This window comes from Nannocystis sp., assembly GCF_016714285.1.
Taxonomy (GTDB): domain Bacteria; phylum Myxococcota_A; class Polyangia; order Nannocystales; family Nannocystaceae; genus Nannocystis.
Genome location: NZ_JADJNN010000010.1, coordinates 230,416 through 286,794, shown reverse-complemented (window position 1 = coordinate 286,794; position 56,379 = coordinate 230,416). Strand labels below are relative to the sequence as shown.

Genomic DNA, 56,379 nt, shown 5'->3' with positions numbered 1-56,379 from the left:
GCTCGCGTATCCACAGATGGTCGCGCTGGTCCGCTGGATCGAGGGCGGCGCGCTGCCCTGATCGACGGCCCTCATCCACGGCCCTCATCGACCCGTTCGCCGCTCACGGCGGCAGCGGGGCCTTGTACTCCGGCCGCTCCATCTCGCGAACCATCTTCAACATCCCCTCGAGACGCTGGACCCGACCGCGGGCCTGCTCGTGCGCCTGCACGAAGTCCGCGTCCTTGAGCCCCAGGGCGGCCGCCCGATCGTAGAGCGCCAGCGCCTCGGATTGCATCTGAAGGCACTGCTGCACCTGGTCGCCGGTCAACAGCGCCGCGCCGATCTCCTTGTCGTGGACCAGCTTGCAGGGCCCGCGCTCCGCGTCGCCCTCGACCTTCATCCCCTCCATGTACAGCGCCTGCCGCGACTCGCCGCAACCCGGCCCGATCGCCGCGACACACAACCCGAACACGAGCCCCGCACGCACCATCCGTCGACCATACACCGCCCCCATCGCCCGGCCAACCGTGTGAGCCAGCCCGCTGCCGCCCGCCTCCTCGCCCCTCGCCGCCCCCGTGATAGCTTCCCCCGCGCCATGCAGGTCCTGCGGCAGCCCGTCCCTCTCGAGCCAGGCACCGCCGCCTGCGTCGGCGCCTTCGACGGCCTGCACCTCGGCCACCAGGCCCTCCTCCGCCGCGCCCGCGAGCTCGCGCCCCACGTCGCGCTGGTCACCTTCGACCCGCACCCCGCCCGCGTCCTCGCCCCCGAGCGCGCCCCCCGGCTGCTGCAGTCGCCCGGTCAACGCGCCCGCGTGTGCGCCAGCCTCGGCGTCGACGCGCTGGTCCTCCTCGGCTTCGACCGCGCCCTCGCCGACACCAGCCCCGAGGACTTCGCCCTGCGCCTCCTGATCCACGGCCTGCGCCCCGCCGCCGTGGTGGTCGGCGCCGACTTCCGCTTCGGCGCCGACCGCCGCGGCGACGCCCTGCTGCTCGCCGAGCTGCTGCGCCCGGCCGGCATCCCCGTCGCCGCGATCGAGGCCGTACCTGTCCCCGGAGACATGTCACTCCACGCCGGCAAGCTCAGCAGCTCGGGCATCCGCGCCGCCGTGCTCGCCGGCGAGCTCAACCACGCCGCCGCGATGCTCGGCCGCTGGTACAGCGTCGAGGGCGTGGTCGTGCCCGGAGCCGGCCGCGGCCGCGAGCTCGGCGTACGCACCGCCAACGTCGACGCCCCCACGGCCCTGCTCCCGCGCCCCGGCATCTACGCCGGCGCCCTCGGCCTCCCCGGCGACCCCCACAGCAGCTGGCCCGCGGCGATCTCCCTCGGCCACAACCCAACCTTCGTCGCCGACCCCAACGCCCCGCTCGTGCTCGAGGTCCACGCCCTCGAGCAAACCCTCGGCGACAGCCTCTACGGTCGCAGCGTCGAGGTCGCCTTCGCCGCCCGCCTGCGCGACGAGCAACGCTTCACCGACGCCACCTCCCTGCGCGAGCAGATCGACCGCGACTTCGCCGCGGTCCGCCCCGCCCTCGACCCCGCCGCGTTCGCATCCTTCACTCGCAACCTGTCCTTCGCGACATGACTCAAAAGCCATCCGCACCCGCGCTCGTCAGCGCCACGCTCGCGCAGGTGTACATCCAGCAGGACCACCTCGAGCAGGCCCGCCGCATGCTCGCCCGGGTGCTCCAGGCCGACCCCGAACACGGCCACGCCCTCGCCCTGGTCGCCCGCATGCAGGCCCGCTCGCGCGCCCGCCTCTACGCCGGCTACCGCCCCGGCCGCGGCCTCGCCGTCCGCTGGCACGACGCCCCCGAGCTGCCTGACCTCCACCTCGTCGTCGCCGTGTTCCGCCCGAGCGCGGCAGGCACCACCCTTTATGTCACCTCGGTCGCCTGCCGCAGCGCCGCCGGCGAGCACGCCTTCGTGTTCCCGGGCGAGGCCCGGGGCCCCGCGACCGCGACCCTGTGCCTGGCCCGCTGGGACGGCGCCCGCCTGCGCCCGGTCGCCGTGCACGAGCCGCTCTCGTGGTAAGGTCGCCGCCGCCCATGTTCCGCGGAGCCTACACCGCCCTCGTCACCCCCCTGCACCACGACCGCCTCGACGAGCCCGCGATCTCCCGCCTCGCCGAGCAACAGATCGCCGCCGGCATCCATGGCCTGGTCCCCTGCGGCACCACCGGCGAGGCCTCCACCCTCTCCACCAGCGAACACCTGCGCGTCGTCGAACTCACCGTCCAGGCCGCCGCCGGCCGCGTCCCCGTGCTCGCCGGCGCCGCCAGCAACAACACCCGCCACGCCGTCGAGCTCGCCCGCGCCTGCAAACAACTCGGCGCCGCCGGCACGCTGCAAGTCACCCCTTATTACAACAAGCCGACCCAGGCCGGCCTCGTCGCCCACTTCACCGCCATCGCCGAGGCCAGCGAGCTCCCCGTCGTCGTCTACAACGTCCCCGGCCGCACCGGCGTCGACCTCCTCCCGGAGACCGTCGCCACCCTCGCCCGCCACCCGCTCATCGTCGGCATCAAAGAGGCCACCGGCGACATGGCCCGCATCGCCCGCATCCGCGAGCTGCTGGCCGGCAACGACCGCTTCGACCTCCTCTCCGGCGACGACTTCACCCTCCTCCCCTTCCTCGCCCTCGGCGGCCACGGGGTCATCTCCGTCACCAGCAACGTCGCCCCCCGCTGGCTCGCCCAGCTCTGTGACGCCGCCGCCGCCAACCGCTGGGACGAGGCCCGCAGCTGGCACTACCGCCAGCTCCCCCTGTGCCGGGCCCTGTTCGCCCAGCCGAACCCGATCCCCGTCAAATCGGCGATGGCCCTGCTCGGCCGCTGCCACCCCGACATGCGCCTCCCCCTCCTCGCCATCGACCCCCAATCGCGCGACGGCCAGGCCCTCGCCGACGCCCTCCAATCCCTGGGACTCACGCCATGAGCGACCGCCTCACACCCATCATCATCGTCGGCGCCCGCGGCCGCATGGGCAAGACCCTCCTCCGCGAGATCGCCTTCAGCGACAGCATGGTCCTCGAGGCCGCCGTCGACCGCTCCGGCGGCCCCGGCCTCGGCCAGGACGCCGGCCGCGTCGCCGGCCTCCAGGACCTCGGCGTCGAGGTCACCGACGAACTCCGCCCGCGCCGCAGCAGCGTCGTCGTCGACTTCTCCCTCCCCCACGCCACCGAGACCAACCTGCGCCGCTGCGTCGACGCCGGCGTCCCGCTCGTGCTCGGCACTACGGGCCTCCACAAGTCCACCCGCGAGCTGCTCCGCGCCGCCGCCAGCGACATCCCGATCGTCAGCGCCGCCAACTTCAGCGTCGGCGTCACCCTCCTCACCAAGATCGCCGGCCTCGTCGCCCACGCCCTCGGCGATCAGTGGGACGCCGAGATCCTCGAGATCCACCACAACCACAAACGCGACGCCCCCTCCGGCACCGCCCTGCGCATCGCCAAGGCCGTCGCCAAGGCCACCGGCCGTGACCCCGACGCCGTCCTCCGCAGCGACCGCGCCGACCCCCACGCCCGCCCCCGCGAACGCGGCGAGATCGGCGTCGCGGCGATCCGCGGCGGCGACTCCGTCGGCGAACACACCCTCATGTTCCTCACCGATGGCGAACGCCTCGAGCTCACCCACCGCGCCGGCGACCGCGCGATCTTTGCGCGCGGCGCCCTGCGAGCCGCCCGCTGGGTCGTCGACAAAGAGCCCGGCCTCTACACCATGGCCGATGTCCTCGGCCTGGCCGGCCTGAGCTGATGGACCACCTCGAGTTCCGCCTCCTCAGCCACACCACAACCCCCGCGGGCGAATCCGCGGCCTTCGCCCTGCAAGTCCCGCCCGACCTGCTCTACCTGCAAGGCCACTTCCCCGGCTACCCGCTGCTCCCCGGCATCGCCCAGCTGCTGGCCATCGCCCTCGACCGCACGCACAACCTGTGGCCGAGCCTCGGCCAGCCACAGCGCGTCACCCAGCTGAAGTTCAAGCGGCCCATCTTCCCCGGCGACCCGCTCGAGCTCCAGCTGGGGCGCACCACCAACGAGGTCCGCTTCTCGATCGTGCGCACCACCACGCAGCCCGAGCTGTGCACCCACGGCACCCTGATCTTCCGCCCGTCCTGACCCACGGACGGCCTCCCCCGCCACATCGCCAGCGAGCCACCCACGGCACGCAGATCTTCCGCCCGTCCTGACCCACCACCCGTGCTAAGGAAAGCCCCCGTGGACTCCCCGCAAGCACGCACGGTCGACATCGCGATCCTGGGCGGCGGCCTCGCCGGCAACCTCCTGGCCCGCCAGCTGCGCCGCAGCCTCCCCGGCCTCTCGCTCGCCCTGTTCGAGCGCAGCCGCGAGACCAGCTTCAAGGTCGGCGAGTCCACCGTCGAGATCGCCAGCAACTACCTCATCCGCCGCCTCGGCCTCTCGACCTACCTCTACGAGAACCAGCTGCCCAAGAACGGCCTGCGCTTCTTCTTCGACACCCCGGAGAAGAACGCCGCGATGGTCGACATGAGCGAGATCGGCAGCCGCCACCTGCCCGTCTTCCCCAGCTTCCAGATCGACCGCGCCCGCATCGAGGCCGACCTCATGCGCATGAACCTCGCCGACGGCGCCGACATCCGCACCGGCGCCCGCGTCCATGACCTCAAGCTCCACGAACCCGAAGGCCCGCCCGAGTCGCAGAACGCCAGCGGGATGCACGAGTTCACCGTCACCGAGGGCGACACCAGCTACCCCGTGCGCGCCCGCTGGGTCGTCGACGCCACCGGCCGCGCCAGCGCCATCGCCCGCCAGAAACAGCTCCGCGTCCCCGCCGACCACCCGATCGCCGCCGTCTGGGGCCGCTTCACCGGCCACGTCGACATGGACGACGCCGGCACCCCCGAGTGGCGCGCCCGCGTCCACAACACCGCCCGCGTCCTCTCCACCAACCACTTCTGCTACCCCGGCTACTGGATCTGGTTTATCCCGCTCGGCCGCGGCGTGATGTCCGTCGGCTGGGTCGGCGAACACAAGATCTTCAACGACGCGATGCGCAAACCCGAGGGCTTCCTCGAGTTCCTCAAGACCCACCGCGCCCCCTGGGACCTCCTCAAGGACCGCGCCGAGCTCATCGACGTCCTCGCCTACAAGCAGCTCGCCTACGGCACCAAACAGTTCTTCAGCGGCCAGAACCGCTGGTTCCTCACCGGCGAGGCCGCCGCCTTCACCGACCCCTTCTACAGCCCCGGCTCCGACTTCATCGCCCTCTACAACGACTTCATCACCGACCTCATCACCCGCGACCACGCCGGCGAGACCCGGGCCCAGATCGCCGACCGCTCCGCCACCTACGACGAGTTCATGCAGTTCCGCTACCAGGCGACCATGCTGCTCTACCGCGACCTCTACCCCGTCCTCGGCTCCTTCGAGCTGCTCAAGCTCAAGTGGGACTTCGACATCGCCTGCTACTACAACCTCTGGGCCGCACCCTACTGGCACGACCAACACCTCGACCTCCGCCAACTCAAGTCCGACCTGCGCCGCAAGGACTTCGTCCTCCAGGGCCTCGAGAACTTCTCCCGCCTGTTCCAAAAGCTCGAGGCCGGCTTCCGCGAGAAGGGCCTGTGGCACCGCGCCAACCTCGGCCGCTTCGCCTGCGCCCTCGAGGGCGTCCACTTCGCCAACGAGCTGCTCGCCCCACGCCCGCGCAAGCAAGTGATGCGCACCTCGGAGTCGATCTTCAACGCCACCCGCGCCCGCGCCCTCGACCTCCTCGCCGACCTCGGCGAGGCCCCCAGCTCCAGCGAGCGCACCCTGCCCCTCTACGAGTTCCTGCTCCCGAGCCCGCTCGCCTGAGGGCGCCGCCGCTCTGGACGCCCAACCCCCCCTCTCGCTACCATCACAGGCCCTCTCATGACGCGCGCGGAAATCTACCAGCGGATCACCGGCATCCTGGTCAAGACCTTCGAGCTCGACCCCGCCGACATCCGGCCCGAGTCGCGCCTCTACGAGGACCTCGACCTCGACAGCATCGACGCCGTCGACATGTTCGTCGAGCTCCACGAGGTCACCGGACGCCGCATCGACCCCCAGGTCGCCCGCAAGATCCGCACCGTCCAGGACATCGTCGCCCTCGTCGAGGCCGAACTCAGCGGCGCCGGCGTGGCGGTCGACAGCTAAGCTCCCGCCAGGTCCCTCCGCGTGGTCTACCCGCCCCTGCAAGACTTCCTCCCGCACCGACCACCGATGCTCCTCATCGATGAGCTCGTGCACTGCACCCCGCACGATGTCACCTGCACCGTGACCGTCCGCGCCGACGCCCCCTTCGTCGTCGACGGCCGTGTCCCCGCCCTCGTCAGCCTCGAGCTGTTCGCCCAGACCGTCGCCGCCCTCCACGCCTACCTCCACCGCGACCACCCCGGCGGCCAGCACGGCAAGCTGCTCGGCACCCGCGAGCTCGAGCTCGCCGTCGACCACTTCCACGTCGGCGACGCCCTCACCATCACCGGCCACGAGCTGTGGCACGACGAGCACCTGGCCCAGTTCCGCTGCGAGCTGCACCGAAACGGCGAGCGCCTGGCCGCCGCCGCGATCTCGGTCGCCCACGGCGGCGCCCAGGACCAGGGCGCCCGACCAGGAGCCCCCCCGTGACCCCACGCCGCGTCGTCATCACCGGAGCCGGCGTCGCCTCGCCGATCGGCCACTCGCTCGCCGAGGTCAGCCTGTCCCTCCAGACAGGTCGCCACGGCATCGTCACCATGCCCGAGTGGGACGCGATCGGCGACCTGCGCACCCGCCTCGGCGGCGTCGTCCAGGGCCTCGACCTCGAGCACCGCTGGCACCGCAAGCAGACCCGCACCATGGGCCGCGTCGCCCTCCTCGCCACCCACGCCACCGAGCAGGCGCTGGCGATGGCCGGCCTGCAGGGCGACGAGATCCTCGGCGACGGGCGCACCGGCCTGGCCTACGGCTCCACCTCCGGCTCCTCCGCCGCCCTCGCCGACTTCTGCACCACCCTGTTCGCCCACATGAACATGCGCGGCCTGCAGAGCACCAGCTTCCTGCGCTTCATGGCCCACACCTGCGCCGCCAACCTGGCCCAGTTCTTCGCCATCCGCGGCCGCATCATCCCCACCAACTCCGCCTGCACCAGCGGCGCCCAGGCGATCGGCTACGCCTACGAGTCGATCAAGTACGGCCTGCAGGAGGTCATGATCGCCGGCGGCGCCGACGAGATGCACTTCACCACCGCCGTCACCTTCGACCTCATGTTCGCCACCTCGGCGAATTTTAATAAAGAGCCCGATCGCAGCCCGCGGCCCTTCGACGTCAAACGCGACGGCCTGGTCGTCGGCGAGGGCGCCGGCACCCTGATCCTCGAGAGCCTCGAACGCGCCCGGGCCCGCGGCGCGCAGATCCTCGCGGAGATCGTCGGCTTCGGCACCAACTGCGACGGCCTCCACATCACCGCCCCGTCCGAGTCGGGCATGCGCGGCGCCATGGCCCTCGGCCTGCGCGACGCCGACATGCGCCCGTCCGAGGTCGACTACGTCAACGCCCACGGCACCGCCACCGACATCGGCGACATCGCCGAGGCCAGCGCGACCCGGGCGATCTTCGAGCGCGCCATCCCGATCTCCTCGAACAAGAGCTTCACCGGCCACACCATGGGCGCCTGCGGAGCCATCGAGGCGGTCTTCAGCCTCGCCATGCTGCAGGACGAATTCCTCGCCCCGACCCGCAACCTCGAGCAGCTAGACCCCCGCTGCGCCGACCTCGACTACATCCGCGAGCTCCGCCGCGCCCGCATCGACACGATCATGAGCAACAACTTCGCCTTCGGCGGCGTGAACACCTCACTGATCCTGCGCCGCCTCGACTGACACCACCGCGGCGAACACCTCGTCGAGGCTGCGCGCCAGCAACAGACGGTCGGCCCAGCGCTCGAGCTCCCCCGCCCTCCGTCGCCTCGACCCGCTCGCGCACCCACGGCTGGGGTCGCAAGCCCACGCCCATTCCGCTTTACCCCCGCCGCAGCCCCGGCCACACTGGCGGCGCTGCTTGGAAACCCTCGCCCTCGCTCGCTCCAAGCAGAGCCCCCGCGCTGGAGACCCCGCATGAAGTACCTGTCCCTGAGCCTGCTCGTCGCCCTGTCCGCCTGCGACGCCGCCGTCGCCGTTAACTCGAAGATCGCCGCGGAAGAGGCCGCGGCCCCCGTGGCCGTCGAGGCAGCCGCCGGCGCTGACGCCAGTGAAAAGACCACCACCGCCCCCGACACCGCGCTCGCCGCCAAGGTTGACGGCAAGGCCACGGTCCAGCCCGACGCCTTCGACCTCGAGTCGGTGAGCTTTCTGGTCAAGAAGGGCAAGGTCAAGGACGCCCCCGCGCTCGAGAAGCAGATCAACGACCCCAAGGAGAAGATCAACAACGTCGACATCGACGGCGACGGCAAGGTCGACAAGATCCAGGTCCTCGAGGTCCGCGGCGCGGCTGACGTCGTCGTGTTCGAGCTGCGGGCGATCCCGTCGTCGACGAAGAACAAGGACGCGGCCGTGGTCATCGCCACGATCGACTTCACCACCGACAAGACCAGCAACCAGCTGGTCGTCAAGGCGGTCTACGCCCCCGTCGTCGTCGGCCACGAGACCATCGTCTACGACTACGTGGTCCCCATCGAGGTCAAGGGCGAGACCATCGTCGTCGTCGACTCCAGCCCCTTCTACGGCTGGCTGTTCGCCGTCTCGCGCCCGGCCTACGTCGGCGTGTACGTCTACGAGGTCGCCCCCCCGCCCGTCATCATCTTCGAGACCAAGCACTGGAAGGGCAAGGGCAAGCACTGGGGCAAGGGCAAGGGCAAGGGCAAGCACTGGCACTGAGCCCGTCAACCTCCATCCCTTCCGCACCCAGCCTCGCCCATGCAACGCCTCAGCCTCCTCCTGCCCATCCTCGCCCTCGCCTGCGGCGACAACGGCGAATCCACGAGCACCAGCCCGACCGCGCCGACCGGCGCCACCGCGAACAGCGAGGCCAGCACCGTCACCGAGGTGAGCGGCGGCGAGACCACCAGCGACACCCCCACCAGCGCCACCACCGACGCGCCCGTCACCACCACCGTCGCAACCGCCGCCACGACCACCGAAGCCACCTCCAACGCCACCACCGACACCCCGGCGACCGACGCCACCACCGACACACCCGCGACCACCGGCGACATCCCCGACACCGACCCCGACCCCAACGCCCCGCCGGTGATCGACGGCGACTGGTGGCACCCCGGCATCACCACCACCTGGCAGCTCCAGCTCACCGGCGACATCGTCACCAGCTACGCCGCCGACCTCTACGACATCGACCTCTTCGACGCCCCAAAGGCCACCATCGACGCCCTCCAGGGCGAGGGCCGCAAGGTCATCTGCTACTTCTCCGCCGGGTCGGGCGAGGACTGGCGCCCCGACTACAACGACCTCGACCCCGCCGCCCTCGGCAAGCCGCTGGACGGCTGGCCCGGCGAGGTCTGGCTCGACATCCGCCACCCCTCGGTGTGGTCGGTCATGCGCGGCCGCCTCGACCGCGCCGTCACGGCCGGCTGCGACGGCGTCGACCCCGACAACATGGACGGCTGGCTGCAAGACTCCGGCTACCCGCTCACCAGCGACGACCAGCTCGCCTACAACCGATGGATCGCCAACCAGGCCCACCTGCGCGGGCTCACCGTCGGCCTCAAGAACGCCGGCGACCAGGTCCCCGAGCTCGTCGACTACTTCGACTTCGAGCTCAATGAACAATGCCACGAGTACGACGAGTGCGGTCAGCTCGCCCCCTTCACCGACCAGGGCAAGCCCGTCTTCAACGTCGAGTACCCCGGCGACGAGAGCGACGCCCAGGCCATGGTCGACCCGCTGTGCCCGCAGGCCAAGGGCGAGAACCTGCGCACCCTCATGCTGCCCTACGAGCTCGACGGCAGCTGGCGCGTCAGCTGCGACTGACCTCCCGCCCGCGCACGCACACCCTCATGCTGCCCTACGCGCCAGCTGGCGCGTCCGCTGCGACGAACCCCTCGCCCGCCCTCGTACGCCCGATCCGCCGCGCTCTCCGCCCGTGTTAGCCTCCGGCCGCGCCGACCGGGCGCACCACGAGCACCCATGGACCGCCAGCGCCCCCGCACCACCAGCGACGAGATCGACCTCTACATCCGCACCTACTACTCGCTCCTGCGCAGCAGCGGCGAGGTGCGCGTCCGGGCCTTCGAGGAGGCCCACAGCTTCAGCGACTCGAGCCTGCACGCCGGCGCCCTCTCGGGCACCCCCGACGTCGCCGCCTTCGCCTACAGCGCCGCCCGCCTGCCCGCCTGCATGCCGCAGGTGCGCCGCATCGTGCTCGGCCAGTCGCACGAGAGCTTCGAGGCCGCCGGCCTCGAGATCCGCACCTGGGAGCGCGTCCAGACCCGCGGCCGTCGCAGGCCCCTGCGCTTCAACGGCGGCGACCTGCTCGGCGCCTTCATCTCCAGCACCAGCGACATCGACGACATCGTCCCGATCGTCACCGCCTACCAGATCGTCTGGAACCAGCTGCACGTCCTGCTCGCCGACACCGAGCTGGCCCGCCGCCTGCTCGCCAGCGACGGCCCGCCACCCACGCTCGACGCCGCCGAGCTGGCGCCGATCCTCGGCATCGACGTCGACGCCGCCCGCACCCTCTGCGCCGCCCTCGACCGCGACTGGATCCGCGGCCTCCAGGCCATCTGCGCCCGCCCCTGCGACCTCTCGCTCCGCGTCCTCAGCGGCTCCTACTCGCAGTACCAGCGCGCCTCACAGCGCTGGTGGTCCGACATCGAGCCGGCCTACCTCCGCGAGACCGCCCCGCGCCGCCCACCGATCTACTTCGTCTCCTCCAACACCCACTCCCTGCTCAACATGCTCGGCGGCTACGCGAAGGCCAACCGCGACGGCATCATCGCCTTCGCCCAGCGCCGCGACCCCGAGGGCCTCGCCGCCCCGCTGCTCGCCGCGATCGCCAGCGGCCGCGAGCCCGCGATCTGCAACCTCAGCTACTACCTCCTGCGCGCCTTCCTCCACGACGACCCCGCCCAGACCCAGGCCCGCCTCGCCGAGATCCAGGCCTACGAGGCCGAGAGCGGCATCCGCTCGATCGACGTCCCCGGCAAGATCGACGTCAACGCCCAGATCTTCGCCCTCTCGCGCCTGATCCCCGAGCGCCTCGACCCCCGCCTGCAGATGCCCGGCCTCGAGCGCCTGCGGGCCAGCGACGCCGTCATCATCAACATCGACTACCCGCTCGGCATGGCCGCCTACCACCACCTGTCGCGCATCGGCCAGGGCTGCGGCGAGGTCCGCGGCCTCTACATCATGGGCAAGGCCGCCAGCCTCAACGCCCGCGTCGGCGACGTCATGATCTCCACCGTCGTCCAGGACGAGCACTCGCGCAACACCTACCTGTTTCGCAACTGCTTCGCCGCCGCCGACATCCAGCCCCACCTCGAGGTCGCCTCCGTCTTCGACCAACAAAAGGCCCTCACCGTCCGCGGCGCCTTCCTGCAGAACCGCGAGTACATGAGCGTCTTCTACCGCGAGGGCTACACCGTCCTCGAGATGGAGGCCGGCCCCTACCTCTCCGCCGCCTACGAGCTCGTCAACCCCCAGCGCTACCCCAACGACGAGATCGTCCACCTCTCGGTCAACACCCCCTTCGACATCGGCATCCTCCACTACGCCTCCGACACCCCCTACTCGCGCCGCCAGAGCCTGCTCTCCAAGAGCCTCTCCTTCTTCGGCGTCGAGGCCACCAGCGCCTGCGCGATCGCCATCTGCCGCCAGATCTTCACCCGCGAGCTCGCCCGCCTCGGCCCCTGAACTGTCCCAAAGGCCATCCCCGTGCAAGCCGTCCCAGGGCCAGCCGCCCACGCCGTCACCGTGTAACCTGTCCCAAAGGCCATCCCCGTGCAAGCTGTCCCAGAGGACACCTCGATCGACCCCTGGAGCGCCCTCGCCCACCCCCCCGCGATCGACGCCGACCCCGAGCTGCGCCTCCGCTTCGCCCTCCACGCCGCCCTCACCGCCCCCTCACCCGCCAACACCCAGCCCTGGCGCCTCCTCCTCCAGGCCGACCAGGTCCTGCTCTTCACCGACCCCACCCGCGGCCTCACCACCCGCGACCCCGACGGCCAGCAACGCATCATCGCCGGCGGCGCCGCCCTCGGCCTGCTCCGCGTCGCCCTCCGCGCCCTCGGCCTCGCTGAACACAGCCAACTCCTCCCCGGTGACCACCCCGACCTGCTCGCCCGCGTCACCCTCACCGGCTCCGTCGCCCCGACCCCCGAGCAGACCTGGCTGCTGCAGGCCGCCGCCAAGCGCCGCACCCATCGCCCACCATTCGCCGCCCGCCCGGTCCGCGAGCCCCTGCTCGCGCGCCTCTGCGATATGGCCCGAGAGACAGGTGCCGAGCTCCTGCCCCTGCGCCACATCAACCAGCGCTCGGCCCTCGCCGCCCGCGTCGAAGCGGCCCTCGCCCGCGACGCCGCCGACCCGGCCCACCAGCGCGAGCGCACCGCCTGGCCCGAGCCCGGCCCCGAGCCCTTCGCCACCATCACCGGCAGCCCCGCGCGCGGCGACGCGATCGCCGAGGGCAGCCCCCTGCTCGCCCTGATCGTCACCCGCGACGACGACCCCGGCGCCTGGCTGCGCGCCGGCGAGGCGCTCATCCGCGTGCTCCTGCGCGGCCGCGTCGACCACCTCCAGGCGTCCTTCCTCCACGGCCCGCTCGCCCGCGCAAGCGATCGCTTCGCCGTCGCCGAGGAAGCAGCTGTCCTCGAGGACCTGCCCCAAACGCCAGGCTTCGCCCAGCTCGCCCTCCGCATCGGTCACGGCGGCGACCTCCCGCCCCAGCCCCGTCGCCCGCTGCGAGAGGTCCTGCTGCGCACGCCACCCTGAGCCGCGAGTCCGCGAGCAAGACGCGCCCCAGGGCCCACCACCAGCCCCCGCGCCGCGATCCGCGACCCGCGGCCCGCGTGTTAGCCTGCAGCATGCCCCGCACGCTCGCGCCGCTGCTCGCCGCCCTGCTCGTGACCGCCTGCTACGAGCCCCAAACCCCGCAGCCCGCCCCGACCACCGCCACCAAGCCAGCACCCGCCCCGCTCCCGCCCCCCCAGCTCACCCCGCCCGCGCCCGGCGCTGACGACCCCCGCTGCGGCGCCGCGGTCGTCTACCTCAACGCCGTCCGCACCGCGACCGAGCTGTCCGCCCTGCGCAGCGCCTACACCAAGACCGCCCTGCAGGCGCTCGTCCAGGCCAGCGACGCCGCGACCAAGCGCGAGGACGACGTCGCCATCACCACCCTCCTCGCCGCCACCGACCCCACCGCCCCGGTCGCCGTGCAGTCCGCGATCCACGGCGCCCTCGCCCAGTGGATGCGCCACAACCTCAAGCTCGCCGTCGACGACAAGGACCGCAACAAGCGCGCCGCGGCCTGGGCCGCCGCCCGCTGCGTCTGGGCCCAGGACCTCCGCCAGCTCGGCCTCGCCCTCCAGCAACGCAGCAACGAGCTGTCCTCCGAGACAGCCCGCGACGACGCCACCGCCGTCGACATCATCGACGCCGCCTTCACCGTCGGCAACGTCGCCCTCGCCGCCGACCCCATCGACGAGCGCGCCCTCCTCCCCGCCCACCAGACCATCGAGAAGACCTGGTACCGCGTGGTCCACCGCGAGCTCGGCGCGGCCGCCACCCGCGCCCGCGACAACAAGGACCCGCTCGCGGCCCGCCACGCGCTCGGCCTCTTCGACATGCTGCGCGACCGCCTGCAGGACAAGAACACCCCCGGCATCGCGATCGTCGCCGCCCACCTCGCCGGCGACCCCACCGCGATCGACCCCGCCGCCGTGCTCCGCGAGGTCGACGTCGCCCTCGCCAAGCGCACCCGCAAGTACTGCAGCGACGCCCTGACCGCCAAGCTCCTCGGCACCCCCGCCGGCATCGCCAGCGCCCAGGAGGGCGCCAGCTACGCCCGCGTCCTCCTGCCCGGCATGCGCGCCCGCCTGGCCGATCAGAAGTTCGACGCCGACGCCCACGTGGCCAGCTGGACCGCCTTCGTCGAGGCCGTCGACGCCGGCGTCGACGAAGTCGAGATCAAGCGCCTGAGCGACGACCTCGTCCACTGGAACTGCGCCTACCAGCAGGCGCTCGGCGTCCGCGAGTGTACAGCCACCGCCGACGAGCCCGCCAAACCAGCCGCGCTCACGCCGGCGTCGAAACCTGCGCCGGCACGACCAACACCGGGCAGCTCGCCTCGCGGATGATGCGGTCGGCCGTGCTGCCGACGAAGAAGCGAGCCACCCGGCTGCGCCCGCTCGCCGCCAGCACGATCAGGTCGACCTCGCGAAGCTCCGCCTCACCGAGGATCACGCTCAGCGCCACACCCGGCCGCGCCACCAGCTCGACCTCGATCCCCGCACAGTACCGATCTGCCACCACCTGCAGCGCCGCGATCGAGGTGTCGTGCGCCGCCTTGTGCACCTCCGCCATCACCTGCTGCGACAAGCCCACCGTCAGGCTCCCGGTGTACATCGAGCTGTAGGCCAGCGGCGGCGTCACGTGCAACAGCACGATGCGAGCCCCGCTCAGCTTGGCCAACCCCGCCGCCAGGGCGATGCTGCGCAGCGACGCCGACGCGTAGTCGATGTACTGCTGCTGCACCAACACCGCGTGCCCGGCCGCGATCTGCTCGTCGGTCGCCGGCTGAAAGTCGATGGGGACGAGGATGCGTGCGAATGGCTGGACAGTCATCGCCCGCGAGCATACCAAAGCCCCGCCGCGACCGACCCGCGCCGCGGTACAAATCTCCCATGCCCCTCGCCGTCCCCGGCCCAGACTCGCTGCTGCTCGCGACCTATAAATTTGCGCGGGACCCGTACAGCTACTTCGCCGACTGCCAGCGCCGCCTCGGACCGGTGTTCCAGAGCTGGCTCGCCGGGCGACGCATCGTCCTCACCGGCGAGCCCGAACACGTGCGCACAATCTTCGCAGCCGACCACGACAGCGTCAGCGCCTTCAACCCCGGCCACCTCCACGCCCTCCTCGGCGTCAACTCGCTGATCCTCATCGACGGCACCCGCCACCAGCGCGAGCGCAAGCTGCTCGCGCCCCCGCTGCACGGCGCCCGCATGCGATCGTACGCCCAGATCATCCGCGACAGCGCGCTCCGCCGGACCGCCGCCTGGCAGGTCGGCGCCCCCATGATCGTCCAGGACACGACCCAGGGCATCTCCCTCGACGTCATCGTCCGCGCCGTGTTCGGCGTCCAGGAGCCCGCCCGCGGCGCCGCCCTCGAGGCCGCCCTGCTCCACACCATGGACGCCGTGTGGCCGCCCTCGATCATGATCCGCTGGCTGCAACGAGACCTCGGCCCGCTCACCCCCTGGCGCCGCTTCAGCCGCGCCCGCGACCAGGCCGACGTCATGGTCCGCGAGGAGATCGCGGCCCGCCGCGCCGCCCCCGGCGACGACATCCTGAGCCTCATGACCACCGCCCGCTACGAGGACGGCGAGGGCATGAGCGACCCGCAGATCCGCGACGAGCTGCTCACCCTCCTCGCCGCCGGCCACGAGACCACCGCGATCGCCCTCGCCTGGGCGATGTACTGGCTGCACAAGAACCCCGCCACCCTCGAGCGCCTGCGCGAGGAACTGGCCACCCTCGGCGACAACCCCGACCTCGACGCCATCGCCCAGCTCCCGTACCTCGAGGCCGTCTGCCACGAGACCCTCCGCCTCTACCCGATCGTCCCGCTCGCACCCCGCACCCTCCGACGCCCCATGACCCTCGGCGAACACGAGCTCCCCGCCGGCACCAACGTCGGCGCCTGCACGATCCTCGTCCACCGGAGCCCCACCCTCTACCCCGAACCCGACGCCTTCCGCCCCGAACGCTGGCTCGGCAAGAAGTTCGCCGCGTGGGAGTTTACGCCCTTCGGCGGCGGCATCCGTCGCTGCATCGGCGCCGCCTTCGCGGTCTACGAGATGAAGCAGGCCCTCGCCGCGATCCTCCCGCACCACCGCCTCCGCCTCGTCGACAACACCCCGATAAGGCCCCAGCGCCGCAACATCACCCTCGGCCCGCGCGGCGGCGTGCGCATGATCCTGACCGAACGGACAGGTTGATACAGCCAGCCCAGGCCCGCGATCGTGCCCTGAGACACAGCCCCCGCGCCCGCCCAGAACGTTGCTCCGCCCGCCCCCTTCCGCTAGCTTCGCGCCCAGACATGCCCGACAGCCTGTCCCTCGCCAGCACCGACCTCGCCGCCGCACCCGAGTCGCTCGAGCTGCGCCCCGTCGACGGCCTGCCACGCTGGCTCGGCGGACGACTCGCTCGCTTCTTCCTCCGCCTCGTCAGCATGGAAGAGAACGACGCCGCCCACCTCGCACGCATGGTCACCCCCACCGCCGGCTACTTCCGCCGCGACCGCCATGTCCACCCCGAGGTCGACCCCACCACCTACCGCCTGAACCTCACCGGCCTCGCCGACCCCCGCAGCCTCGACCTCGCCGAGCTGCAAGCCCTGCCGCGAGAGACCCGCGTGTGCGTGCAAGAGTGCGCCGGCAACGGCAATCACATCATGGGCTCGGCCGGCCTGTGCGGGCAGGCGCTGTGGTCAGGCCCCAGCTTCGAGTCCCTGCTCGAGCGCTGCGGCGGCCCCGGCGACTCCACCCACTTCGCCTTCCACGGCCAGGACACCCTCGGCGTGCTCAAGCGCGGCTACCACTACGGCCTCTCGCTCGCGGAGCTGCGCAAGGCCCGGGCGATCGTCGCCCTGACGATGAACGGCGAGCCGCTCTCGCGCCGCCACGGCTTCCCCGCCCGCCTCATCGTCCCGCAGATCTACTCGATGTCCCACGTGAAGTGGCTGTGCCACGTCGAGGGCAAGACCCGCCCGCACATGGGCATCCACAACCGCCTCGTGTTCACCAACAAGGAGCTGCACGCCGGCAAGTGGGTCCGCGTGCAAGCGCGATGGATCGGCCTCAAGTCGGTCATCGCCCACTGCACCCGCGAGGGCAGCGGCTGGCTGCTCACCGGCTGCGCCTGGGGCGGCGAGCGACCGATCGCCAGCGTCGAGCTCAGCTGCGACGGTGGCCTCTCCTGGCAACCCGCCCACCTCCAGACCCCCGCCGAGTTCTTCCGCGAACGCGGCGACCTGCCCGCGCCCGCGCTCGCCGGCGCCTGGGGCGTCTTCACCTTCCACTGGCTCCCGCCAGGCCCCGGCACCTACAAGCTCGGCTGCCGCGCCATCGACAGCGACGGCAACATCCAACAACTGGACAACGACCCCAAGGTCCACGGCCACTTCAACCAGACCCGGGTGAAGTGGCGCAGCGTCACCGTGCCCGAGCGGCGCCTGCCGCCCGGGCCCGCCTAGTCGCGCTCGGCCCGAGCGGCGCCTGCCGCCCGGGCCCACATAACACTCACACCGGCACCGCGCAGGCGCCGATGTTCTCCTGGTCGGGCGGCGTGGGGTTCCCCTCGCCGTACCACGGCACGCACTCCTGCATCGGCGCGCCGGGGCAGGTGTTCGGCTCGTTGATGTTGCAGTAAGGCGAGCAGCAGCCGTTGTCCGGCGGACAACCCGGCACCGTCTCCGGGTTGGCGCAGAACAGGCCGTAGTCGCACACGTTGATGTACGCGCAGGGGTCGCCGTACTTGCCCATGTCGCCGCTGGCGTCGAAGTCACAGATAAACGTGTCGACACCGTCGAAGAAGCAGATCTGGCCTTCGGGACAGCTCTGGGCCAGCGGGTCGCAGGTCTCGAGACAGACGATGATCACGCCCTCGTTCGACTCGTCGCAGATCTTGTCGCCCGAGCAGGTCGGCGCCATCGGCGTGCCCTTGCACAGCTCGACGCAGCTGCCCTTGTTGTCGGCGTCGAGGAACCAACACATCGACCCGAGCTCGCAGTTGTCGACCCCGCTCGTGCCGCCGCCCTCCGCCACACAGTCGTCGCCGACCTTGGCCGCGTTGTCCGCGACATCCGTACACTTGGTCGAGTTCCACGACTGGCCGCCTGGATCCCACGGCATGCACTTCTGCCCCATGGGACAGTCCTGCTTCCAGATGTCACACTCCTTCACCCCGGTCGGGCCGCCGTCATTCATGGGAATGAAGCCCGTCGGCGGCGCCCCGGTCTCGGCGTCCGAGGTGGCGTCGCTGGTCGGCCCCGCCGTCGTCGTCGGCTTGGTCGGGTCCACCGACGTGCTCCCGCTGCCGACACCAGTCTCGCTGTTGCCGTCCTCGGCGCTCGAGGTCTGGGTCTTGGTGGTGTTCGCGTCGCCGTCCTTCCCGCAGCCCGTCAACACGAAGGCCCCGACAACCATGGTCCGCAAGACAAGATTGATTCGCATTCGCTTCGCTCCTCTTCGCGCATGCTACGCAAAGCGGACCCTCCCGCAAACCACAAAGCTGCCCCCTGGCGAGACTCGCTAGCGCCCCGGGCTGCGCAGCTCGTAGAGGATGTTCTGCGTCCCCGCGGCCGTGCAGACCGCCTGGGCGACCGCCTTCAAACCCGCCGTGGCCACGAATTTACGGTCCTTGAACACCTTGAAGCGGTACTGCTCGCGCAATGCGCGGTAGCGCGCGGCCTCCGGCGCGGCCAGCCGCTGGGCCAGCAACGGCGACAGCGGGTCGTTGCTCTTCTCCTCCCGGATATCCTCGGCGGCGCTGTCCGTGGCGAACGCGATCAGCAGCTCCGGCCGCTCCGTCTCCGCCGCACCGGGCCCGAGCGACCACGCATGCCAGGCCCGCCCGAGCGCGTCGTCGGGGGCCTCGACGGTGCGCCGCACCTGCACCCCGCCGCCGACCGGCAACGAGAACAGCGCCGGCCCGATGATCCCCCGCGCCACCCGCTCGACCCGCACGCCCTCGATCCCGTGCAGGCGCACGAACAAGGTCTCCGCGTCGAGGTCCGCGCAGCGGTACACCGTGCCGCGAAACGCCTCGTTCGCCGCCGCCGTCTCGCCGTCCTCGTCGAGATCGATCACCTTGCGCCGCCACAGCGACGACACCTGCGTCAGCTCGATCATCAGCCGCAAATACACCCCGCTCGCGTCCAGCTTGGTCAGCTCGATGCGAAACGCCGCCGTCCCCGTGCCCGGGTCGTGCCGCCGCAGCAACACCCGGTGATGATCAACCGGCGCCAGCTCGAGCTTCTGCAGCTTCTCGTAGTACGCCCGCTTCGCCGCCAGCCGCGCGAACACCTCCGCCTCGTCGCGCCGCGCCAGCAGCTCCTCCCGCCCGCCCATCCGCGCCAGCGAGCCCGCCGCGACCTCGTGGTCCGTGGCCACCCGCGTGAAGCTGGCCAGGTTCGGCAGCCCCGACCGCGCGTCGACGTAAAGCTCGCCGTACACCCCCTGCCGCAGCCCGTCGCGCAGGGTGTCGACCGTGTTCTGCAGCTGGCGCCGCTCCGGAAAGCTGTTGTTGAGCCGCGCCGCCTGCAACGCCCGCGTCAGCAGCTCGAGGTAGGCGTCGGCCTCGGGCAACACCAGCGCCTGGGTGTGCAGCGCGACGATCGACACGCGCCGCCCCCCGTCAGCCCGCCGCAGCCCCGGCGCCCGCGGCAGGCCCGTCGCCGGCCCGCTTCGTCGCCTTCTCGATCGCCGCGGCGATGCGCGCCTCCTCCACGTCCTTCGACTTCTTCAGGTTCTCGTCGAGCAGCGCGGTGGTCGTCTCGTCGAAGGTGTCCAGCTCCTTGATCATCGTGTCGAGGTTGCTGCGGAAGAAGATCTGCGTGTCGCTGACGAACTGCGTCGTCACGTTCATCGACTCGGTCATCACGTCGAGGCTGCGCTTCATCTCCAGCATCACCGCGGACGCGTCCGCCGCCCGCCCGATCGCCTGGATCTGCGCCGAGGCCATGTCGAGCTTGATCGACGCCGCCGTGGTGTACTGCTGGATGTCGTTGGCCAGGTTCCGGATCGTCTCGGCCAGCTTGCGCGTATTCTCCTTGAGCCGCACATAGCGCTCCTCGGCAGATCCATACAGCTGCACGTGGGTCGAGTGCTCGGCCAACCGCGCGTACGCCTTGTCGGCGTTGGCCTGGATGTCGCGCTGCTCCACACTGCCCGCCTCGACCGCCGCCTCGTCGGCCTTGAGCTGCTCCTGCAGCGCCTTGAGCTCGAGCACCGCCCCCAGCGCCTCGCGCTCGTTCTTCGCCATCTCGACGATCTTCACGTTGATCCGGTCGAGCTCCTTGTACAGGTCCTGCTCGCTCTGCTTCAACGTGTCGACGTACTCCGCCGCCTCCTTCACCCGCCGCGCGCTGAGGTGATACTGCGCCTTGAGCAGCTCCTCGATCGAGCGCTGGCTGAGCGCCAGCCCCTTCAGCCCCGGGATGTAGCTCAGGATCTCCTTGAGCCCCGAGAGAAACCCGCCCTTGTGCGCCGTCCCGTTCAGATAGTCGCTGAACTTGCGCAGCTTCTTCAGCTCATCCGCCATCGCGCCCTGGATCTCGATGTTGCGCTCGCGCAGCCCCTTGAGCTCGTCCACCTTGCCGTCCTGAACCGTCCGCTCCTTCTGGATCTCGGTCTCCAGCGACTTGACGGAGATTCCCTCCCCGGAGTAGGCGACCTTGCGGGTGAGAACATCGAGGTTGGCCTTGGCGCTCATCGTGGGGCGAAGGTTGACACAATTCCCGGGACGCTTCTCCCCTCTTTTTGCCCACCAGACCAAGGCCAGTCCCGCCCTGCGCGCCCGTGCACCAGGGCCGAATCGCCGCCATTGCGCCGCTCACAGGCGCGGCGCAAAGCCCGCGGGAGGCCCTCCGCGGGCGCTCCACGGCTTTGTCACCCCCCGGCAAACGAGTAGACTGCGGCCCGACCATGGATATCGAGTCCACGCTCAGCGGGCACAACCTCGCGTTCCTCGAGGCCCTCTACGAGGCCTATCAACGCGACCCGAACTCGGTCGACCCGGAGTGGGTCCCGGTGCTCCGTGACCTCGGCCGACGCACCGAACCCACCACCGAACCCACCACCGAACCCCCAGGCGAACCCCGACGCGACGCCCAGGAGGTCGAGCAGTTCACGCTCCAGTCGCGCGTCAACAAGCTCATCGAGAGCTACCGCCTCCACGGGCACATGGCCGCCACCGTCGACCCGCTCGGCCGCCCGCGCAAGGCCACCACCCCCGCCCTCGACCCCGCCTACTTCGGCCTCACCGAAGAACACATGGACCGCAGCTTCGACCCGGGCCTGCTCATGCCCGGCGGCAACGCCACGCTGCGCCAGATCTGGTCGCGCCTGCAGAACACCTACTGCCGCAACGTCGGCGTCGAATACTGGCACATCCCCGATCTCGAGCAGCGCACCTGGCTGCAGGCCCGCATGGAGGCCTGCGAGAACCGCCAGATCCCGCCGATCGCCGAGCAGAAGCGCCTGCTCAATCAAATGGCCGGCATCGAGAGCGTCGACAAATTCCTGCACAGCAAGTTCATCGGCGCCAAACGCTTCTCCATCTCCGGCGCCGAGGCGATGATCGCCCAGCTCGACTGCATGATCGAGGAGGGCGCCGAACTCGGCGTCCGCGAGATCATCCTCGGTATGGCCCACCGCGGCCGCCTCAACGTGCTCATGAACATCCTCGGCAAGTCCGTCGCCGACGTGTTCTCCGAGTTCGAAAAGGGCGACCCCTGGGAGAGCATCGGCTCCGGCGACGTGAAGTACCACATGGGCTACTTCCGCGAGTACACCACCGAGAAGGGCCACGCGATGTACCTCGCCCTGGCCTTCAACCCGAGCCACCTCGAGGCCATCGCACCCGTCATCCAGGGCCGCGTCCGCGGCAAACAAGACGCCATCGGCGACCTCGGCGGCGAGCGCGTCATGGGCATCACCATCCACGGCGACGCCGCCTTCGCCGGCCAGGGCATCGTCCAGGAGACCCTGAACCTCGCCCGCCTCCGCGGCTACCGCGTCGGCGGCACCATCCGCCTCGTCATCAACAACCAGGTCGGCTTCACCACCGACCCCCAGGACGCCCGCTCCACCATCTATTCGAGCGACGCCGCCCACCTCCTGCAAGTCCCCGTGTTCCACGTCAACGGCGACGACGTCGAGGCCGCCGCCTACGTCGCCCGCCTCGCCATGGCCTTCCGCCAGCGCTTCAAGTCCGACGTCGTCGTCGACCTCGTCTGCTACCGCCGCTTCGGCCACAACGAGGGCGACGACCCGACCTTCACCCAACCCCTGATGTACGAGCTCATCAAGAGCCACCCGTCCGTCCGCACCATCTATCAGCGCGAACTCATCGCCCGCGGCACCGTCGACGAGGCCGAGGCCAACGCCCTCGACGAGCGCTGGACCAAGCAATACGACGACGCCCTCACCCAGGCCCGCAGCACCACCCGCAAGCCCCGCAAGGCGCCCATGCACGGCGTCTGGCAGACCTACCGCGGCGGCCCCGACTCCGACACCCCCGAGGTCCCCACCGCCGTCGACCAGGCCACCTTCGACCACCTCGCCGCCCGCCTCACCCGCTGGCCCGACGACTTCAACCTCCACCCGAAGCTGCAACGCCTCGTCGCCGACGCCAAAGAGATGCTCAGCGGGACCCACCCGCTCAACTGGCAGATGGGCGAGATGACCGCCTACGCCTCACTCCTGGCCGCCGGCATCAACGTCCGCTTCAGCGGCCAGGACAGCCAGCGCGGCACCTTCAGCCACCGCCACGCCGTCTATACCGACATCAAGACCGGCCGCGCCTGGTCGCCGCTCCACGAGCTGGGCGAAGGCCAGGGCAAGTTCGAGATCTATAACAGCCCGCTCAGCGAGTACGCCGTGCTCGCCTTCGAGTTCGGCTACAGCCTCATCGCCCCGGGCGCGCTCGTCATCTGGGAGGCCCAGTTCGGCGACTTCGTCAACGGCGCCCAGATCATCATCGACAACTTCCTGGTCTCCGGCGAAGACAAGTGGAACCGCCTCAACGGCCTCGTGCTCATGCTCCCCCACGGCTTCGAGGGCCAGGGCCCCGAGCACTCCTCCGCCCGCCTCGAGCGCTTCCTGCAGCTCGCCGCCGAGGACAACATCCAGGTCTGTAACCTCACCACCCCGGCCCAGGTGTTCCACGCGCTGCGCCGCCAGGTGCTCCGCCCGTGGCGCAAGCCGCTGATCTTGATGACCCCCAAGAGCCTCCTGCGCTCGCGCCCGTCGTTCTCCCCGGTCGCTGACTTCGTCGACGGCGGCTTCCAGCGCGTCATCGACGACGCCGCCGTCGCCGACCCCAGCAAGGTCACCCGCGTCATGCTCTCCGCCGGCAAGGTCTACTACGACCTCCACGACGAGCGCGAACGCCTCGCCGCCAGCAACCTCGCTGCCAACAAGGTCGCCCTGGTCCGCGTCGAACAGCTCTACCCCTTCCCCACCCCCCAGCTCGCCGCCACCCTCGCCCGCTACCCCAACGCCAGCGAGCTGTTGTGGGTGCAAGAAGAGCCCAAGAACATGGGCGGCTGGACCTTCGCCCGCCCCCTCATCGATGAACTACTCGTAGCCCTCCCCCGCTTCGCCGCCGTCCGCTACGTCGGCCGCATCGCCAGCGCCAGCCCGGCCACCGGCTCCCCCGACAGCCACGCGCTCGAGCGCAAGCTCATCCTCGAAGAAGCCTTCGCCAACCTCGCCTGACACCCTCCTCCCCGCGAGTCCCCCATGCCCAGCTCGATCAAAGTCCCCGCCCTCGGCGAGTCCATCACCGAAGCCATCATCGCCAACTGGCTGCAGCCCGTGGGCGCCCGCGTCGAGGTCGACCAGCCGCTCGTCGAGCTCGAGACCGACAAGGTCACGGTCGAGGTCCCCTCCCCCGTCGCCGGCATCCTCACCCACCAGTCCGCGACCAAGGGCAGCACCGTCCGCGTCGGCGAGATCATCGGCGAGGTCGAGGTCACCGGCGCCAGCGAGCCAGCCAAACCTGCCCCTCCGGACAGCTCGGCAGTACCTGTCCCTTCAGACAGGTCGAAGGTCCCCTCCGCCGCCATGCCCTCCGCCCGCGCCGAGGCGGCCCGCAGCGGCGTCGACCTCGACTCCGTCGCCGGCACCGGCCGCGGCGGCCGCATCCTGAAAGAAGACGTCCAGCGCGCCGCCCAACCTCCCCCCGCGCCTGCCCCCTCGCAGCCCACACCAACGCAGCCCGCCGCTGCGTCAGCACCCGCACAATCGTCCACCCCCCCTGCACAGCCCGCTGCGTCGGCACCCGCACAATCGTCCGCCCCCGCCGCTGCCCAGCTCGCAAGCCGCCTCGCCGCAACCCCCACGAAGCCCGCTCCGGCCCAAACCGCTGCCGCTCAAACCGTCGCAGCCCAGCCCGCACAACCCGCTGCCGCCCCTGCACCGGCCCAACCCGCACAACCCGCGGCCACACAACCCGCTACCGCCCCTGCACCGGCCCAGCCCAGCCAACCCGCCGCTGCCAAGCCGGCCCCGGCCCCATCCCACCCGCAGCCCTCCCCCGGCGGCGAAGAGATCGTGGCCATGAGCCCGCTGCGCCGCCGCGTCGCCGAGCGCCTCGTGCAGGCCCAATCCACCGCCGCGATCCTGACGACCTTCAACGAGGTCGACATGTCCGCCGTCTACAAGCTGCGCGCCGCCTACAAGCAGAACTTCGTCGACAAGCACGGCGTCAAGCTCGGCTTCATGTCCTTCTTCGTGAAGGCAACGATCTCGGCGCTCAAGGCCTTCCCCGCCGTCAACGCGGAGATCCGCGGCGACAACATCGTCTACAAGCACTACTACGACATCGGCGTGGCGGTCGGCGGCGGCAAGGGCCTGGTCGTCCCGGTCGTCCGCGCCGCCGACACCCTCGGCTTCGCCGAGGTCGAGAAGGAGATCGCCCGCCTCGGCGCCCGCGCCCGCGACAACAAGCTCACCCTCGAGGAGCTCAGCGGCGGCACCTTCACGATCAGCAACGGCGGCGTCTACGGCTCGATGCTCTCGACCCCGATCCTGAACCCGCCGCAGTCCGGCATCCTCGGCCTCCACAACATCGTCGAGCGTCCGGTCGCCATCAACGGCGCGGTCGAGATCCGCCCCATCATGTACCTCGCCCTCAGCTACGACCATCGCCTCGTCGACGGTCGCGAAGCCGTCCAGTTCCTCGTCCACATCAAGGAGCGCATCGAGGCCCCCGAACGCCTCATGCTGGAGGTCTGATCGAACATGTCCCAGGATATCTACGACCTCGTCGTCATCGGCGCCGGCCCCGGCGGCTACGTCGCGGCCATCCGCGCCGCCCAACTCGGCCTGCGCACCGCCTGCGTCGAAAAGGATAAGACCCTCGGCGGCACCTGCCTCAACGTCGGCTGCATCCCGAGCAAGGCCCTGCTCGAGTCCAGCGAGCGCTTCCTCGGCGCCGAACAACACCTCGCGGAGCACGGCGTCAAGGTCGGCAAGGTCGAGCTCGACCTGCGCACGATGATGGCCCGCAAGGACAAGATCGTCTCCCAGCTCACCGGCGGCATCGCCGGCCTGTTCCGCAAGCACGGCGTCACCTCCGTCCGCGGCACCGGCCACATCCTCGCCCCTGGCAAGGTCGAGGTCCGCGAAGCCGCCGACGCCTACACCCTCGAGACCCGCAACATCCTCATCGCCACCGGCTCCACCCCCTCCAGCCTCCCAGGCGTCACCATCGACGGCGACTACGTCGGCACCTCCACCGAAGCCCTCGCCTACCCCGAGGTCCCCGAACACCTCATCATCATCGGCGCCGGCGTCATCGGCCTCGAGCTCGGCTCGGTGTGGGCCCGCCTCGGCAGCCGCGTCACCATCCTCGAGTACATGCCGACCCTGCTGCCCATGCTCGACGAGGACCTCAGCACCCTCGCAGGCAAACTGTTCGCCCGCCAGGGCCTCGAGCTCGTCCTCGGCGTCAAGGTCACCGGAACCTCCCGCAAAGAAGACCGCGTCACCGTCGAGTACATCGGCAAGGACGGCCAACCCACCGGCATCACCGGCGACCGCGTCCTCCTCGCCGTCGGCCGCAAACCCAACACCGCCGGCCTCAACGCCGAGGCCGTCGGCGTGAAGCTCGACAAGCGCGGCTGCATCATCGTCGACGAGCACTACGCCACCAGCGTCCCCGGCATCTTCGCCATCGGCGACGTCATCCCCGGCCCGATGCTCGCCCACAAGGCCGAGGAGGAGGGCATCGCCGCCGTCGAGCACATCGCCGCCAAGGCGAAGCAGGCTCGCAGCACCGGCCACGTCAACTACGACGCGATCCCGAGCGTCATCTACACCCACCCGGAGATCGCCACCGTCGGCAAGTCGGAGGCCGAGCTCAAGAAGGCCGGCGTCCCCTACCGCAAAGGCAAGTTCCCCTTCGCCGCCAACGGCCGCGCCAGGGCCCTCGGCGAGACCGACGGCTTCGTGAAGATCCTCGCCCACAAGGACACCGACCGCATCCTCGGCGTCCAGATCATCGGCCCCCGCGCCAGCGACCTCATCGCCGAGGCCGCAGTCGCCATGGAATTCTCCGCCAGCGCCGAAGACCTGGCCCGCAGCGTGCACGCCCACCCAACCCTCGCCGAGGCCATCAAAGAAGCAGCACTCGACGCCGGCGGCCGCGTGATCCACTTGTAAAGTGCGCCGTGATACGCTCGCGGCCCATGCGGCGGCAGGCCCCCATCAAGCGATCTCCCACGGGTCAGCGCACCGTCGCCAACCCCAAGGCCGCCGACGCCACCGCCCTCGACGACCGCCCGCTGGCGATCGACCACAGCCGCGATGGCAAGCACCTGCTCGTCACCCTCCCCTACGAGCTGTGGCTGCTGAACCTCGCCACCCTCGAGGTCGAACGCACCATCGAGCTCAGCTCCGCCGAGCCGTCCGTGCGCGAGGCCAGCAAGGACGGCGCCCTGTGGATCGGTGGCCATCACCTCCACTACGGGAGCATGTTCTCCACCACGATCACCAAGGTCGGCACCAAACTCGCCGACTTCGTCGACCGCGTCTGCGTCGTCCGCCCCGGCCTGCTCTGCGGCGCCGGCAGCCAGGGCGAGGTGCTGTGGGACATCGAACGCGAGTCACCGATCCACCGCCGCAAGTCCTCCGAACACCAGGTCCTCGGCCTCGTCCCCCTCGAGGGCCGCGCCATATGGGCCGACGGCTCGCAGAGCGCCTGGGTCATCGACCCCGAACACCCGTCGGGCTACATGCAGCTGCGACTGCGCACCACCAGCACCACCGAGGTCGACGCGGAAGGCATCACCGCCCTCGGCCTCAGCACCACCACGCCACCCCGCTGCCTCCTCGCCGCCCGCGACGGCGCCGTCGCCTGGACCGGCCGCCAGCTCCGCATCGATAACGAAAAATTCCCCCGCCTCCCCCTCCGCGCCGCCACCCCCCTCGCCATCGCTGGCGACGAACGCTGGGTCTACGTCCTCCGCCCGCGTGGCCTCCTCCAGCGCTTCCTCATCGAACAACCCAAGCCCCCTCCCGGCGAAGAAGACGAGTTCGTCCCCCTGCCCGAAGCCGAGGAATGCCGCCTCGAGTGGCCAGCCGAATGTATGGTGCTCCACTCAGCCGCTCTCGGCAGCAACCGCCTCATCCTCGGCGGCCCACAAGCGGATGGCACCCTCGGCCGCCTCTGGCGGGTCGACCCGACCACCCTGAATTGGCAGCCGGCCAAGCTCGGCAAGCGCACCCTCGTCGAGCCGAAGCCGGCCGAGGCCGCCGACCGCCGCCCCGACTTCACCCTCACGCGCAGCAAGCTGAGCGGCCCCCCCCTGGCCGACCTCAAGGTCGACGCCGTCCTCGCCGCCGACACAACAGCCGTGTTCGTCACCCACGGCCACGGCTCCCTCCTCGAGCGGCCGGTGCTCCGCCGACCGGCGGCCGAGGTCCTTCCGGCCGACGCCCTGCTCCTGCCAGCGATGCTCCGCCCACGTGAAGGCACCGCCCGCCCGGGCCTCCTGCTATGGCCAGGCACCCATGACCCACACCGCGAGCCACCCGAGCCGCAGTGGCTGGTGTGGGGCGACAACCCGCGCGGCTGGATGCCGCTCGAGACCCCGCAGATCCGCGCTCAGGGCTGGTCGCGCACCGACCTCTTCCCAATGCAGATCGCCGTCATGGCCGTCCCAACCATCGCAGGCAACCGCGCCACCCTGCCCGAAAAATGGGTCGACCCCGAGCTCTTCCACGCACTCGCCCGTGAGTGCAAGAAGTTGCTCAAGGTCATCTGGTAGCCAGGCGCCGAGTCAGGCGCCGATGACCGCCTTCACCTCGTCGGTCGTCAGCGTGTGGTTCTGCAGCTTGGCGAAGTTGAACACCCGATCGACGAGCTCATCTGTCGCCTCGTAGCCGTGCGCACGCAGCCAGTACAACACGTTCGAGCGCCCGCTGTAGTGACCGATCTCGATCTGCTGCTGACGCCCGAACACCCGCGCCGGCACCGATGAGTAGACCCGATCGGCCAGCTCGTGGTCGCCGGTCTTCTCAGCCTTGATGATCGCCGCCGCGTGCACACCCGTGGCAGTGCGGAACGCGTCACGCCCCGCCAGCGGGTAGCTCGGGTGGATCGGCACCCCCGTGTACTCGCTCACCGCCTCGACGTACTCCACAAGACACGACAGATCGTGCCGCCGCGGATCGAGCTGCCCAAGCAGGTAGAGGTTTAGCAGCAACAGATCCATCGAGGTGTTACCGACCCGCTCACCGATGCCGAGCCCGCAGCCGTGCACCCGGTCGAAGCCCCACTCGAAGGCGAAGAGCCCCAGCGCCAGCGCCAGCCCGCGGTCGTTGTGACCGTGCCAGTCGAGCTCGATCTGGTCCTCCATGTCCATCGAGCGCAGCACGCCCCTGGTGAAGTTCAGCAGGCTGCGCAGGCCGTCCGGCGTCGCGTGCCCGCAGGTGTCGCACAACACCAAACGCCCGGCCCCGGCGTCGATCGCCGTACGAAACAGGACGTCCAGCGTCTTCGGGTGCGAGCGCGTGGTGTCCTCGGTGACGAAGCCGACCGGCAGGCCGTTCTCCACCCCGAGCTTGACCGCCTCGAGCGTGTGCTTCTTGAGCCGCTCGTTGTCCCAGCCCTCCGCGTAGCTGCGGATCGGGCTCGAGCCGATGAACGTCATCACCTCGATCGGCACGCCCACGCGCTGCGAGATCTCGATGATCGGCGTGATGTCCGAGGCGATCGTCCGCGCCGCGCAGTTGGTGGTGATGCGCAGCTTCTCCTCGACGATGAAGCGGAGCAGCCGCTCGACGTCCTCCTGCGCCCGCTTGCCCGCCCCCGGCAGGCCCAAGTTCACGGTCTGCACGCCCATGCGGTCCATCAGGCGGACCAGCTGCATCTTCTGCTCGATCGACGGGTCGCGCACGGACGGCGACTGGATGCCGTCACGAATGCTCTCGTCGACGAATCGAGGCGCCCGCCGCAACAGCGGTCCCGTGCGCTCCTTCTCGTTCCAGTCGTAGATGAGGGCGGCAGTGTTCGCGTGGGTCGCCATGGGCCTTTGGTTTACTCCTCCCCGGTGCTCATCTCCAGACCCTCGAGGCGGAAGAAGCGGCGCAGCTCGTCGATGATGCTCACGATCATCAACTCGGGGATGTCGTCGTCATCGTCGATCTCGTCGAGCAGGAAGTCGCGCATGATGATGATCCCGTCGAGCCGCGCGTCACCGTCGTGGGTCTGCGGACGACCAATGAAGGTGACCACGCTGCGCGGATCTGCGCCGATCGCCACCTGCTTGGCCGTGGGCCGCGCCTGCACCGTGATCGGCGCGTTGGCCAACAGCTTGAGCACCGGCTCCGGCAGTTCCTCGAGCACACCCTCGAACTGACCGCGAAGATCCTCCTCGATGTCGTTCGTCAGCGGGTCGTGCTCGTGCCCCGCCTCGTCGTGATCGGCCTGGTCGAGCTCCAGCACCTTCAACATCGACTCGCGGGCGGCCGTGAAGTCGCCCACCGAGTCGAGCGCCTGGCCGAGCCAGTAGTGCACATCGGGGTCATCCGGATCGGCGGCGACCGCCTCGCGCAGGGCCGTGACCGCCTCGGCGTCGCGACCCGCGTTCATCAGCACAAACCCGTAGGTGCTGAGGTACACCGGGTCCTTCTTGCGCGTCTCGCTGATGCCGTCCAGCAGCTCGAGCGCCTCCTCGCTGTCCTCATCAGCGAGGCGAATCTGCGAGAGCAACAGCCGGGCCTGGTCGACCGCGTCCTGCGACGCGTTCTCGAGACGCAGCACCGTGCGCGCGGCCGCCTCGGCCTCGTCGAGATCCTGGTCGTGGAGCAGCAGACACTCCGCGCAGTCGAGGTAGATGTTCGGGTCCTCCGAACCCGCGTCCGCCGCCTGCATCAGATAGCCCGCAGCGTGCTCCGGACGCCCCTCGGCCCACGCGAGCATCCCGGTCAGGTGCAGCACCCGCACGTGATTCTCACCCGCGACCTTGGCCGCCTCCTCCAGGATCTGCGTCGCGCTCTCGAGGTCGTCGGACTCGACCGCTGCGAGTCCGCGGTCGACAAGGTCATCGATGGTTTGGCTGCTGCTCATGGCGGCGGACTCTATCACGCGCGCGCTCGGCCCCGCGCTCCGCCCGCGCCCGTGGTACAGGTCCAATGCGTGCCTACCCACAGCGGAGATTACGTGAGTCCACTCATGGCTGTGCTGCGCGAGTGTTGGGTGTTGACCCTCGCAACCACTGTGCCCGGCGAGGCCGCCCCCTACGCCACGCCGCTGTTCTACGCCGTCGTGCCGGGGGAGCAGGGCGACGGCCCACGCCTGATCTTCGCCAGCCGTCCCGATACCACCCACGGACGTCACCTCGCTGAGGGTCCGACCACCGTCGCCGCCGGCCTCTATCTCGAGACAGAGTCGATCGCTGAACTGCGCGGCGTTCAGCTCCGCGGCGAGGTCGTCCCGTTGCCACCCACCGCCGTCGCAGCGCGGGCCGCCTACCTTGAGCGCCATCCAGGCGCCGCAGCACTGCTGCGACCCGACGCACGTGAACGCCTCTACGCACTCACGGTCACGTGGGCCAAGCTCACCGACAATCGCCTCGGCTTCGGGTACAAGCATGAATGGTCGTTCGCGGCGCCCACCCGCGATGAACATCGGCCACCAGTGCCCGTCTGAGGTCCGAATTATGCTGTCCCGTAGAACCTGGCTCAGTTTGGTCGCTGTCGGCGCGTGTATTTCGGTCGTCCGCCCAGCCCACGCTGCCGAGCTAGTCGAGGTGGCGGTGGACAACAACGCGATCGGGGCGATCGCCGCGGCCGAAGGCGGGGACGCGGTCAAGATCGTCGTCGACCCCTCCCTCGGTCCGCTCGAGATCCGCATCGGCAGCGCGGTGATCGATGTGTCCGGCACGATCCTCCTCAAGGGTCGCTTCCTCGACGACCCGCGCAATGCCGCCAAGCTCGGCGCCAGCATCCGAAACGCCCTCGTTGCGGCGCAACCAGCCCTCAAGGCGCAGCTCGAGGCTAACCATCGCGCCTGGACGCAGCCCTTCGCCCGCCGGGTGATCACCTGGAACGCGAAGCTTGCGCGCTCGAGCATCCGCGGTCAGCGCGTCGCTGACATCCACGGCCGCGCCGCCCTCCTCGAGTGGGCTGGTGCCGTGATCGACCCCGCCGGCGCGAAGGGCCCCTCGGCGCTGGCCACGGCGCCGAAGAACCCGGCCGCCCCGACACTCGCCAGCTACATCGAGTACCTCGAGGCGCTGATCGCCGCCGTCGCGTGAACCTCGCAGACGTGCCGTGTCTCACTCGCCGATCGTAGGCCGATCGCAGGGCTTCCGTGACAAGCTCCGCGCGGTCGGCCTATCATCCCCGCGCGCCGCGGCCGCGTGTTGACCACGCGTCGCCCATGCAGCCATGGATACCTTCGCACCGAGCAACAGCAACTCCTCGCGTGAGCTCATCGATTCGGTTGTGATCCGCTTCGCCGGCGACTCCGGCGACGGCATGCAGCTGACCGGTTCGCAGTTCTCCGAGTCCACCGCCCAGATGGGCAATGACCTGTCGACCCTGCCCGACTTCCCGGCGGAGATCCGCGCCCCCGCGGGTACGACCTTCGGCGTCTCAGGCTTCCAGGTCCACTTCGCGGGCCACGACGTCATGACGCCCGGCGACGCCCCCGATGTGCTCGTCGCCATGAACCCCGCGGCTCTGCGGGTCAACCTCCGCGACCTCAAGATCGGCGGCATGTTGGTCGTCAACACTGGCGCCTTCACCCCGGGTAACCTCAAGAAGGCCAGCTACGAGGTGAGCCCGCTCGACGACGACAGCCTCGGCGCCTACCGGGTCCTGAAGATCGACGTCTCCAGGCTCACCCTGCAGGCTGTGGCACCGTTCCAGCTCGGCACCAAGGAGGCCTTGCGCGCCAAGAACATGTGGACGCTCGGCCTGATGATGTGGATGTTCGGCCGCGAGCGCGAGAGCACCATCGAGTGGCTGCGCCAGAAGTTCGCCAAGCACCCCGCCATCGCCGACGCCAACGTCGCGGCGCTGAATGCGGGGCACGTCTACGGCGAGACGGCCGAGCTCCCAAACGGCATCGGCTGCTACCAGGTGCCGAAGGCCAGGTTGGCGCCCGGCGTGTACCGCAACGTCACCGGCAACGAGGCCACCGCGTGGGGCCTGCTGACCGGCGGCCGGCTCGCGGGGCTCGAGCTGATGCTCGGCTCCTACCCGATCACCCCAGCCTCGACGATCCTCCACACCCTCTCCAACCTGCGCGGCTACGGCATCACCACGTTTCAGGCCGAGGACGAGATCGCGGCGATCTGCGCCGCGATCGGGGCCTCCTACGCCGGCGCGCTCGGGGTCACCAGCACCTCCGGCCCGGGCCTCGCGCTCAAGGCCGAGGCGCTCGGCCTCGCCGTCGCCACCGAGCTCCCGCTGATCGTCGTCGATGTTCAACGCGGCGGCCCGTCGACCGGCCTGCCCACCAAGACGGAGCAGAGCGACCTTCTCCAGGCCATGTACGGCCGCAACGGCGACTGCCCACTCGCGGTCATCGCCGCCTGCACCCCCGGCGACTGCTTCGACATGGCGATCGAGGCGGTGCGCATCGCAACCAAGTACATGACCCCGGTGCTGCTGCTCACCGACGGCTTCCTGGCCAACAGCGCCGAGCCGTGGAAGATCCCCGACATCACGACGATCAAGCCGTTCCCGGTGCAGTTTCGCCGCGAACCCGAGGGCTTCCACCCCTTCCTGCGCGACCCGGCCACGCTCGCACGCGCGTGGGCCGTGCCGGGAACCCCGGGCCTCGAGCACCGCATCGGCGGCATCGAGAAGCACCACGACTCCGGCAACATCTCCTACGACGCGGACAACCACCACAAGATGACGAAGGTGCGCGCCGCGAAGATCGCCGGCATCGCCGACGACATCCCGGCGCAGAAGATCGAACAGGGCGAGGACACCGGCGATCTCTTGGTCGTTGGCTGGGGCTCCACCTTCGGGGCGATCTCCCAGGCCGTGCTCGGGGCCCGCCGCTCGGGCCTCAAGGTCTCGCACCTGCACATTCGCTACATGAACCCGATGCCGCACAACCTCGGCGATCTCCTGCGCAGGTTCAAGAAGGTCATCGTGCCGGAGATGAACAACGGCATGCTCGTGAAGGTGCTCCGCGCGGAGTATTTGGTCGACGCCAAGGGCCTCAACAAGATCGCCGGCCAACCCTTCAAGATCGCCGAGATCGAGGCAGAGATCCGCAAGCAGCTCAACGTCCCGGAGGCCAACTGACATGACGCCCCTCGACCCACCGTCCCCGCCCCTCACCCGCAAGGACTTCACCTCGGACCAGGAGGTCCGCTGGTGCCCCGGCTGCGGTGACTACGCGATCCTCGCGGCGGTCCAGCGCATGTTGCCCGAGCTCGGGGTCCGCAAGGAGAGCACCGTGTTCGTGTCGGGCATCGGCTGCTCGAGCCGGTTCCCCTACTACATGAACACCTACGGCTTCCACACGATCCACGGGCGCGCGCCCGCGGTCGCCACGGGCGTGAAGCTGGCCAACCCGGAGCTCGACGTCTGGGTCGTCACGGGTGACGGCGACGGCCTCAGCATCGGCGGCAACCACCTGATGCACGTGCTCCGCCGCAACGTGAACATGCAGCTGATCCTGTTCAACAACCGGATCTACGGGCTCACCAAGGGCCAGTACTCGCCGACCTCGCTGCTCGGCAAGCGCTCACCCTCGACGCCGATGGGCTCGGTCGACAACCCGCTGATCCCGGCCGCCTTCGCGCTCGGCTGCGGGGGCCGCTTCGTCGGCCGCGCCATCGACACCGACGCCAAGAACCTCATCACGACGCTCAAGCGCGCCCACGAGTTCGTCGGCACCGGCTTCGTCGAGGTCTACCAGAACTGCCCCGTCTTCAACGACGGCGCCTTCGAGCACTTCACCGCGCGCGAGATCGCAGCCGAGACTCAGCTCCACCTCGAGCACGGCAAGCCGATGCGCTTCGGCAAGGACCACACCAAGGGCCTGCGCCTGCAGCCCCGGCAAGCTCGAGCTCGAGGTCGTCACCATCGGCGAGTATGGCGTCACCGAGGCCGACATCCTTGTGCACGACGAGCACAACCATACGATGGCCTTCCTGCTCGCTACCCTCGAGCCACCGACCTTCCCCGTCGCCCTCGGTGTCCTCTACCTGCACCCTGGCGCCGGCACATCCTTCGAGCGCGGCATGCACGAGCAGAACCGGCAGGCCCGGGCCAAGGGCCTGGGCGACCTCAACGCCTTGATGCGCAAGGGCCACACCTGGGTCGTCGAGTCCGACCCGAGCTGAGCAGCGGTCACGCTATTGGCCGCGTGAGACGCCGTCGAGGGCGGTTTCTCCGCGCCCTTGCAACCACGGGAGTGAGAGAATCAAGCTTCACCAGGGGCCGTCTGAGGCCCCACGCCGCTTTGGCTCGCACCCACGCCTTTCCAGGACACCTTGTCATGTTCTCATCTACCTTGACGTCTGGTTTGAAGTTCACTCGCCTGTCGGCCCTCTCCGCCTTCCTCAGCTCCGTCGCGCTCGGCTGCGTGGTCACCCTCGGCGGCGGCGGCAAGGAGGCCGAGAGCTGCACCGACGACAACAGCTTCCTCAGCAACGGCGAGTGCTTCTGCAACGTGGGCTACGATTGGTGCAAGCCCAACGACATCAACAACCTGGACTGCTGCGCGACGGCAACCAGCGACACCACCCCGGGCACGAGCAGCTCCGACACCAACAACGGCACCACGACGAACACGCCGACCAGCGGCACGACGGCCGAGGTCCCGACCACCAGCGAGACCAACGGCACCACCGGCACACCGCTCGACTGCAGCGTCGGCACCGAACCGCCCGGCAGCTGCGACGCCAACACCGAGAACTTCCTCTGCCTCACGGCCGACAACCCCGACTGCGGCCCCGAGGGCAGCAAGTACTACGTGTGCACCAACGGCAGCTGGGTCGAGAACCCGAACGGCCCCAACGAGAACTGCATCGCCGACGGACACGGCTTCGCCTACGGCTGCGTCGACGAGGATTCGATGGTCAAGTTCGTGTGCGGCGAAGGCCCCGGCACCGCCTGCACCAATGACACGCCCGACACTTGCAACGGTGATGTCTCGCTCGAGTCCTGCGACTACGGCAAGCTGAGCGCGACCGACTGCACCGTCCTCTGCATGACCGAAGGCGACGGCATGGGGGTCACCTACGACTACGGCTACTGCGGCGACCAGCGCGGCATCTCGTGCATCTGCTGCGACGAGGGCGACGAGGGCTGCCCGATCAACATGGGCGGCACCACTGGCGGCGGCACCACCGGCGGTTCCAGCACCGGCGGCTGACCCCGAACGCACGGCAACGAAAGGCAGGGCGGGCGCACAGCGACCCGCCCTGCGCTCGTCGGTGCGCGACCCGTCAGGGACCGCGCCAGCGACTCAGTCGCGCCTGCTCGCCGTGCCGCAACACCCGCGCCAGCTTGAGAAGCTCCGTCTGCGCCCATGGGTCGGCGCAGACCGGCTCGGCCACCGCGAGGCCCTCCGCGTCCCAGCGCAGCGTCGCCTGGTGCGTGCGACCGCCGGCGGCGTACACCGCCACCGTGTACACGAGCGCGGGCCCCTCGGCCCGCTCACACACGAAGCGGGCGCCCGAGAGCGGGTGCAGGTCCTGGCTCGACGACATGCCACCTCAGAAGCGCAGCAGCGCGGTGCCCGAGTTGGGGCCGATGCTGCCGAGCTCGGGCTCGAAGCCCGGCTTGCGGGTGAGGACGACCGCGGTGGTCACCGCGGCCGCCACCACGACCACACCGATCACGCCCCAGAACCACCCGCGCTTGTACACCGGCTTCTTCTCCGGCTGGTCGAGCGGCGGCTGCGGCTGCGGCTGCGGGTCAGGCTTGACCACCGGCGGCGGCGCGGCCACCCGCTTCTCGTGCTCGGCGATCTGCTCGTCGAGCCGGGCGATCTGCGCCTCGGCCTCGTCGCGCTGGCTCTGGTCCATCGCCGGGTTCTCGGACAGCCGCTTGGTGTAGTTCTGGAACAGCCGCTTGGCCTTGCGCAGGTGCCCGACGTCGCCGTCGAGGCCGTGCCACTGCGAGTAGGCCATGCCGAGGTTGTAGAGCAGGTCGGCGAAGTTCGACAGCTCGTAGCTACGCTCGAAGTGCCGCACCGCCTGCTCGTAGTTGCCGAGCGCGTAGGCCTGCTCGCCGCGGCGGTACTCGAGCGCGGGGTCGTCCGAGAGCGGCTGCGTCGGCGAGGTCGCGGCCGAGATCGCCGCCCGCTCGGCCGCGCTGTCGGTCGGCGCCACCGCGGCCCCGCCCGGGCTGGTCGAAGGGACAGGCGGGCTGGTCGAAAGGACAGGCGTGCTGGCCGCAGGGACAGGCGTGCTGGCCGCAGGGACAGGTTCCACCGGCGGCGCCAGCACGCGGTACGGACTCGCCGCCGCGGGCACTGACGCCAACGCCAGCAGGGCGACTAGCAGCGCGGCGAGCGGGCGGGTCGAGGCGGGCGTCATGGCGTCGGCCGGACGATGCCACCACCGCGCCCGGATGTCACTCGGGCCCTCGCAGCCGGGCCAGCGCCGCGAGACCGGGCCCGAAGCTCAGATGGACGCAGTGCGGGTGGGCCCAGCCGAGCTCGACCGTGTGCCGCTGCCCCTGGGTCCAAACCTCCACCCACCAGCGGCACCAGCCGATCTGCGGGGCCTGGGTCTCACCGGCCCGCGCCGGCTCGAAGCGGACCCACAGCCACGACAACTGGTGGCGCAGGGTCCAGGGGCGGGCGAAGGCCTCGACCGCGCGGACCAGGGCGCGGTGATCCACGTCGTTGAAGTACGCGGTCACGTAGGTATCAAACAAGATCACCGGCGCGACCGGGTGGACCGGCACCGCGGCGCGCAGCAGCTCGTCGGTCTCATCCGGCAGCCTGGCCCGCAGCATCCGCGCCGCCTGCGGCGTGCCTCGCAGGCCGCGACGCAGCTCGAGCGCCTCCCGCAGACGCTGCATGCGACGCGGCTGGTCGCCCCAGATGCACGCGGCCAGCTGCGTTTCCGCGTCGGGCGCGTCGAGGTCGACCACGCGGGCGTCGGCGCCGACGCGTGCGACGATCTCCGGCGGACGCACCCGCGACGGCAGCGACGGTCGCGGGCCCTCGCACTCGATCTGGAACTGCGACGCCTCGCCATGGCCGAGCGTGAGGCCCTCGCCGTCCGCCCAGCGCAGGTCGAAGCGACGCAGATCCGCGAGCAGATTGAGACCCGCGCTGGCCCCGAGCTCGACCAGGTACGCGGCCTCGATTTGCAGCAGCGCAGCGGGCAGCAGCCAGATCACGCCGCGTGCCGTCTCGTTGGTCTGCATCACCCAGCCCTCGGCCTCGACCAGCAGGTCGTCACCGAGAGCCGAGAGCGCGGCGAGCAGTTCTCCCGCGAAGGCCGGCTCGTCGGGCGAGGCCGCGTCCGCCGTGTCGCTGTCCGAGACCGTGCGGTAGTACGGTCGCAGCCCCGCGACCCGCGGGTCGCCGCGCAGCACATGACTGTGCAGGGTCGCCGCCAACTTCAAGATCGGCTCGAGGTCGTTGTCCCAGCGCCTCGCCCCGACAAACGCCAGGAAGCGCCGCCGCAGCGCCTCAACCTCGGCAGCGACCCCGTCAGCCCCCACGGCCAACCCGACCGCCAGCCTACCTGCCAGCCAACCTGCCAAACAGTCGAGGATCGCCGCCGACAACGGCGAGTAGCCCCTCGTGAACGCCGCCTGCCGGGTGATGTTCGCCACCCACTCCTGCGTCTCCGCTGCGCGCTGCATCAGGCTGGGGGCTACTGTACACCTTGCGGTCGCGGGTCACATCTGAAACGATGCGCGCTATCGTGCAGGTCCCCTTGCGACCCCTCGAAGCCGCGTCCTGGGCCCTCTCCGTGGTCCCGGGCGCTCGCTACGACCTGTCCCGGAGCATCGCGTCACAGCGTCGCGACGACGACGATGAGCCCGCCGCGCTCGCCTGGGACGAGGCCGAGTCGTCGCTCGTGCACGCGGTCGCGGACCGCTACGACGTCGAGCCGGGCCAGGTCGCTTTGTGCCCCGGCGCCAACCAGGCGATCGTTCACGCCCTGATCGCCATCCTCCGCCCGGGCGACCACGTCGTCGTCGAGCGCCCCACCTACGAGCCGCTGTTTCGGGTGCCCGAGATGCTTGGCGCCAGCGTGGCCCGCATCGACCGCCGCATCGAGGACGGCTGGCAGCTGGTCCCCGAACGACTCGCCAAGGTGCTCACCCCGCGCACCCGCGCGGTCGTCCTGACCAACCTGCACAGCCCCTCCGGCGTCGCCTGCAGCCCGCGCACCCTCGCCGAGATCGCCAGCCTCGCTGCCCGCGTCGGCGCCGCGCTGCTCGTCGACGAGGTCCTCCTCGACCACGCCTTCGACCTCGACCCCGCCGCCGCTTGCCGCCCCGCCTGCACCGTCGCTGACAACGCCATCTCCTTCAGCTCGACCAGCAAGGGCCTCGGCCTGCCCGAGCTGCGCGTCGGCTGGCTCGTCACCCGCGACCCCGACCTGGCCCGCGGCCTGCGCATCGCCGCCGACTACCTGCACACCCGCCTGCCCGCCGCCACCGCCCGCCTCGCCGCCCACGCCCTGCGCCACATCGACGAGTTCACCCTCCGCGCCAACCGCATCGCCGCCGCTGGCCGCCGTGTCGTCGAACGCTGGGCCCAGGGCGAGCCGCGCATCGAGTGGGTCCCGCCGCACGCCGGCGTGCACACGCTCGTGCGCCTGCCAGTCGGCGTGCAAGACCTCGCCTTCGCCGCGCACCTGCGGGCCCGCTACGAGACCCAGGTGATCCCCGGCAGCGTGCTCGAGGCCCCGCAGTGCGTGCGTCTCGGCTTCGCCGCGCCCACCCAGGTGCTCGAGCAGGGCCTCGCCAACTTCTCGGCCACGCTCGACGACCTGCTCGGCGGCGCCACCTCGGACCGCCCGCCGACCTACGACGACCCGCGCGACGCCGCCTGACGCCTCCCGTTCAACCACCGCACACGTCGAAGCGCCGCACGTCCAAGCGCCTCACACGTTAAAGCGGAAGTGCATCACGTCACCGTCCTGCACCGTGTACTCCTTGCCCTCGACGCGAAACAGGCCCTTGGCCTTGACCGCCGCCTCGGAGCCTAGCTGCACGAGGTCGGTCCAGGCCATCACCTCGGCGCGGATGAAGCCACGCTCGAAGTCCGTGTGGATCTTCCCGGCGGCCTGCGGCGCCAGGGTGCCGCGCTCGATCGTCCACGCGCGCACCTCCTGCTTGCCGGCGGTGAAGTAGGTGATGAGGTCGAGCAGCGTGTAGGCGCGGCGGATCAGCCGGCTGAGGCCCGGCTCCTCGGCGCCGATGCCCTCGAGGAACTCGCGCCGCTCGTCCGGTGACAGCCCCGCGATCTCGGCCTCGATCGCCGCCGAGATCACGACCACCTCGGTGCCCTCGCGCTCCGCCACCTCGACCAGGCGCGCCACCTTCGGGTCCTTGAGCCCGGCCGCCAGCTGGCTCTCGGCCACGTTGGCGGCGTACAGCGCCGGCTTGGCGGTGAGCAGCGTCAGCGACTGCACCACCTCGCGGTCGGCCTCGTCGAGCGGGATGTTGCGGACCATCACCCCGCGGCCCATCGCGTCGAGCAGCTTCTCGCAGCTGATCGTCGCCTGCTTCTCGCCCTTGTCGCCGCCCTTCGACGCCTTCCTGGCCTTGTTCAGCCGCGCCTCGACCGACTGCATGTCGCGCAGCAGCAGCTCGGTGTTGATGATCTCCGCGTCGCCGACCGGGTCGACCTTGTTGTTGACGTGGATGATGTTGTCGTCGTCGAAGCAGCGGACCACGTGGACGATCGCGTCGACGTTGCGGATGTGCGTGAGAAACTGGTTGCCGAGCCCCTCGCCCTGGCTCGCGCCCTTCACCAGGCCGGCGATGTCGACGAACTCGACCGTGGTCGGCACGATCTTGTTCGGCTCGACCACCTTCACCAGCGCGTCCATCCGCGGGTCCGGCACCGACACCATGCCGACGTTCGGCTCGATCGTGCAGAAGGGATAATTCGCCGACTGCGCGCCCGCGTTGGACAGCGCATTGAACAGGGTGGACTTGCCCACGTTGGGGAGCCCGACGATGCCGACAGCCAGTGCCATGGCGGCCTCGCTAACACGAACCGCCGCCCGCTGCGACCTGGGTTTCCGCACGCACGCGCCACACGCGCGGCAGGCCTCAGAAGCGGTACTCGATGATCAGCGGCAGGATCTCCATGCCAAACAGGAAGTTGGCCTTCTTCACGAGCGGCTCGCCCACTGGCTTGTCCTTCGATGAGGTGAAGCCCAGCACGAAGTTGATGTCGATGCCGATCGCCAGGTCGAGGATCGGGAAGAAGCGGAGGCCGCCGCCTGGGCGCAGGCTGAGGCCCCAGCTCGAGATGCGCGACTGCTGCCGCGAGCCCGTGATGTCCGGCAGGTACCACGCCCCGCCGCCGATCGCCCCGCGGGCGATCGGCACCAGGTACGGATAGTCCTCAAGGTACCACTTGTGCGCGTAGCCGGCGTAGACATCAAAGCCCGCGACCGTGCCCTTGTTGCACGACCCCTGCGTGCCGAGGCCGCAGGAGCCGAGCTTGAAGGTCTTGAAGTCGCCGCGGTCGAGCAGCGCCGCCGCCCCGAGGTAGACCCAGTGTGCCTTCTGGATCTGGCGGTCGTACTGCAGGGCGATGCGCACGCGCGGCATGTAGCCGGCGAAGCCGACCTGCACCGGCATCAGCAAGGAGATCGCGTTGCCCTGGGCGACCCGCTCCGGCAGTTGAAAGCCCTTCTTCTTGCCCTTCGCGCCACTGTTCATGCCACCGCTGCCGCTCACGCCACTCGTGCCGGCCTTGCCTCCGATGGTCGCGCCGGCTGCCTGCGCCGCCTGCGGGGCGAGCCCGACGGCGAACGCGAACGCCGCCCCAGACGCCAGGAACGCCAGGCGGGACCAGAGCCTCGAGGGGCAAAGAGGGGGTCGTGGGTCGGTCATGACAATCTCTCCTGCCAGCGCCATCGCGTCCCTCACGGCACGCGCGCGCTCCTGGCCGGAGGGTAACACCGCCCGCCGGGTCAGCCGCAATTTCTCGCGCAGCCCGGGGGCCCGCAGACCACCACCCGGGAATCTGCCCGCAGCAGCCCCGGTTGCCTCGCAAACGCGGCCACGTTTGCCGCTATCCTCGGAGGCCCCGCCGTGATCTCCCGCGATGACCTGCGCGAGCTCCTCATCCTGACCGCCCTCGGCGCGCTCGTCGGGCTCGTCCACCTCGTGCTGCGGCCTGGCTTGCCCGTCCTCGCCCAGCCCGCCGCCGCCTGCACCCTCGCCGAGCCCGCCCTCGCCGAGCCCCCGCCCGAGGCGCTGCGCTCCGAGCTCCCGGAGGAGCTGCCATGACTAGCGCCGTGTCACATGTCTCCGAGGACATGTCCCCGAAGCCATCCCACTCGCGGCTCGGCCCGACCCTGGCCTGGCTAGCCCGCCTCTCGCTCGCCGGCGTGTTCCTGGCCGCGGCCGCCCCCAAGCTCGCCGACCCGGCCGCCTTCGCCGCCGCGATCGCCAACTACCAGGCCTTCCCAGACGTCAGCGTCAACCTGATCGCCACCCTCGTACCGACGCTGGAGCTGATCGGCGCGCTCGCCCTGCTCACCCCGTGGCGCCGCGGCGGCGCCCTCCTGCTCGCCGGCCTCCTGCTCGGCTTCACCGCGCTGCTCGCAGTCAGCCTCGCCCGCGGCCTCGACCTCAGCTGCGGCTGCTTCGGCGCCAGCGCGAGCGAGACCGCCGACCCCGTCAGCGCATTGCACCTCCTGCGAAACCTCGGCCTGCTCGCGCTCGCGGCCCTCGTGCTCGCCGCCCCGCGCCCCGCGAGCGTGCGCTAGCCCACCGCGCCGCGCCCGGAGGCCCCGCGAGGCGGCGTGGTAGACCGGCGGCGATGAGCGGCACGCCCTACATCCTGAGCATCGACCACCTGCTGACCGACGAGGAGCGCCTGGTGTGGTCGGCGGCGCGGGATTTCTGCGAGCGCCGCGTCGCCCCGGTGATCGAGAAGCACTACGAGCACGCCACCTTCCCGCGCGAGCTGATCGCCGAGTTCGCCGAGATGGGCTTCCTCGGCGCCCCGCTGCACGGCTACGGCTGCGCCGGCATGAACCCGGTCGCCTACGGCCTGACGATGATCGAGCTCGAGCGTCAGGACAGCGGCATCCGCAGCTTCTGCTCGGTCCAGTCGGCGCTGGCGATGTACCCGATCCACGCCTTCGGCACCGAGGAGCAGCGCGAGCGCTGGCTGCCCGGGATGGCCCGCGGCGAGCTCATCGGCGCCTTCGGCCTCACCGAGCCGAACTCCGGCAGCGACCCCGGCTCGATGCGAACCCACGCCCGCCAGCTCGCGCCCGGCGGCGACTACGTGCTCTCGGGCCAGAAATTCTGGATCACCAACAGCCCGATCGCCGACGTGATGATCGTGTGGGCCAAGACCCTCGACTTCGGCAGCGACACGCCGGTCATCCGCGGCTTCCTCGTCGAGCGCGGCATGCCGGGCCTGCTGACCCCCGAGACCCACGGCAAGCTCAGCCTGCGCGCCTCGATCACCGGCGAGATCGTGCTCGACGAGGTCAAGGTCCCGAAGCACAACCTGCTGCCCGGCGTCTCCGGCCTCAAGGGCCCGCTCAGCTGCCTCACCCAGGCCCGCTACGGCATCGGCTGGGGAGCAGTCGGCGCGGCGATGGGGGTCTACGAGCGGGCCCGCCGCTACACCCTCGAGCGCGTGCAGTTCGGCAAGCCGCTGGCTGGCTTCCAGCTGACCCAGCAGAAACTCGTCGAGCTGCACAACGAGATCGGCAAGGCCCTGCTGCTCGCCTTCCACTTCGGCCGCCTCAAGCAGGACGGCAAGCTGAGCCCTGTGCAGGTCTCGTACCTCAAGCGAGACAACGTGCGCATGGCCCTCGAGGCCGCCCGCACCGCCCGCTCGATGTTCGGCGGCAACGGCATCATGGGCGAGTTCCACGTGATGCGGCACCTGTGCAACCTCGAGACGGTCTACACCTACGAGGGCACCCACGAGATCCACACGCTGGCGATCGGCCGCGCCATCACCGGCCTCGACGCGTTCAGCTGAGCAGCTACCGCGGCCAGGCGCTACCAGAAGCGGATCGGGATCACACCAGTCGAGACCAGCCCGCAGATCAGCAGCGACAGCGACAGCGACAGCACGAAGAAACCAGTCGAGGGCGGCCCGCCCCGCAGCGCGCCCGCGGGGCTGCCGAGGCCGTGGCACGAACAGTCACACTGGCGATGAAGCTTCATGACGGGGGCCGACCGCACTTTAGCATGCGGGTCCGCCGCGGGCGCAAGCGGCCCCCACGCCCCATCGCGTGTGAGTCAGGGCTCGCACGCGCGCGAGCGAGGGCCGCGATCCTGAGCGCCCAGGGCCGAGGAACGGCCTCGCCAGGGCCGGTGAGTTGGGCTAGCTTCGCAAGGCTTATGGTCCACCCGGTCCAGAGTGTTATCGAGTCGCTCTACGCGGCAGGCCGTTGCCCGCGGCTGCACGTCAACGCGACTCATGCGTCCGTGGTGTGCCCGGACGAGATCCGCCACCAGTGGAAGGAGCGGCTCATCATCGACCTGGACTCGAGCTACCCGCTCGACCTCACCTTCGGCCAGACCGGCCTCGCCGCCAACCTCTCCTTCGGCGGCACCGTGTCACGCTGCTCCTTCCCGTGGGAGTCAATCTACGTGGTGATGGACCGCGCCACCGGCCGCGGCATCGTCCTCGACCGCCACGTCCCCGAGTCCGTGCGCCGCCAGTCCGGCACCACCTCCCCCGCCGTGCGCCTCGACGCCGAGCCTGAGCTCGAGTCCACGCCCGAGCGCCCCGAACTGCGCGCCGTCGTCGACGAGCCGGTCCCGCTCGCCGCCAGCAAGGCCGCCGCCAGCAAGGCCGAGCCCGAGCCCGCGCCGGTCGAGAAGCCCGCCGCCACGGACGAGTCGCAGGTCAAGAAGCGCCGCGCCGCCTTCCGCGTGATCGACGGCGGCGGCTGAGCCGGTTCCGGTTCGGGTCGGGGTCCGATGAAAATCGCCGGCATCGTCATCAGCCTGCTCGTCGTCGTGCTCGGCACCCTGTGGATGCTCTACGTGCGCGCGCCTGCGCCCGAGGTCGTCTGCCAGCACAAGATCGCCATCACCCTCGCCGAGGTCGGCGACCAGCACGGCGACGCCGCCGCCAATCTCCTCGACCAGCTGCGACTCCAGTGCGTGAAGGAGAAGCGCAAGCTGGTCGAGCTGCGCGGCAAGATCGTCTACGCTCGCCAGGCCAGGTGCATCATGGCCGCCACCACGCTCAGCGCCGCCGAGCGCTGCGGCTGACACCAGCATGACCTTTCCCGCGGCGTCGCCACAACGACGCCCCGCGCGAGCTGGCTATACTGCCCGCGCCATGTCGACCCAGTTCATCCCCGGCGGCCTCGCCTTCCCGAAGCGCAGTGCCGTCGGCGTCGCAGATCCGCCGCGCGTCGACGACGACGAGACCAGCACCTACAAGCTGCACCGCCGCTTCGACCGCATGGGTCGACTGGTCGGCGACAGCGGCATGGAGCGCCTGTTCGCCAGCCACGTGATGGTGATCGGCCTCGGCGGGGTCGGCAGCTGGGCCGCCGAGTCGCTGGCCCGCTCCGGCGTCGGAACCCTCACCCTCGTCGACTTCGACCTCATCTGCGTCACCAACGCCAACCGCCAGCTGCACGCCCTGCGCGGCACCACCGGCAAGCAGAAGGCCGCGGTGATGGCCGAGCGCGTGCGCCTCATCAACCCGCGCTGCGAGGTCCACCCCGAGCCCGTGTTCTACAACGCCGAGTCGAGCGCGGCCCTCCTCTCCCGCAAGCCGGACCTCGTGATCGACGCGATCGACAACCTCGCCGCCAAGGCCCACCTCATCGCCAGCTGCCGCGCGCAGGGCATCCCGCTGGTCGTCTGCGGCGGCGCCTCTGGCCGCATGGACCCGACCCAGATCCGCGTCGCCGACCTCAACGCCGTCGTCCACGACCCCTTCCTCGCCGCCACCCGCAAGCTCCTGCGCAAGGCCCACGACTTCCCCCACGCCGACAAGGAGCCGTGGAACATCCTCGCCGTGCACTCGCAGGAGCCCCCGCAGGACCCCCTGGAGCTCAGCTACGACAACGGCGAGGGCTTCCGCTGCGTCTGCCCGCACGGCGGCAACGACCTCCACGGCTGCATGCACCGCAACGTCATCTACGGCACCGCCAGCTTCGTCACCGGCGCCTTCGGCCTGGCCTGCGCCTCGGCGGCCGTCCGCACCCTGCTCGGCCACAGCGTCGGCTGAACCAGCGCCAGACGCCGCCCCCACTTCACAGTGAGCGCGGCGCCTGGCCTTTCGCGTTGGTTTTCCGACCTGGTCTTCCGACCTGGCCTTTCGACCTGGCCTTTCGCTTGACCTGTCCCTTCAGTAGTAACGGCGGACCGGGGGCGGCGGCGCGTACTGGTTGTGGCGCTCACCGTCGGCCGGGAACGGCTGCGGCGTGGGCGGGTTGTAGGGCGGGTAGTAGACCGGGTCGACCGGCACCCCGCGCGCGCGCAGGCCCTCGATGCTGTCGTAGTACATCGTGATCAGCGAGTCGGGGCGGCGAGTGTGCTTGCGGGTGAAGCTGACCTCGCGCACCGAGCTGTAGGTCGACTCACCGTACTCGGTGCCGAGCCGGTTGCTGCGGGCCCGGGGGGACTCGCGCTCGGCGTAGCCGTCGCCGTCGTCGTACGCGGTCCGGGCCTTGCCGGCGCCCATCGGCGCCGACGCGGGGGGCGGCGAGGATGCATCGGCCGCCGCCTCACCGGCGCTCTTGCTGGCCTCGTTGCGGTAGTCGTAGCCACCGCCGCCGTAGGGCTCGTAGTAGGGCCGGGTGGCGATCGGCGTCGGCGCGGGGCGACGGCGGGGCTGCCACTCCTTGAACACCGCCACACCGATCACCCCGACGTGCTGACCGCTGCCGCGGCGCGCCGAGTAGCTGTTGCCGATGTCGGTGAAGCGGAACGCGGCGACCTGGTCGAGCGACTGGCGAAAGCCCTCGATCACGACCGAGCCGTAGGCCTCGATCACATAGCCCCGCTGGCGCTTGTAGTTGCCGAGCTCGCCCGAGACCACGTCGCGGCCGTCGACCGTGACCACCGCCTCGACCCGCTCGCCGGTGTTGTTCTGCAGCCGGATGTTGTAACGCCCGCCGTTGTTGCCGGCCGCGTACAGCGAGCCGTCGTGCCAGTAGGTCTGCACCGAGCCGCCCCCGGGGCTCTCGAGGGTCAGCGACAGGTCCTGCGCCGGCATCGGCGCCCGGTAGCGCTCGGTGTTGTTCCACGGCGTGTGGGCCTCCGCGACCCCGGGGCTGCACGCCAACATCGCGGCGCCGAGCAGCAAGGTCGAGAACAGGCCGAGAGTGGTGGTCTTCACGATTCGTCGCATGGTCAGTCTCCGCAGGCGGCCCGGAACGAGCGTCCGGGGCCGTCGATCTGCAAAACGCCTGCCCCGAGACCCGGCTTACACCACGAAAAGCGCCCGTCCAGCGCCAGCCCGGCCGTGTCCGCGGGCACCGGCGACCACGCCTTCGCTACCCGCAGCTGCCTGTGGCCCACCGGCGCGCGCTGGCGTAGCCTCCCGCGCCATGGCTCGCCGGACTCGCCTCGCCTCCCTGCTGCTCGCCTGCCTCCTCGTGCCCGGCGTGGCCTGCAAGCGCAAGCAGAGCGCGACCCCCAGCCCCGCCGGCGCGGCCCAGGAGAGCGCCGCGATGGGCACCTGGGACGCCTGGCTGGACCTCGCCCCGCTGCTCGAGGTCGCGCGCACCCACGCCCCCGCCACGACGATCGCCGCCCTCGAGAGGTCGACCAAGCTCCTGCGCACCGGCAAGGCCCGCAGCGCCGACCGCGAGCTCGCCCTCCTGGCCGACAGCGACGGCCGCCACTGGATCTCGGTGGCCCGGGCCGACCTCGCCGCCCTCTACTTCACCCGCTGCATCCGCGGCGTGGTCTGGCGCCTCGAGGACCTCGGCCCCAAGTCGACCCCGACCCGTCGCAGCGACTTCAGCGAGGAGACCCGCATCGAAGCCGGCGACATCTCGGTCGAGGCGATGCTCATCAACCTCGACGCCGCCCTCGCGATCCAGCAGCCCACCCTGCAGATCCAGGCCCGCATCGCTCGCGCCCGCGTCACCGCCTACTCGGCCCGCTGCGCCGCCAATGACGACGTGCAGGAGCTCTCCGAGGGCATTCTCAAGGCCGACCTCGCGACCCTCGCCGCCGAGGGCCACCTCACCCCCGACCTCGCCTTCCTGTGGGCCGGCGTGCAGATGGCCGAGTACTCCGGCGCCGCCGCCAAACCCTTCCTCCTGCTCGCCAAGGAGGGCGGCTACACCGACCCCTCCGTCGTCTACATGCTCGGCGTCATCGCCCTCGAGCAACGCGAGCTGGACCGCGCCGACGCCCACGCCGTCGAGGCCGCCGCCCTCTACGCCAAGCTCGGTGACCGCGAACAACAGGCCCAGTCCCTGTTCCTCCGCGGCGAGGTCGCCCGCGTCCGCAAGGACCCGAAGGCCGCGCGCGCCCACTACGAGGCCGCCCAGAAGCTCGCGCCCGGACACGCCGCCTCCCTGCTCGGCGTGACCCGCCTCGTGCTCGCCAGCGAGGGCCCCGGCCGCGCCATCAGCCACCTGCAGCAGATGCTCCCGCAGCTGCTGCTCACCGGGCCGCTCACCGGCGACAAGGTCCAGACCGCCGCCGCCAACCTCGAGGGCGTCGCCCTGCTCGCCACCGAGAGCGAGCTGGCCTCCGTGCTGCAGGGCGCCCTCCTGGCCGAGGTCGACCTCGAGCCCGACCCCGTGCGCCGCGGCCTGCGCTACTTCATGGCCGCCACCCTCGACGCCCGCCTCGGCGAGTACGCCCACGCCCACGCCCACGCCGTGCTCGCACGCGACGAGTTCACCGCCTCCGGCGCCCCGCCGCCGATCGACGTCGACGCCTTCATCGCCCGCATCGAGGCCGTCTCGGCGGGCAACTAGCTCACACGATCACGCCGGCCTGCGCGTCCTCGGGCAGGTGCTCGAGCGCCGCGATCAGCTGCGCCTTGAAGGCCGCCGCGATCTTGTCGAACAGCGCCGAGGCCTGATCCTTCGCCCCGCCCGCGTCGACGAAGGCGTCATGCTCGAGCCGCGCGTACTCCAACATCGTCACCGGCCCCGACTGCAGCGACAGCAGCGGCCACACGTAGCGCTCGACCGCGTGGTCGGGGCTCGGCGGCAGGTGCCAGCGGTTCGCCAACATGAAGCGGTCGTGACCCTCGAGCGCCGTCGTCAGCGGCACCCCGAGCTTGGTGATCACCGCGTCGCGCGAGGCCAGCAGCCGCTGCTGCACCTTGAAGGCCTCGAGCCGCTCGCGCCGATTGAGCGCCGTGTAGCGCTGGTCGTCGCGGCGAAAGCCGAGCCACGACAGGAACTCGTGGTTGTGCCGCCACGCCAGCCGCTGCGCCTCGATCTCCGCCACCAGCTTGGCGATGCGGTTCGAGTGGCGCCGCTTCAGCGACACCCCCGTCTCCGTCATCATCTCCCGGATCTCCCGCGAGAACAGCGACAGCGAGGTCCGGCTGTGCACCTCGTCGAGCGCCTCGAGCGCGAGCCCGACGCCGAGCCCCACGTGCGCCGCGATCTGGATCGTCGTCACGACGATGCGCTCGTACAGCCCGGGCATCACCTGCTGCAGCCCGTCCTGCGCCACCGTTCGAACCTGCGTCAGCGCCTCCTGCTTGGCCGCCGTCAGGCTGCGACGCAGCTCCGCCACCGTCGGGTCGAAGCCCGAATTGTTCGCGTGCGCTAAGAACACTTCCGTCGCCGAGACCATGGCGGCCACACATTAGGCAACAAACGCCGCACTGGCTACGGCCCCCGCGGATCTTGCGAACACCGCCCAGATCCCGCGTTCGGCGGGCAATTGCGAGCCCGCGGATGCGGGCGGTGACGCCTCCGATCTCGTGTAAGGTCGGGCTGACCACCTGCGTTCCCACGCTCGCCTCACCCCGCCGGCAGATCGGTGCCCGCGTCGAGGCGTTCTCCCGCCGCCCGGATCTCCCGCCATGCTGCAAGCGCGACGCACCCTCTCCTGTTGCCTCTCTCTGGCCCTCGTCTCCGCCTGCAACCCGGGGGGCCCCGCAGGCTCCGCGGGTCCCGGCGCGACCCCGGGCCCCGGCGACAAACCAATCGCCGCGGGCACCGTCGTCAACCCGCCGATCACCGACGCCGTCGCCGAGCTCACCGCCGTGCACGGGCCCGCCGGCGTGCGCACCGAGGACCTGGCCGAAGGGACATTCCTCGGCGCCGGCGCCCGCATCCGCGGCGGCCAGGTGCTGCTGATCCCACGCGGCACGATGGCCGAGCTGAGGCTCAGCGACGGCACCCTCCTGCGCCTCAACGAGGACACCCGCGTCACCATCTCGGTGGGTTCGAGCGGCGCGCAGAGCCGCGAGCTGAACCTCGCGAGCGGCGAGCTGGTCGCGATCGTCGCCGCCGGCCAGGCGCCGCTGACGGTGCGGTCCGGCGGCGACACGCTCGAGATCACCAGCGGTGAGGCCCGCACCCTCGCGCGCGGCGATCGTCGCAGCTACGACGTCGTCTACGGCGCGGCCACCCTGCGCAGCGGCGGCCAGGAGATCCGCCTCACCCCCGGCGCCCACCAGGAGACCCCGCTCGCGGCCCCGCAAGCAGGTCAGCCTGCCCAGCCGATCCAGCCAGAGATCAGCCTGCGCGCCCTCGAGGACACCGCCTGGTCGCGCACCTTCGAGATCGCCGCCGCCATGGCCGACTCGGTCCCCCCAGGCGTCGGCAGCCTCACTGCCCGCCGCGCCGGCACCAGCCACGAGCAGTTCAAGCTCGCGATCGTCGATCAGAAGGTCAACGTCGCGATCTCCGGCCGCATCGCCCGCACGGAGATCGAACAGACGTTTTACAACGAGGCCGGCGAGGTGCTCGAGGGCACCTACCGCTTCCCGCTGCCGGCCGACGCCTCGATCTCCGGCCTCTCGCTGCTGGTCGGCAACGTGTGGATGAACGCGGAGATGCTGGAGAAGGAGCGCGCCCGCGAGATCTTCCGCCAGATCGTCGACGCCACCATCCCGCGCGACCCGGCCCTGCTCGAGTGGGAGAAGGGCAACATCTTCAAGATGAAGATCTTCCCGATCCCCGGCCGCGGGGAGCGCAAGATCCGTCTCTCGTACACGCAGGTGCTCCCGGCCGTCGGCGACACCCTGCGCTACCGCTACCCGATCGCCGGCTCGAGCAGCGGCGCCACCGGCGAGGAGATCGGCGACTTCTCCCTCACCATCGCCGTCGACAAGGGCGCCATCCCGGCCGGCGGCCTCGCCAACATCGTCACGCCGATGGCCCAGCTCGACCGCCGCGAGCTCCCCGACCGCCTCGAGCTCTCCACCCACAAGCAGCGCTTCCGTCCGGTCCACGACCTCGGCGTCGACATCCCCCTCAGCGCCAGCGAGCAGCGCCAGCACAGCGAGACCTACCTCGACCGCGACAACCAGGCCTACTTCATGCTCGCCGTGAAGCCGGACCTCAAGCTGCCCGCCAGCACCCGCCCGGTCCACTACGCCTTCGTCCTCGACCGCAGCCACAGCATCACCCCCGAGCTGTGGACCGTCGCCCGCAGCGTGGTCCAGGCGATGTCCACCTCGCTCGGCCAGGACGACCGCATGACCGTGCTCGCCTGCGACTCGGCCTGCGACGTCGCCCCCGGCGGCCTCGCCACCGCGGCCCAGGCGATGCCCGCCGTCGACGCCTTCCTCGACCAGCAGATCCTCGCCGGCGCCAGCGACGTCGGCGGCATGATGCGCTCCGCCGCCGAGGTCCTCGCCGGCGCCGACGCCGGCATCAACCCCCAGGCCGCACCCGAACGCGTCATCGTCTACCTCGGCGACGGCTCCCCCTCCGCCGGCGAGCTCGCACCCGACGAGCTCCTCCGCCACCTCGAGCGCCCCCTCGCCGGCACCCGCGTCCAGGCCGTCGCCCTCGGCGCCCGCTCCGACCTCCTGCTCCTCGACGCCCTCACCCGCCGCACCGGCGGCGACCTCCTGCGCGCCGACGCCAAGGACGACCTCCGCGGCCTGGTCCGCGAGCTCCGCCTGCGCGGCGAGGTCCCGGTCGCCCGCGACGTCCAGCTCACCCTGCCGCGCGGCATGGAGTACGTGCACCCGCAACGGCTCTCGGCCCTGCGCCCCGGCGACACCGTGCTGCTGGTCGGCAAGCTCAGCGGCCCGGTGCACAGCAGCATCGAGCTGCGCGCCACCGGTCCTTCGGGACAGGTCGTTTCGGACAGGTTCCAGGTCGACCTCGAGCCGGCCCCGAGCGCCAGCAACGGCACCCACACCCACCTCCCGCGCACCTGGGCCCGCTTCGAGATCGACGACCTCACCGCCACCAAGGGCCACTCGGCGCGCGCCGAGATCATCGACCTGTCGCGCCAGTACACCGTGCTCTCGCGCTACACGGCGCTGCTCGTGCTCGAGAACGACGCGATGTTCCGCGAGTTCAACGTCGTGCGCCAGGCCGGCCGCACCACCGGCTGGAACGGCCAGCTCCCGCCGCCCGTGACCACCACGCCGACCGGCCAGGCCGACGGCCAGGTCGCTGGCCAGATCGCCACACCCCCCGCCGACGCCAGCAGCGCGGCCCAGCCCGCACCGCCGCCCGCCAGCCCCGGCCAGGCCCGCCCCGAGCCCGCCGAGGCCCCCAGCAGCGCCAACGAGCGCGCCAAGGCCGACCCCAAGCCCGCCGAGGAGGCCGAGAAGTCGAGCCCGGCGCCCCGCAGCCCGAGCCGTGAGCAGAGCGAGCGCGAGGTCGACGACGACCCGATCGTCGCCTCCCGCGACAACGCCGACGAGGCCGACGCCGGGAGCGACAAGGACGACTCCCTCGGCCTCGACGCCAACCTCGGCGACCTCGGCAAGAACGGCGCCTCCGAGAGCTCCGGGGCCTCCGGACAGAAGGCCAAGAAGACCGAGTCCAGCCCCCCACCCGCCGCCAAACCGGCCAAGAGCCCCTCCCGCTCCGACTCCAAGCTCGATGACGACTACGGCGACTACGGCAGCGGCAGCGGCAGCGGCTACGGCGGCGGCCGCATCGCCCGCTACGTGCCGAGCTGGAAGGTCAACCCCGCAGGCCCGCCCGGCAACGACACCCTCGGCAAGCTCGAGACGCTGCGCCAGGCGGTCCTGCGCGACCCGACCAGCCGGCCCGCCCACCGCAAGCTGGTCCAGAACGCGATCCGTGCCGGGGCCCCCGATGCCTTCACCTACGCGACCGCCTGGTCGCAGGCCGACCCCGACCACGCACCCGCCCTGCTCGCCGTCGCCGACCTCCTCGCCGCTCGCTCCGACCCCGCGGCACTCCGCGCCTACGGCTCCTCCGCCGAGGTCAACCCCTTCAACCTCAAGCTCCAGGCCCGCCTCGCCGACGCCTACGCCAGCAAAGGCGACATCACCCGCAGCTGCGCCCACCGCCGCGCCGTCGTCAGCATCGACCCCGCGCGCCCCGAACACCACCTCGAGCTCGCCCGCTGCCTCTCCACCCTCGGCCGTCAGGATCTCGTCCGCGACGCCGTCGACGACGGCATCGGCCGCGCCAAGGGCAACACCGCCGAGCTGCGCGCCTCCCGGCTCGGCTTTGTCCGCCCGGCCAAGCTGCGCACCGCCAACGGCTCGCTCAAGGCCACCCTCACCTGGGCCGGCGCCGGCGACCTCGACATCGCCTTCATCGACAGCCGCGGCCGCCGCCTGTCCGCGCTGCGCCCCGAGGGCATCAGCCTCGAGCAGTTCGGCAACGGCGAGACCCTGGCCATGCCCAGCTTCACCGGCACCGTCAGCGTCGAGGTCAGCCGCTTCAGCGGCCAGGGCCCCGTCTCCGGCGAGCTCAAGATCCGCACCCCCGACGTCACCCGCAGCTACCCCTTCACCCTCGACCAGGGCACCCTCCGCCTCGCCAACGTCACCCACACCAACAACTTCTACCCCGGCTACTACCGCTGACCCGATGCCCCGCCCCCGCGCCGCCCGCCCCGCGAGCCGCCTGTCCCCGGGGACAGGCGGCTCTCGCCTGTCCCAAAGGTCAGCCGCGGACCGCCTGACCCAAGAGACAGCTGCGGCGCCCCTGTCCCCAAACCCAGCCGCCTCGCGCCGGCGCTGGCCCGCCGCGGCCCTCGCCCTCGCCCTCGCCCTCCCAGCCTGCGCGCGCACCACCACCCCCGCGACCACCGGCGTGCTGCTCGACCCGGCCCCGGCCCACGTCACGCCCCACGCCGACCTGCAGATCCTCCGCCACCGCGCCGCCATGGGCCTCGCCGGCGCCGTCCGGGCCGAACTCAGCCCGCGCCTCGCCAGCGCCGGCGACAACCCCGAACCAGACCCCGGCCGCGACGCCCTCCGCGGCCTGGCCATCGAGCTCGCCCTGGTCCAGGGCGACCAGGACGCCGCCCGCGGCGAGCTCGTGCACCTCGAGCAGGACGTCCTCCGCCAGGGCGAGCGCGCCAGCGCCGAGCTGCGCGCCAGCTCAGCCGTGCTCCGCGGCGCCCTCCTGTTCGCCGAGCGCCGCTTCGCCGACGCCCGCAGCAGCCACCTGCGCGCCCTCGTCGCCCTCGAGCAAGGCGGCCCGCCGAGCGCCCTCAAGGGCACCGCCCTGCGCGCCCTGGCCCGCGACCAGCTCGCGCTCGGCGAGGCCGAGTCCGCCGTCAACACCCTCGGCCGCGCCATCGAGATCCACCGCGACAGCCAGGACGCCTACATCGAGCTCCACGAGGATCTACTCCTCGCCGTCGACGTCATGCTCGCCCTCAAGCAACCCACCGAGGCCGTGATCATCGCCAGCGACGCCTACAACCAGGCCCTCACCGGCTTCGGCCCCGACACCCTCCCGCACGCCGAGGCCCTGCTCGTCGTCGGCTCCGCCACCATGGCCTCCGGCGACAGCGAGGCCGCCCGCACCCTCGTCGGCGACGCCCGCCAGATCCTCGAGCAGCTGCAGACCGCCCGCAGCGACCCCCGCCTCCCGATCAGCGCCCGCGCGCTCCGCCGCTGCGAAGAACTCAGCGCCGCGCTCGCCAGCACGCCCGCGCTCGCCGACGCCGCACCAGGCTGAGCACGTTCTTATTCCTGCCCGTTTGGACCTGTCCGTCAGGACAGGTCGCAGAACAGCGCACGGACGCCCGCCAGGCCGCGATTTGACCGGTCGTACAAGAACTCGCGGCAGTGAAATCGTCGCCACCATCCATTTCATTGAACCACCGCGCGCATCCCGTGATCGACATCACAGCTCCTCGCGACGCGGGTGTCACGTGGGCCACGCACCCCAGGCCGCGAACACGCCGCGTACTTGAGCCGCGGCGATCGGCCATGTACCGTGACGCCACTTCGGTATGGCCGGCACAACCCCTCATTCGACGGTCCACGCGGAGCCCATTCGCGCGAGCGGGCTTCTGGGCTTCCTCCGCGACTTCCACAACAAGACGATCCTGTTCCGCGTCGGCGACTGGATCTTCGTGACCTACGGGCTGCTCGCGGGCATCGCGTTCTTCTTCGGCTTCACCACGACCGTCTGGTACCTCGCCATGGTCGGCCAGGACCCGTCGCTAATCGCCGCGGTGTGCCTGTTCTTCGTGATCCCCTCGATCCTCATGGTCTCGCGGGTGACCAGCATCCTGCTCGAGTGGCGCGAGCTGTTCCGCCGCCCGCTGCAGACCCTGCTCAAACCCGGCTACATGCTGCACGGCGGCATCTTCGGCGGCATCATGGCGATGCTCGGCTACTCGATCGCCAGCGGGACCCCGCTGCCCGTGTTGCTCGACGCCATGGGCTTCGCCATGCCCCTCGGCGAGGCGCTGTGCCGCCTCGGCTGCTTCGTCTACGGCTGCTGTTGGGGCAAGCCGACCGAGAGCCGCTTCGGGGTCCGCTACACCAACCCGCACTCCAAGGTGATCCGCTTCCAGCCGCACCTGCAGGGCGTCAAGATCCACCCGACCCAGATCTACGCGCTCACCGCCCACCTCATCCAGTTCACGATCTTCTACGCGCTGCTGCCCTACAAGGCCTTCGACGGCATGTTCGCGGCGCTCTACCTGACCACCCACCCGATGATCCGCATCGTCCTCGAGCGCTTCCGCCAGGACGACCGCGGCAAGCTCGGCAAGCTGACCCACAGCAACGTCTACAGCTTCGTGATGTTCGGCATCGGCCTGCTGGTCCTCGCCTACAGCCTCTCGAGCGCCGGCACCAACCTGCCGATCAACGTCCACTTCCGCTTCGTCCACACGATCGCCAGCGGCACCACCCTCCTCTACTGCGTGCTCACCTTCTTCGCCGCCGCCGCGGCCTTCGGCGTGCACTACAAGTCGGTCGGCTCCTGGCTGTCCAAGCCCTCGAACGGGGTCACCGCGCAGGTCGACGAGCTGAGCATGGGCGCGGCTGGCCGCGACGAAGGCCGCGACGACACCTGCGACTCCTGCGATCTCCACGAGCACCCGCACAGCTGAGGCGCCGGCGACTGCTCGCCCTGCGCCAGCAGCCCGCCGGGCCCGAACGACACAGCCCGCGAACCCGGCGCCCGACCCGGCGTGCGCGAGGCGGCACGCCAGCCGCTTGTCGGTCTCGCGGCTCTCTGTTATTGCCGCGCCCATCGTGAGCGACGAACTCTCGCCGGAACTCCTGCGCGCCGAGGTCGGCCGGCGGCGGACCTTCGCCATCATCAGCCACCCCGACGCCGGCAAGACCACCCTCACCGAGAAGCTGCTGCTGTTCTCCGGAGCGATCCAGCTGGCCGGCGCGGTGCGGGCCAAGAAGGCCGGGCGCGCGACCACCAGCGACTGGATGGAGATGGAGCGCGAGCGCGGCATCTCGGTCA

General features: G+C 70.8%; 52 protein-coding genes (2 of these 52 cut by a window edge). 37 read left to right on the top strand and 15 right to left on the bottom strand.

What is annotated here, in order from left to right; translation table 11 throughout:
* On the top strand, positions 1-61 hold the 3' portion of the coding sequence (locus IPJ59_RS19420; protein ID WP_293272841.1) for a hypothetical protein. 839 nt of this gene lie to the left of the window's left edge; only the last 61 of its 900 coding nucleotides appear in the window; its start codon lies off the left edge, out of view; its stop codon occupies positions 59-61.
* 42 nt (positions 62-103) lie between these two features.
* On the opposite strand, the gene IPJ59_RS19415 is transcribed toward IPJ59_RS19420, so the two are convergent.
* Positions 104-472, bottom strand: coding sequence for a hypothetical protein (locus tag IPJ59_RS19415; RefSeq protein ID WP_293253362.1), 369 nt, complete (start codon positions 470-472; stop codon positions 104-106).
* A gap of 105 nt (positions 473-577) precedes the next feature.
* Between IPJ59_RS19415 and ribF the strand changes: the two genes are divergently transcribed.
* The 14 genes from ribF (at position 578) to IPJ59_RS19345 (ending at position 14,266) form a co-directional block, all read left to right on the top strand.
* Positions 578-1,564, top strand: coding sequence for a riboflavin biosynthesis protein RibF (ribF, locus tag IPJ59_RS19410; protein ID WP_293253359.1), 987 nt, complete (start codon positions 578-580; stop codon positions 1,562-1,564).
* Positions 1,561-2,013, top strand: a complete 453-nt coding sequence (locus tag IPJ59_RS19405; RefSeq protein WP_293272840.1) for a tetratricopeptide repeat protein — start codon at positions 1,561-1,563, stop codon at positions 2,011-2,013. Before ribF ends, IPJ59_RS19405 begins: the two co-directional genes overlap by 4 nt.
* A gap of 14 nt (positions 2,014-2,027) precedes the next feature.
* On the top strand, positions 2,028-2,915 hold the full coding sequence (gene dapA / locus IPJ59_RS19400; RefSeq protein ID WP_293272839.1) for a 4-hydroxy-tetrahydrodipicolinate synthase: 888 nt from the start codon (positions 2,028-2,030) through the stop codon (positions 2,913-2,915).
* Entirely contained in the window at positions 2,912-3,733 is an 822-nt protein-coding gene (gene dapB / locus IPJ59_RS19395) for a 4-hydroxy-tetrahydrodipicolinate reductase (RefSeq protein WP_293253350.1), read from the top strand. Before dapA ends, dapB begins: the two co-directional genes overlap by 4 nt.
* On the top strand, positions 3,733-4,095 hold the full coding sequence (locus IPJ59_RS19390; protein WP_293272838.1) for an ApeI family dehydratase: 363 nt from the start codon (positions 3,733-3,735) through the stop codon (positions 4,093-4,095). The genes dapB and IPJ59_RS19390 overlap by 1 nt, the downstream gene beginning before the upstream one ends.
* Positions 4,096-4,194: 99 nt before the next feature.
* On the top strand, positions 4,195-5,811 hold the full coding sequence (locus IPJ59_RS19385) for an NAD(P)/FAD-dependent oxidoreductase (RefSeq protein WP_293272837.1): 1,617 nt from the start codon (positions 4,195-4,197) through the stop codon (positions 5,809-5,811).
* 57 nt (positions 5,812-5,868) lie between these two features.
* Positions 5,869-6,135: an acyl carrier protein gene (locus tag IPJ59_RS19380; protein ID WP_293253341.1), complete on the top strand. Its 267-nt coding sequence runs from the start codon at positions 5,869-5,871 to the stop codon at positions 6,133-6,135.
* A gap of 21 nt (positions 6,136-6,156) precedes the next feature.
* Positions 6,157-6,606 (top strand): hotdog family protein, encoded by a 450-nt coding sequence (locus tag IPJ59_RS19375; protein WP_293253338.1) that lies wholly within the window; start codon positions 6,157-6,159, stop codon positions 6,604-6,606.
* A complete protein-coding gene (locus IPJ59_RS19370; protein ID WP_293253335.1) occupies positions 6,603-7,838 on the top strand; it encodes a beta-ketoacyl-ACP synthase in 1,236 nt (411 codons plus the stop codon). The genes IPJ59_RS19375 and IPJ59_RS19370 overlap by 4 nt, the downstream gene beginning before the upstream one ends.
* 234 nt (positions 7,839-8,072) lie before the next feature.
* A complete protein-coding gene (locus IPJ59_RS19365; RefSeq protein WP_293272836.1) occupies positions 8,073-8,831 on the top strand; it encodes a hypothetical protein in 759 nt (252 codons plus the stop codon).
* A gap of 39 nt (positions 8,832-8,870) precedes the next feature.
* Positions 8,871-9,941: an endo alpha-1,4 polygalactosaminidase gene (locus tag IPJ59_RS19360; RefSeq protein ID WP_293272835.1), complete on the top strand. Its 1,071-nt coding sequence runs from the start codon at positions 8,871-8,873 to the stop codon at positions 9,939-9,941.
* Between the two features lie 156 nt (positions 9,942-10,097).
* Entirely contained in the window at positions 10,098-11,825 is a 1,728-nt protein-coding gene (locus tag IPJ59_RS19355; protein ID WP_293272834.1) for a DUF6909 family protein, read from the top strand.
* A gap of 87 nt (positions 11,826-11,912) precedes the next feature.
* Entirely contained in the window at positions 11,913-12,902 is a 990-nt protein-coding gene (locus tag IPJ59_RS19350) for a nitroreductase family protein (protein WP_293272833.1), read from the top strand.
* A gap of 92 nt (positions 12,903-12,994) precedes the next feature.
* The gene (locus tag IPJ59_RS19345) at positions 12,995-14,266 is read left to right on the top strand and encodes a hypothetical protein (RefSeq protein WP_293272832.1); all 1,272 of its coding nucleotides are present in this window, start codon (positions 12,995-12,997) and stop codon (positions 14,264-14,266) included.
* On the opposite strand, the gene IPJ59_RS19340 is transcribed toward IPJ59_RS19345, so the two are convergent.
* The gene (locus IPJ59_RS19340; protein ID WP_293253317.1) at positions 14,205-14,753 is read right to left on the bottom strand and encodes a universal stress protein; all 549 of its coding nucleotides are present in this window, start codon (positions 14,751-14,753) and stop codon (positions 14,205-14,207) included. The two genes, IPJ59_RS19345 and IPJ59_RS19340, sit on opposite strands and share 62 nt — an antisense overlap.
* A gap of 59 nt (positions 14,754-14,812) precedes the next feature.
* Here IPJ59_RS19340 and IPJ59_RS19335 point away from each other — a divergent pair, with 59 nt between their 5' ends.
* Together IPJ59_RS19335 and IPJ59_RS19330 are read left to right on the top strand one after the other, a co-directional pair.
* Positions 14,813-16,126, top strand: coding sequence for a cytochrome P450 (locus IPJ59_RS19335; RefSeq protein ID WP_293272831.1), 1,314 nt, complete (start codon positions 14,813-14,815; stop codon positions 16,124-16,126).
* 101 nt (positions 16,127-16,227) lie between these two features.
* Entirely contained in the window at positions 16,228-17,382 is a 1,155-nt protein-coding gene (locus tag IPJ59_RS19330; RefSeq protein ID WP_293272830.1) for a molybdopterin-dependent oxidoreductase, read from the top strand.
* A 46-nt stretch (positions 17,383-17,428) separates the two neighbouring features.
* Here the strand turns inward: IPJ59_RS19330 and IPJ59_RS19325 are convergent, their stop codons facing one another.
* From IPJ59_RS19325 to IPJ59_RS19315, 3 genes are all read right to left on the bottom strand, one after another.
* Positions 17,429-18,334 carry a hypothetical protein gene (locus IPJ59_RS19325; RefSeq protein ID WP_293253308.1) on the bottom strand — a complete coding sequence of 302 codons (906 nt, stop codon included), beginning with the start codon at positions 18,332-18,334 and terminating at the stop codon, positions 17,429-17,431.
* A gap of 105 nt (positions 18,335-18,439) precedes the next feature.
* Complete coding sequence (locus IPJ59_RS19320) at positions 18,440-19,531, bottom strand: hypothetical protein (RefSeq protein WP_293272829.1); 1,092 nt, start codon at positions 19,529-19,531, stop codon at positions 18,440-18,442.
* A gap of 13 nt (positions 19,532-19,544) precedes the next feature.
* The gene (locus tag IPJ59_RS19315) at positions 19,545-20,621 is read right to left on the bottom strand and encodes a hypothetical protein (RefSeq protein WP_293253303.1); all 1,077 of its coding nucleotides are present in this window, start codon (positions 20,619-20,621) and stop codon (positions 19,545-19,547) included.
* 212 nt (positions 20,622-20,833) lie between these two features.
* Between IPJ59_RS19315 and IPJ59_RS19310 the strand changes: the two genes are divergently transcribed.
* From IPJ59_RS19310 to IPJ59_RS19295, 4 genes are read left to right on the top strand one after another with little or no spacing between them, the layout of a single operon-like run.
* Positions 20,834-23,629 (top strand): 2-oxoglutarate dehydrogenase E1 component, encoded by a 2,796-nt coding sequence (locus IPJ59_RS19310; RefSeq protein ID WP_293272828.1) that lies wholly within the window; start codon positions 20,834-20,836, stop codon positions 23,627-23,629.
* 24 nt (positions 23,630-23,653) lie between these two features.
* The gene (sucB, locus tag IPJ59_RS19305) at positions 23,654-25,150 is read left to right on the top strand and encodes a dihydrolipoyllysine-residue succinyltransferase (protein ID WP_293253297.1); all 1,497 of its coding nucleotides are present in this window, start codon (positions 23,654-23,656) and stop codon (positions 25,148-25,150) included.
* A gap of 6 nt (positions 25,151-25,156) precedes the next feature.
* Entirely contained in the window at positions 25,157-26,578 is a 1,422-nt protein-coding gene (gene lpdA / locus IPJ59_RS19300) for a dihydrolipoyl dehydrogenase (protein ID WP_293272827.1), read from the top strand.
* A gap of 26 nt (positions 26,579-26,604) precedes the next feature.
* Positions 26,605-28,185 (top strand): hypothetical protein, encoded by a 1,581-nt coding sequence (locus IPJ59_RS19295; protein WP_293253291.1) that lies wholly within the window; start codon positions 26,605-26,607, stop codon positions 28,183-28,185.
* A gap of 12 nt (positions 28,186-28,197) precedes the next feature.
* Here IPJ59_RS19295 and IPJ59_RS19290 read toward each other — a convergent pair whose 3' ends face one another.
* Together IPJ59_RS19290 and IPJ59_RS19285 are read right to left on the bottom strand one after the other, a co-directional pair.
* Positions 28,198-29,445 (bottom strand): LeuA family protein, encoded by a 1,248-nt coding sequence (locus IPJ59_RS19290; RefSeq protein WP_293272826.1) that lies wholly within the window; start codon positions 29,443-29,445, stop codon positions 28,198-28,200.
* An 11-nt stretch (positions 29,446-29,456) separates the two neighbouring features.
* The gene (locus tag IPJ59_RS19285; protein ID WP_293253285.1) at positions 29,457-30,488 is read right to left on the bottom strand and encodes a tetratricopeptide repeat protein; all 1,032 of its coding nucleotides are present in this window, start codon (positions 30,486-30,488) and stop codon (positions 29,457-29,459) included.
* Between the two features lie 105 nt (positions 30,489-30,593).
* Between IPJ59_RS19285 and IPJ59_RS19280 the strand changes: the two genes are divergently transcribed.
* The 4 genes from IPJ59_RS19280 to IPJ59_RS19265 all read left to right on the top strand — a co-directional run bounded on the left by IPJ59_RS19280 (position 30,594) and on the right by IPJ59_RS19265 (position 35,768).
* Positions 30,594-31,070 (top strand): pyridoxamine 5'-phosphate oxidase family protein, encoded by a 477-nt coding sequence (locus tag IPJ59_RS19280; RefSeq protein ID WP_293272825.1) that lies wholly within the window; start codon positions 30,594-30,596, stop codon positions 31,068-31,070.
* Complete coding sequence (locus IPJ59_RS19275) at positions 31,042-31,677, top strand: hypothetical protein (RefSeq protein ID WP_293272824.1); 636 nt, start codon at positions 31,042-31,044, stop codon at positions 31,675-31,677. The genes IPJ59_RS19280 and IPJ59_RS19275 overlap by 29 nt, the downstream gene beginning before the upstream one ends.
* 133 nt (positions 31,678-31,810) lie before the next feature.
* A complete protein-coding gene (locus IPJ59_RS19270) occupies positions 31,811-33,688 on the top strand; it encodes a 2-oxoacid:acceptor oxidoreductase subunit alpha (RefSeq protein ID WP_293272823.1) in 1,878 nt (625 codons plus the stop codon).
* A gap of 1 nt (position 33,689) precedes the next feature.
* Positions 33,690-35,768, top strand: coding sequence for a 2-oxoacid:ferredoxin oxidoreductase subunit beta (locus IPJ59_RS19265; protein WP_293272822.1), 2,079 nt, complete (start codon positions 33,690-33,692; stop codon positions 35,766-35,768).
* 73 nt (positions 35,769-35,841) lie between these two features.
* On the opposite strand, the gene IPJ59_RS19260 is transcribed toward IPJ59_RS19265, so the two are convergent.
* Genes IPJ59_RS19260 through IPJ59_RS19250 form a run of 3 tightly spaced genes read right to left on the bottom strand, consistent with a single transcriptional unit; the run spans position 35,842 to position 38,221 of the window.
* Complete coding sequence (locus tag IPJ59_RS19260) at positions 35,842-36,105, bottom strand: hypothetical protein (protein WP_293272821.1); 264 nt, start codon at positions 36,103-36,105, stop codon at positions 35,842-35,844.
* Between the two features lie 6 nt (positions 36,106-36,111).
* Positions 36,112-36,936, bottom strand: a complete 825-nt coding sequence (locus tag IPJ59_RS19255; protein ID WP_293272820.1) for a tetratricopeptide repeat protein — start codon at positions 36,934-36,936, stop codon at positions 36,112-36,114.
* Positions 36,937-36,973: 37 nt separating this feature from the next.
* Positions 36,974-38,221 carry a DUF2332 family protein gene (locus tag IPJ59_RS19250; protein ID WP_293253261.1) on the bottom strand — a complete coding sequence of 416 codons (1,248 nt, stop codon included), beginning with the start codon at positions 38,219-38,221 and terminating at the stop codon, positions 36,974-36,976.
* Between the two features lie 74 nt (positions 38,222-38,295).
* Between IPJ59_RS19250 and IPJ59_RS19245 the strand changes: the two genes are divergently transcribed.
* Positions 38,296-39,423, top strand: coding sequence for an aminotransferase class I/II-fold pyridoxal phosphate-dependent enzyme (locus tag IPJ59_RS19245; protein ID WP_293253258.1), 1,128 nt, complete (start codon positions 38,296-38,298; stop codon positions 39,421-39,423).
* Positions 39,424-39,474: 51 nt separating this feature from the next.
* On the opposite strand, the gene ychF is transcribed toward IPJ59_RS19245, so the two are convergent.
* Complete coding sequence (ychF, locus tag IPJ59_RS19240; protein WP_293253255.1) at positions 39,475-40,575, bottom strand: redox-regulated ATPase YchF; 1,101 nt, start codon at positions 40,573-40,575, stop codon at positions 39,475-39,477.
* A 76-nt stretch (positions 40,576-40,651) separates the two neighbouring features.
* Complete coding sequence (locus IPJ59_RS19235) at positions 40,652-41,443, bottom strand: hypothetical protein (RefSeq protein WP_293272819.1); 792 nt, start codon at positions 41,441-41,443, stop codon at positions 40,652-40,654.
* A 201-nt stretch (positions 41,444-41,644) separates the two neighbouring features.
* On the opposite strand from IPJ59_RS19235, the gene IPJ59_RS19230 reads away from it, so the two are divergent.
* Genes IPJ59_RS19230 through IPJ59_RS19220 form a run of 3 tightly spaced genes read left to right on the top strand, consistent with a single transcriptional unit; the run spans position 41,645 to position 43,562 of the window.
* Positions 41,645-41,842, top strand: coding sequence for a hypothetical protein (locus tag IPJ59_RS19230; protein ID WP_293253249.1), 198 nt, complete (start codon positions 41,645-41,647; stop codon positions 41,840-41,842).
* The gene (locus IPJ59_RS19225) at positions 41,839-42,324 is read left to right on the top strand and encodes a MauE/DoxX family redox-associated membrane protein (protein WP_293253246.1); all 486 of its coding nucleotides are present in this window, start codon (positions 41,839-41,841) and stop codon (positions 42,322-42,324) included. Before IPJ59_RS19230 ends, IPJ59_RS19225 begins: the two co-directional genes overlap by 4 nt.
* Positions 42,325-42,377: 53 nt before the next feature.
* A complete protein-coding gene (locus IPJ59_RS19220; protein WP_293272818.1) occupies positions 42,378-43,562 on the top strand; it encodes an acyl-CoA dehydrogenase family protein in 1,185 nt (394 codons plus the stop codon).
* A gap of 20 nt (positions 43,563-43,582) precedes the next feature.
* Here the strand turns inward: IPJ59_RS19220 and IPJ59_RS19215 are convergent, their stop codons facing one another.
* Positions 43,583-43,750, bottom strand: coding sequence for a hypothetical protein (locus IPJ59_RS19215; protein ID WP_293253241.1), 168 nt, complete (start codon positions 43,748-43,750; stop codon positions 43,583-43,585).
* Here IPJ59_RS19215 and IPJ59_RS19210 point away from each other — a divergent pair.
* The 3 genes from IPJ59_RS19210 to IPJ59_RS19200 all read left to right on the top strand — a co-directional run bounded on the left by IPJ59_RS19210 (position 43,739) and on the right by IPJ59_RS19200 (position 45,782).
* Positions 43,739-44,485: a ClpXP protease specificity-enhancing factor SspB gene (locus tag IPJ59_RS19210; RefSeq protein ID WP_366524636.1), complete on the top strand. Its 747-nt coding sequence runs from the start codon at positions 43,739-43,741 to the stop codon at positions 44,483-44,485. The genes IPJ59_RS19215 and IPJ59_RS19210 overlap by 12 nt on opposite strands.
* Before the next feature lie 27 nt (positions 44,486-44,512).
* On the top strand, positions 44,513-44,809 hold the full coding sequence (locus tag IPJ59_RS19205) for a hypothetical protein (RefSeq protein WP_293253235.1): 297 nt from the start codon (positions 44,513-44,515) through the stop codon (positions 44,807-44,809).
* 70 nt (positions 44,810-44,879) lie between these two features.
* The gene (locus IPJ59_RS19200) at positions 44,880-45,782 is read left to right on the top strand and encodes a tRNA threonylcarbamoyladenosine dehydratase (RefSeq protein WP_293253232.1); all 903 of its coding nucleotides are present in this window, start codon (positions 44,880-44,882) and stop codon (positions 45,780-45,782) included.
* A gap of 120 nt (positions 45,783-45,902) precedes the next feature.
* On the opposite strand, the gene IPJ59_RS19195 is transcribed toward IPJ59_RS19200, so the two are convergent.
* Positions 45,903-46,907 (bottom strand): hypothetical protein, encoded by a 1,005-nt coding sequence (locus IPJ59_RS19195; RefSeq protein ID WP_293272817.1) that lies wholly within the window; start codon positions 46,905-46,907, stop codon positions 45,903-45,905.
* Between the two features lie 199 nt (positions 46,908-47,106).
* On the opposite strand from IPJ59_RS19195, the gene IPJ59_RS19190 reads away from it, so the two are divergent.
* A complete protein-coding gene (locus IPJ59_RS19190) occupies positions 47,107-48,495 on the top strand; it encodes a hypothetical protein (protein WP_293272816.1) in 1,389 nt (462 codons plus the stop codon).
* 1 nt (position 48,496) lies between these two features.
* On the opposite strand, the gene IPJ59_RS19185 is transcribed toward IPJ59_RS19190, so the two are convergent.
* Positions 48,497-49,312 carry a hypothetical protein gene (locus IPJ59_RS19185; protein ID WP_293253223.1) on the bottom strand — a complete coding sequence of 272 codons (816 nt, stop codon included), beginning with the start codon at positions 49,310-49,312 and terminating at the stop codon, positions 48,497-48,499.
* Between the two features lie 250 nt (positions 49,313-49,562).
* Between IPJ59_RS19185 and IPJ59_RS19180 the strand changes: the two genes are divergently transcribed.
* The 4 genes from IPJ59_RS19180 to IPJ59_RS19165 form a co-directional block, all read left to right on the top strand.
* Positions 49,563-53,516: a VIT domain-containing protein gene (locus tag IPJ59_RS19180; protein WP_293272815.1), complete on the top strand. Its 3,954-nt coding sequence runs from the start codon at positions 49,563-49,565 to the stop codon at positions 53,514-53,516.
* A gap of 4 nt (positions 53,517-53,520) precedes the next feature.
* On the top strand, positions 53,521-54,621 hold the full coding sequence (locus tag IPJ59_RS19175; protein WP_293272814.1) for a tetratricopeptide repeat protein: 1,101 nt from the start codon (positions 53,521-53,523) through the stop codon (positions 54,619-54,621).
* Positions 54,622-54,898: 277 nt separating this feature from the next.
* Positions 54,899-56,011 (top strand): prolipoprotein diacylglyceryl transferase, encoded by a 1,113-nt coding sequence (locus IPJ59_RS19170; protein ID WP_293272813.1) that lies wholly within the window; start codon positions 54,899-54,901, stop codon positions 56,009-56,011.
* Between the two features lie 145 nt (positions 56,012-56,156).
* Positions 56,157-56,379 carry the 5' portion of a peptide chain release factor 3 gene (locus tag IPJ59_RS19165; protein ID WP_293272812.1) on the top strand. Its footprint extends 1,478 nt past the window's final position, so 223 of the gene's 1,701 nt are visible here — the first part of the coding sequence; the start codon lies at positions 56,157-56,159; the stop codon falls past the right edge of the window.

Coding starts and splice junctions, on each gene's coding strand:
- IPJ59_RS19415 (WP_293253362.1), bottom strand. CDS start 472: ATGGTGCGTGCGGGGCTCGTGTTCGGGTTGTGTGTCGCGGCGATCGGG.
- ribF (WP_293253359.1), top strand. CDS start 578: ATGCAGGTCCTGCGGCAGCCCGTCCCTCTCGAGCCAGGCACCGCCGCC.
- IPJ59_RS19405 (WP_293272840.1), top strand. CDS start 1,561: ATGACTCAAAAGCCATCCGCACCCGCGCTCGTCAGCGCCACGCTCGCG.
- dapA (WP_293272839.1), top strand. CDS start 2,028: ATGTTCCGCGGAGCCTACACCGCCCTCGTCACCCCCCTGCACCACGAC.
- dapB (WP_293253350.1), top strand. CDS start 2,912: ATGAGCGACCGCCTCACACCCATCATCATCGTCGGCGCCCGCGGCCGC.
- IPJ59_RS19390 (WP_293272838.1), top strand. CDS start 3,733: ATGGACCACCTCGAGTTCCGCCTCCTCAGCCACACCACAACCCCCGCG.
- IPJ59_RS19380 (WP_293253341.1), top strand. CDS start 5,869: ATGACGCGCGCGGAAATCTACCAGCGGATCACCGGCATCCTGGTCAAG.
- IPJ59_RS19365 (WP_293272836.1), top strand. CDS start 8,073: ATGAAGTACCTGTCCCTGAGCCTGCTCGTCGCCCTGTCCGCCTGCGAC.
- IPJ59_RS19360 (WP_293272835.1), top strand. CDS start 8,871: ATGCAACGCCTCAGCCTCCTCCTGCCCATCCTCGCCCTCGCCTGCGGC.
- IPJ59_RS19355 (WP_293272834.1), top strand. CDS start 10,098: ATGGACCGCCAGCGCCCCCGCACCACCAGCGACGAGATCGACCTCTAC.
- IPJ59_RS19345 (WP_293272832.1), top strand. CDS start 12,995: ATGCCCCGCACGCTCGCGCCGCTGCTCGCCGCCCTGCTCGTGACCGCC.
- IPJ59_RS19340 (WP_293253317.1), bottom strand. CDS start 14,753: ATGACTGTCCAGCCATTCGCACGCATCCTCGTCCCCATCGACTTTCAG.
- IPJ59_RS19335 (WP_293272831.1), top strand. CDS start 14,813: ATGCCCCTCGCCGTCCCCGGCCCAGACTCGCTGCTGCTCGCGACCTAT.
- IPJ59_RS19330 (WP_293272830.1), top strand. CDS start 16,228: ATGCCCGACAGCCTGTCCCTCGCCAGCACCGACCTCGCCGCCGCACCC.
- IPJ59_RS19325 (WP_293253308.1), bottom strand. CDS start 18,334: ATGGTTGTCGGGGCCTTCGTGTTGACGGGCTGCGGGAAGGACGGCGAC.
- IPJ59_RS19315 (WP_293253303.1), bottom strand. CDS start 20,621: ATGAGCGCCAAGGCCAACCTCGATGTTCTCACCCGCAAGGTCGCCTAC.
- IPJ59_RS19310 (WP_293272828.1), top strand. CDS start 20,834: ATGGATATCGAGTCCACGCTCAGCGGGCACAACCTCGCGTTCCTCGAG.
- sucB (WP_293253297.1), top strand. CDS start 23,654: ATGCCCAGCTCGATCAAAGTCCCCGCCCTCGGCGAGTCCATCACCGAA.
- lpdA (WP_293272827.1), top strand. CDS start 25,157: ATGTCCCAGGATATCTACGACCTCGTCGTCATCGGCGCCGGCCCCGGC.
- IPJ59_RS19295 (WP_293253291.1), top strand. CDS start 26,605: ATGCGGCGGCAGGCCCCCATCAAGCGATCTCCCACGGGTCAGCGCACC.
- IPJ59_RS19290 (WP_293272826.1), bottom strand. CDS start 29,445: ATGGCGACCCACGCGAACACTGCCGCCCTCATCTACGACTGGAACGAG.
- IPJ59_RS19285 (WP_293253285.1), bottom strand. CDS start 30,488: ATGAGCAGCAGCCAAACCATCGATGACCTTGTCGACCGCGGACTCGCA.
- IPJ59_RS19280 (WP_293272825.1), top strand. CDS start 30,594: ATGGCTGTGCTGCGCGAGTGTTGGGTGTTGACCCTCGCAACCACTGTG.
- IPJ59_RS19275 (WP_293272824.1), top strand. CDS start 31,042: ATGAACATCGGCCACCAGTGCCCGTCTGAGGTCCGAATTATGCTGTCC.
- IPJ59_RS19270 (WP_293272823.1), top strand. CDS start 31,811: ATGGATACCTTCGCACCGAGCAACAGCAACTCCTCGCGTGAGCTCATC.
- IPJ59_RS19265 (WP_293272822.1), top strand. CDS start 33,690: ATGACGCCCCTCGACCCACCGTCCCCGCCCCTCACCCGCAAGGACTTC.
- IPJ59_RS19260 (WP_293272821.1), bottom strand. CDS start 36,105: ATGTCGTCGAGCCAGGACCTGCACCCGCTCTCGGGCGCCCGCTTCGTG.
- IPJ59_RS19255 (WP_293272820.1), bottom strand. CDS start 36,936: ATGACGCCCGCCTCGACCCGCCCGCTCGCCGCGCTGCTAGTCGCCCTG.
- IPJ59_RS19250 (WP_293253261.1), bottom strand. CDS start 38,221: ATGCAGCGCGCAGCGGAGACGCAGGAGTGGGTGGCGAACATCACCCGG.
- ychF (WP_293253255.1), bottom strand. CDS start 40,575: ATGGCACTGGCTGTCGGCATCGTCGGGCTCCCCAACGTGGGCAAGTCC.
- IPJ59_RS19235 (WP_293272819.1), bottom strand. CDS start 41,443: ATGACCGACCCACGACCCCCTCTTTGCCCCTCGAGGCTCTGGTCCCGC.
- IPJ59_RS19225 (WP_293253246.1), top strand. CDS start 41,839: ATGACTAGCGCCGTGTCACATGTCTCCGAGGACATGTCCCCGAAGCCA.
- IPJ59_RS19220 (WP_293272818.1), top strand. CDS start 42,378: ATGAGCGGCACGCCCTACATCCTGAGCATCGACCACCTGCTGACCGAC.
- IPJ59_RS19210 (WP_366524636.1), top strand. CDS start 43,739: ATGAAGCTTCATGACGGGGGCCGACCGCACTTTAGCATGCGGGTCCGC.
- IPJ59_RS19215 (WP_293253241.1), bottom strand. CDS start 43,750: ATGAAGCTTCATCGCCAGTGTGACTGTTCGTGCCACGGCCTCGGCAGC.
- IPJ59_RS19205 (WP_293253235.1), top strand. CDS start 44,513: ATGAAAATCGCCGGCATCGTCATCAGCCTGCTCGTCGTCGTGCTCGGC.
- IPJ59_RS19200 (WP_293253232.1), top strand. CDS start 44,880: ATGTCGACCCAGTTCATCCCCGGCGGCCTCGCCTTCCCGAAGCGCAGT.
- IPJ59_RS19195 (WP_293272817.1), bottom strand. CDS start 46,907: ATGCGACGAATCGTGAAGACCACCACTCTCGGCCTGTTCTCGACCTTG.
- IPJ59_RS19190 (WP_293272816.1), top strand. CDS start 47,107: ATGGCTCGCCGGACTCGCCTCGCCTCCCTGCTGCTCGCCTGCCTCCTC.
- IPJ59_RS19180 (WP_293272815.1), top strand. CDS start 49,563: ATGCTGCAAGCGCGACGCACCCTCTCCTGTTGCCTCTCTCTGGCCCTC.
- IPJ59_RS19175 (WP_293272814.1), top strand. CDS start 53,521: ATGCCCCGCCCCCGCGCCGCCCGCCCCGCGAGCCGCCTGTCCCCGGGG.
- IPJ59_RS19170 (WP_293272813.1), top strand. CDS start 54,899: ATGGCCGGCACAACCCCTCATTCGACGGTCCACGCGGAGCCCATTCGC.